Raw genomic sequence first — 53,325 nt, 5'->3', positions numbered from 1 at the left:
ATGCCGAGCTGCTCGGCCAGCCAGGCCACGCCGGCTTCGGTGGTCATGACCACGCCGTAGTGGCTGTAGGTTTGGAAACGCTTGTTCCAGCGGCTACGCGGGTCGACGAACAGGCGGCCCTCGGTGCGCGGGCCAATGAGCAGCTCGCCAGCGTTGGTGAGCAGGCGCAGTTCACGCAGGCGTGCCCGCAATTCGCGGTCACGCAGGCCCAGTACCTGGGCTGTGGCTTTGAGGTCGCGGTTCATGGCGGTTCCCTCAGGCTGCTATCAGCTGCTGGATGTGCTCGGCGAGCGAGAGGTAGACGTCTTGCGCGCTGCCGCTGACCAAGTGCGTGCGGGCGCCGTGCACGGCAATGCCAGTGCGCAGGCTCTGATTCTCGCTGGCGTGAACGGTGACGACCGTGCCGCTGCTGAGGGCGGTGTGCCCGCCAGTACGGCATACGGTGCGCAGGGTGCGCTCGTCGCAAGTGGTGAGCTGGATGGTGCCGCTGCTGGCCGCAGGCTCTGCTTGGCTGGCGGTTTCGATACGGCCGTTGGCGACATCTTCGATAAACGTCACCGCCGCCTTGAGGTAGCCCACTTGGCCCGGTGCCAGCTTGATCTCGCCGGTGGTTTCGCCTGCGGCGATACGGAGCCGAACCATGTGGTCAACGAGCTCGACGTTGATGTCCATGCTCAGTTGCTGATTGGGATCGCCGACGCGGGCCAGCTTGATCACCGCGTTGCCACCGAAGTTGAGAGCGCCGCGGAGTACGCCCAGGGAGAGCGATGTGATGAGCAGGATCATGCCGCACCCCCTTCATAGCCGCTGAAGTCTTCAAAGGCGGGCAGGGTGGTGCTGCGCAGTTGTGGGCGGCCGCAGACGATCATCACCAGTTGGCCGGTAGCCTGCTGGATGCTGCGAACGATGGTGGGGTTAGATGCGGCTGCCGGGTGGATGACCACCGGGCAGCGGGGTTTGCTGTGCTGTGCCTGATTCATTGCCGTACGCCCTTGGTAGGTGGGTACGGCAGAGATTATCCCTGTCGGGTATTGGAGTAAATACCTATCGGGTATTTTTTAGAGTTGATCGAATCGCCATGTCGCCTTGCCTACGATCATCCAGGTATCGTCAATTTCTTGGATGCGCGGCTTGAAGTCTTCGTTGAGGGCGAACAGGAATAGCCTGCCGTCTTCTTCGATCAGCTTCTTAAAAGTGCCGGCGGTGTGGTCGGCTTTTTTGGCGAACACGAAGTCGCCGGCCTTCCACTCAAGAGAGGGCTCGATAAGCACCTTGTCGCCGCTCCAGAATTTGGGCTGCATGGAGAAGCCGTCGAGCTTGAGGATGAAGGCGTTGGGTGTAGGGTTGCCGGGTGCGTCAAGCCATTCTTCGGCTGTGCCAGGCTGGTAAAGATCGATGATATCCATAGCTGCTCCCGCGGCTGTAACGCCTACGACCGGTAGCTTCCCTTTAGGTATGCCAACAGGCCAGGCATCGACCTTGTACGTACCTGCGCTTGCCGCCAGCGTCAGTGCTGTGGCGGGTATGTCGAGGTCGTATGGGCTCAGGCCGAGCACCTCCTCGATCTGTCGAGCCATGTCATCGCCAATACCCTTGTGGCGAGTAGGCCCCGCAAATTGGCCTACCTGGCTGGTTTCTTTTTCAAGCTGTCGCGCCAGTTCGGCCACTGAAAGGGGGCGCGTGCCCATTTCGCGGCGCAGGTTGGCGTGACGGATTTCGGGAATGGTGGGTAATTTTTTCATCCTTGAATTTTCGCCTATCGGTTACCTGATGGGTAAGTGCCCGTTGGCTATTGCAAAGCAATACCCGATGGGTAAGAATCTGCGTCAGAGGTGACCCATGAAACTCAGTGATTACATCCGTTCAATCGATAATCCCAAGGCGCCGGAGGGCAACCCGCTCTGCGAATACGCGCAGCGGTGCAACGTGACCATCGGATACATGAAAGTTCATGTGCTGTACGCCCGGAAAGAACCACGCTTCCGGCTGTTGCTCGCATTGGCTCATGAAAGCCAAGGAGCAGTGAGCATCCCGGAGGTTCTCCAGCATTTCGGTGTGGCCGAGGAGCAGTTGCTCTACTCGGGCTCGCAAGCCGCATGAATCACCCCACCCCTGGCACAGCAGATTAGTAATACGGGGGGTGGCGCCGGCTCAGGTGAGCTACCAACGAGCCAGAGCCGGCACCGGGCAAGTAGCCCAAGAGCAACAAACCTGACGCCTCGGCGGCAGGTGAAATAGAGGCCAAAACACAGGGCGTTCCTCGTGAAAGTTCAACCCTGGTTTCGGCGTTCCGGTTGAGCGGCTACCAACCGCTCCGCCTCAACATCCAACACCCCGAGGCACAGCAATGACTGAGGGTGTTGGGCGCTGTAGCCATAGAATAGGGGATACCCCGACGCCGTGGCTATGGTAGTTCGCGGGGTTTACTACCAATGAGCACAAGCACAGCAACAACGGGTGGGCCGGTGCGCTCGCTCGCGGCGGCGATCGATCTGGATTGCCGCCACTTCCACGGCGGCCACACGGCCGTTTGCGCCATCCTCGAGGAGCCTTATGGCCCTTTCCAGAAGCGCCTCTCCAGTTCCTACCCTGAGCACCACCTGAACACGATGCAGCTTGCCCGCGTGGTTGAGCTTGCCCGCGGCCCGGCCGTGCGTGAGTGGTTCGAGCAGGTGTATGGCGTGGTGACGTACCAGCCAAAGCCGGTGCAGGCCAGCCAGGATGCGCTGCTGCAGCTGAGCCGCCTGCTGGAGAAAGAGGGGAAGTTCGTCGGCAGCCTGGTGGGTGGCGCGGCCGACAACCAGTGGAACGCTGCCGAGGTGGCCACGCTGGAGGAGCACGGCTATGCGCTGATCGGCAAGCTGCTGGGCATCATGGCCGGCGCGCGCGAAGCGATGGAGGGCCGCAGCCATGGCTGATGACCTCGACCTCGCGAGCGAGCGGGAAGAACAGATGCGGGCCGGGGCGATCCTGGCCCTACAGCGCAAGCAGGCGCCGGCTTACACGATCAGTGCTGAATACTGCGATGACTGCGGTGTGGCTATTCCAGCAGCGCGGCGCCTGGCAGTACCAGGCTGCGAGCGTTGTGTGTACTGCCAAGCGCGCAGGGAGGTGCGGCGTGCCTAAGCACCACCCATCGCTTCAGTCAGTCAGAAATGCCGAGTTTCATCACCTTTCCGAGGCGGTCCAGGTAGGCCTTCATGTTGGCCGCTCCGTCCGTGGGGATGCACCCATCGTTATACAGGTAGATGCGTTCAAGGCTCTCGTCACCCCGGTAGCTGATCTTCGCGGCGTCCCTCGGGCCAAGCTCCTTCAGCTTTACCCCAACGGGATGTTCTCCATATTGGACGTACTCGCCGGTCATGAAGCCCAGCGGCTTGTAGTTGCGATTCAGCAGCACGTAGCTGCCGTCTGCTTGGCGATCAATGCAGTAAAGGAAGTGGGTATGTCGCAGTTCGTCCTTCAACATCCTGTTCTCTCCAATGAGGTGTTCCATGAGCAAGCCTGTGATCATCATCGCGCCGCAAGGCATAGGCAAGAGTTTGTGTGCAGCGGACTTGCTGAAGTCGCTCGGCTGTGTCCGGGTGGTGGAGGAGTGGGACGGCAAGGCTCCTCTTTTACCGGGGGACTTGGCGCTTACCAGTCTGGATGGCGCCGGCTTGGGGCTGGCGTATCAGGTGTTTTCGCTCGCAGCCGCAATGGAGCTGATGTCGGCCGCTTGAGCGCCCTGTTCAGCAGTTGCATGGGGGCGTGCGAATGACCAAGGCTCCATCACCTTCCCCGGCCCCCATCGCTGCCTGGGCACGTCGCTATATCGAATCGTTCAATCTGGCCCTGGTGCCGATCCCTGACGGCGAGAAGGGCCCGACCGGCAAGGGCTGGAACAAGCCCGGCGGTTACATCACGGACGCGGCAAAGGCCGAGGCGCACTGGACGAAGCACCCCAGGCAGAACATGGGTGTATTGCTCGGTGCGAGCGGCGTTTGCTCGCTGGATGTGGACCACGTGGAGTGGACGCGCCAGATTCTGAGCGACTTGTTGGGCATGGACCTGGATAGCGTGGCGGCGGAGCACGCGACAAGCGTGGGCAACCCGGAGCGCTTCCGCATCATGTTCGGCGTGCCGGCGGGTTGCGAGTTCAGCCGGCATTCATTGGTGTGGCCAAACCCTGATGACCCGGACGGCTCGAAGCATAAGCTGGCCGTGAAGGCGCTGAAACGGGCGAAGGATATCGGCGACAAGACGCTGGAAGCCGAAATGCAGGCGAAGGCGAAGCAGCTCGCGCCGGTGACGGTGTTCGAGCTGCGCGGCGGCGATGTGCAGGACGTGCTGCCGCCATCGATCCACCCGGGTACTGGCCAGCCTTACACCTGGCGTACGGCGCCGACCGGCGATGCATTCGCGGAGTTGCCCCGCGACCTGGTGAACATCTGGACCAACTGGGAGGTGTTCAAGCGCATGGCGTTGGACGCCTGCCCGTGGGCGGTTAAAGCGCCGGAGCCGGCAGCGAAGAAGAAGGCGCCCGCGGCGACCGGATCAGCTGGCAAGGGCGAGTCGGTGATCGACGCCTACAACCGGGCGTATGACGCTGCGGGCCTGTTGCAGGCAGCCGGTTACATCAAGCGCGGGAAGAAGTGGCTGTATGCGGGGAGTTCGACGGGGCTGCCGGGTATCTCGATCAACGAGGAGGGCCGGGTGTATTCGCACCACGGCGCTGACCCGTTGGCAAATGGGCACTGGAATGACCCGTTCGATGTGTTCTGCCTCCTCGAGCACAACGGTGACAACAAGGCGGCGATGAAGGCGGCGGCGAAATTGCTGGGCCTGGACCATGCGAGCCAGCGCAAGCAGGTGGTGAAGCAGAGCGGGCCACAGGCGGATGCCCCGCCGGTAGACGCTGCGCCTGAGTTGCCGCCGCAGGCTGATGACCTTCCCCCGGCCCCATCTGACGCTGAGGCCGATGGCGAGCCCGGCACCACTGACACCGGGGGTGCGGGGGGAGGCTTCTCGCTGGCCTGGCTGCTGCGCCGGTATGCGTTGATCGAGGGCACCACGCATGTGTGGGATATCGATGCGGCGAAGAAGATCAAGAAGTCGGGCTTCATTGCGCACATCGGGAAGGAGGCCTTCAAGGAGTGGGAGGCGGTCACCGATAAGCGCAAGAAGCGGGTGAGCGAGGAGTGGGTAAAGGATAACGAGCGCACCCAGGCGCTGGCCGGCAAGGCGCTGGGCGATTTCTCGATGCCGATGATGACGCGCTATGTGTACATCGACGGGACGAAGGATGCCTGGGACTACGCGAAGAAGCGGCGCATTGCCGAGGGCGCGGTGAAGATGGCCCTGGGCGATGCGTACAGCCTGTGGCTGAACAGCCCGGACCGGCGCGTGGTGGACATGAACCACATTGTGTTCGACCCGACGATGACGCATGACCCTGAGGTGTACATCAACACGTTCGAGGGTTTGCCGCTGGAGCCGAAGCGCGACGATGCGGCGTGCGAGAACCTGATCTGGCTGGTGTCGTTCCTGTGCAACCACGCTGAGGATGCGGCGCAGTGGCTGGGGCGCTTTCTGGCGTACCCGCTGCAGCACACGGGCGCGAAGATGGACACGGCGGTGCTGATGCATTCGACCACTGAGGGTTCGGGTAAGAGCCTGTTGTTCTCGGTGATCATGGGGCGCATCTATGGCCAGTATTCGGCGACGGTGGGGCAGACGCAGCTGGAGGGTTCGTTCAACGCCTGGCAGAGCGGGAAGATGTGGGCTGTGTTCGAGGAGGTTGTGAGCCGCGACCAGAAGTACAACCAGGTGGGGAAGATCAAGCAGTTGATCACCGGGCAGACGGTGCGCATCGAGTCGAAGTTCGTGAACGGGTGGGAGGAGGCGTCGCACATGAATGCGGTGTTTCTCTCGAACGAGATCGTGCCGTGGCCGATCAGTGATAGCGACCGGCGATTCCTGGTGATGTGGCCGGAGGAGAAGCTATCGCCCGAGCGGCAGAAGGCGATCAAGCATGAGCTGGATCACGGCGGCGTTGAGGCGTTCTACGCCTGGCTGCTGGCGTATGACCTGGGCGAGTTCGACCCGCAGACGAAGCCGCCGGTTACGCCTGCGCGCGATCGCCTGGTGGCGTTGAGCCGGGCGCCGTGGCAGACGTTCATGCACCTGTGGCGGCTCGGTGAGTTTGGGCCGGGGTTGTGGGGCGGCTGCTTGAGCAGCGACTTGTATGCGTTGTTCCTTGAATGGTGCCAGCGCAACAAGGAACACGCGATGAGCCAGACGAAGTTCTCGCTGTTCATCACGACGATGGGTTTGGACAAGACGCGGGCGATTCCGTGGACGGATCGCAATACGCGGCGCTTCTCGGCGTTCTGCTTTCCGAAGGATGAGGAGTCCTTCCTGCCACCATCCACTAAGGCGGCCGCGCTGGGCGCGCATGTGCTCGAGTGGCGCGCGCGGGCCCGAAAGGCGGGCTGGCACGTGGACAAGTGGGACCACGTGCAGGAGGCCGCCGCATGAGTGCGCGTGAAAGTGTGTTGGGTGTGTTGGGTATGTGTTGGGTTGGTTTGGGCAACCTTACACACTTTAGCCCCAGTGTTTACGGGCGTTGTGGCGGTGTGTGTTGGGTGTGTTGGGTTTACGCGCCCGCGCGCGCACGTATGCGAAAAATATCTTCCTTCTCTCCAATGGCTACCGGCTGCGTTTTTTCTCTACGCGAAGCTTCAAAAAACCTTACCAACCCAACACACCTTACACAGCTTTCTTTAAAGCATTGTTCTGTAAGGGTTTTAAGTGTGTTGGGTGTGTGTTGGGTTGGGGCTTTTTGTGTTGGGTTGGGTTTTGAGCGGGGGTTGGGGCGATGAATAAGGTGATTGAGGCGCTGCTGGTGGCGTGGGGCAACGAGGTGATCAGCCCGGCCCTGGACGTGAGCATCCGTTCACCACTGGGCACGATGGATGAGGAGGGCGGGCGGGCTGTTGGTGGGTCGCGGTGCTTGTCGAGCGTTGAGTGTGAGGTGGCGGTGAGCCGGGCTTCTGCTGCTGTCGCTACGGGGTTGGCCTTGTTGGCCGCAGATGAGGCGGACGGTGGTCTCGGTTCCAGGGGCAGGGCGATGCAGTACCTGGCATTGGTGCGGTACACGTCTTTGCGGCCGCAGCCGGTGGTAGCGCAATGCCGAGTACTGGGCATAAGTGTGCGGACATACCGGACGCGTGTCGGTGAGTTGCACGCGGCGTTGGCCGAAGTGCTGCCGGGTGTTGTGAGTGAGCGCGAGCGGGAAGGACAGGGCACGGCCGCTGCCGCAGCGGCTCGGGCGCGTGCTCGAGCGGTGAAGGTGGCGGGCAAGGATGAAGCCAGGCGTTTGCAGCGGCTGAAGGCCTCCGGCGTGTCCCACCGTCAAGCGTTGCGCGCTGGGTTCGGGGTGGTGGCAGAATGACCGTTCGTCCGGTCACGATGGCGCGAACCGTGCGCGAACAGAGTTCAACCCGGCGCGAACCGAACCGCCCGAAAATGGCCGTTGCGAGCGTTGCATGTCGAGGGGTAAAAGGTACCCAGGCTTTATTGCGGTGCCCGCGATAAACACAGAGCGCTGTGCTGCGCCCCTCGACGGTTAGCCCCCGCGCCGTCACCGCCCCTGAAAGGGGGCAACTATTCCGAAGCCCTGCCATCTGGTGGGGCTTCTTCGTTTCTGGCCCTTGGCCGCCTGGGAGGTTGTGACATGAGCGAGCCGCTAAGCGGGCTGGCACTCTGTGGGCTGGGCGCCATGGCCTGCCTTGGTGGCATCCTGGCCGGCGCAGACGGTAACGCTGCGACCGGTGCCCTGTGTGGCGCGCTGGTGTTCGTGATCGCACGACCTGACCTGAAAGGCGCTGCTCGGGTTGCGTTGTTCTTCGTCAGCCTGGTGATGGGCTACCTGTTTAGCCCTGCACTGGGCGAGTTGGAAGTGTGGGGCATGCGCCCTTTTGCTTTCCCAGGCCCTGCCGCCTTTGCCGCATCCGCGATGGTGGTGGGTGTGACCATGGCCTGGATCAAGAAGCGCGAGGCTCCTGTCTCGTCTGGAGGGTTCAATGGTTAGTCTGCTGCTTACGGGAGCTACCTTGGTAGTGTGCTTCGCGATATTCGTTCGGTTGTTCACCTTCCGCCGCGGCTCGTTGCGCTTCCGGCGCGGCATGTCCTGCGCGGCTTACGCGGTGATGGTCAGTGCGGGCGCCGCGGTGATCTACATCCTGATTGGCGACCTGTGGGTACCTGGGCAGGCCTGGCCGGTGGTCATCCAGCTGATTGCATTTGCCTGGGCGCTTTTGCGCTCTCGCGGGAACTTGGCGGGTGTGTTGCGTCCGGATCAGCCAGTTTGGTCTGGTGTTGAGCGTAGACAAAAGTAGCGGAGAGATAGAGCTAACCGTAGTGGCATACTGATCTCTCACTCTAGACAGGAGGTTGCTATGAGTTACTCAGCTTTCACGGATGCAGAAATGAATCTATGTAGGAATGCGGTTGAGTCAGCCGAATACGTCAGAGTTGCGGCTCGGTCTGTGGTCAAGGTGCTTCAAGACACTTTCGCTAAACCCCACCCCACGAGGCATTGGGGTGTGAAGCTGGATATCTCCGACAATGACGTGTTTTTGCTGGAAACGCCCTTTGGTAAAGGGAAAGGGCGTTTAGATCTTCATATTGACGCTACAGGAACTGTGGGTCGTTATGTGATCTTGAAAGAACTTACTGACTCGAAAGACGAGACGTCTATGCGCGAAGTGTGGGCGTTCAAAGTGTCCCGAGATGGTGTAATCAGCCACGGTGACAACGGAGAGCACAGCTTCGATCTGCACGGTTTCGACGAGGAAGATTGGAAAGGGCGGCTTGCCCAATCGATCTTCTATGCAATAGCTCGATCTGTGCCAGGCACTGATCACCGGAGCCGGATGGAGTAACGTCAATGCGCGGGGCATTTCACGCTGCCGACCTCGACGATGCGTTGGCATCCTTGCAGCAACTGGGGCCCGGTCTAGCTAACAGTGCATTGGCTGAGGCGTTGAACCACACGGCGAACCAAGCCCGGCAGATCGTTCGGGCTGAAATGAGTGATGTGTTCGACCGGCCCACGCCGTTCACTCTCAACTCGATCCGCGTACTGAACGCTAGGCCCAATCAGTTGGAAGCGGCGCTGTGGATCAAGGATGACAAGGACGGCGCGGCTACCGGCAAGCAGTTCGCCCCTGAAGACTGGGTGGCGCCGCAGGTGTTCGGTGGTGGTCGGCAGCGTCGCGCGTCTGAAGCTTGGCTACGTCAGGCTGGAATTCTACCCGCGGGGCTATTCGCCGTACCAGGTGCAGGGGCGCGGCTCGACCAGTACGGCAACATGCAGCGCGGGCACATGATGCAGATCCTGTCCGGGCTGAAGGCGCTGAACCGATCTGGCTCTGACCACAGCGCTACGGCGAGTCGACGCTCACTTCGCAAAGGCCACGCCACGGCGTTCTTCGTACTCAAGCGCGGCAAGACGCCCATCGGTATTGCAGAGCGGCGGGGCAAGGCGGTGGCAGTGGTCATCGCCTTCGTACGTCAACCGCAGTACAGCGAGCGCCTGGACTTCCATGGTGTGGTTCGACGCGTTGCCGAGAACGATGCACAGCTTGAAGCGAACATCGACAAGGCCATCGCCGATGCCCTGAGCGGGCGCCTGCCGACCAGCTTCAGCCGTCGCCCTGGTGGCAGGCGGGGCAGCTAGACCTAGGGCGCTAAGCCCGCCCAGACCATTAAGGTACTCCCAGGGGGCCCCGGCCTACACGGGTAATTCGAGCCGCGTTTTCTCTCTAGCTGGAATTTGTGCAGGGATGTCCGTCTTTTCAAGGAGTTAGGTATGGGCCTGCAAGTTTCAAAGGCTGAGTTAGGCGAGCTGGTGGGACGTGATGAACGAACGCTCAGCCGCTGGCAGACAGCAGGCATGCCCGTGCTGGAGTTCGGCCAAGGGCGAGGCCACGAAAACCTGTACGACAGCCAGGCGGTGATCGAATGGCTCATGCAGCAGGCGGCACTGAACGGCAAGAAAGAATCCTCGCGCGATCGGCTTGATCGCGTTCGCGCCGACCGTGAAGAGCTGGCAATGGCCAAGGATATCGGCGAGGTCGCCGTTGTAGCTGACTTGGTTGGCCGGTTCGAAGCAATGATCCAGGCGGCCAAGATCGAGCTGCTGAACACCCTCCCTGAAAATCTGGCAAGCGAGCTCTCAGCTCGATACGGGGTGGAGGTGGACGATCAACTGATCCGCGACCCTATCGAAGCAATCTTGAGAGAGCTGGCGAACTATGACCCTGATGACGACGACCCGTCAGACGGGGATCCTTTCGGATCGGACGATCCGGAGGATGCTGAAGAAGACGGCCCGTAAAGCGATCCGTAAAGCCTGCAGCAAGTGGGCACCGCCACCGCGGATGTCGATCATCGAATGGGCAGACAAGTATCGGTGGCTCGCGCCGGAGGAGGCTGCCCGGCCCGGTAAGTATCGATTCGATGTTACGCCGCACCTCACTTGGCCCGGTAACCCGCTGGATGCGATCGACGATCCCAACGTTACTGAAGTAGTCGGCCGTAAGTCTGCTCAGGTGGCTTGGACGTCAGGCGTGATGGGAAACGCCATTGCCAAATGGATCGATATAGACCCGTCGCCGATTTTGGTTCTTTTCCCGAAGGCAGAGTCGGTTAAGCAGTATGTCGGCGAGAAGCTGGAGCCGATGATCGAGGCCACCCCACGGCTACGCAAGAAGGTGGATCTACGCAGCCGACGTCTGCAGCAGCGGCAGGACTTCAAGAAATTCCCTGGTGGCTTCCTCAAGATGGTCGGCTCGAACAGCCCGGCCAGCGTTAAGTCGACGCCGGTACCGCGGGTCGCAGTTGAGGAGCCGGACGACTGTAATCTCAACCTTCGGGGCCAGGGCGACAGCATCAAGTTGGCAAAAGAGCGCCTGAAAACCTTCAGGCGCTCGACGATCATCATCGGTGGCACGCCTACCATCAAAGGGCTCTCGGCTATCGATGCCGAGATGGAGCTGTCTGACAAGCGACTCGGAATGGTGCCTTGCCATGATTGCGGCAAGGAACATGCGCTCAGTTTCGACAACCTCCATTGCCCGGATGACCTTACCTATTCCCACGAGGTGTACGGCAAGAAGCGGCCTGAGCACACCTATTACGCGTGCCCACACTGTGGATCCTCCTGGGACGACAACCAGAAGAACGGCAACCTGAAGCATGGCCGCTGGGTCGCAACTGCTGAGTTTCGAGGGATCGCGGGTTTCAACCTGAATGAGCTGTACGCCACCTTCTATGGCTCTCGCTTCGCCGTGTTGATGGAGAAGAAGCTGCAGGCTGAGTACGCGGCCGAGCGCGGCAACATTGGCCCGATGATCGCCTTCACCAACAGCTCGATGGGGGAGAGCTACGAGTACAAAAGTGATGCCCCGAAGACGGATGAGCTTGAAAAACGAGCGGAGCCCTATGCGGAAATGACGGCGCCGCCTGGCGTTCTGCTGATCACCGCGGGCGTGGACATTCAGGGAGATCGCCTTGCAGTTGTGATTGTTGGCTGGGGGCGAGGTGAAGAGTCCTGGCGGCTCTACTGGAACGAGCTTCAAGGCAACCCCAAAGACCCATCCGACGGCGTGTGGCGCGAGCTGGACCAGCTGTTGGCCACACCGATACTTGGTGCTGGCAACGTTCGTTTGGCGGTATCAGGAGCGAGCGTGGATAGCTCGGACGGTAACACCAGCGATGCGGTGTACACCTATGTTCGAGATCGCCAGCGCTACAACATCCTGGCCATCAAAGGCGCCTCGATCGACAGCCGCGAACGGGAGATTTACTCCAAACCGCCGACGTCAGTCGACACCACCCAAGACAACACGAAGGCTGCCAAGTACGGCCTGCGGGTCAACATCGTAGGTACTCACAAAGCCAAGACGCTGATCGACAATCGCCTGCGCCTTACCGGGAGCGGGCCAGGCCGTATGCATTGGTACAGCGAGATGCGAGCTGATTATTACGAACAGCTGACCAATGAAGTGCTGGCACCGCACCCACGCCAGCCCAGCAAGATGGTCTGGCAGAAAAAAGCAGGCCGCCGCAATGAAGCGCTCGACTGCGAAGTTTATGCCTTGCACGCCGCGCGCAGCTTGAAGACACATCTGCTCCGTGACAGTGAGTGGGACCAGCTTGAGCAGCAGCTCATGCAGCCCGCGTTGTTCAGTAGTGAAGAGCCGGTGGCCAACGTACCGCGCAGAGCCCAACAAACGCGCGGAACGCGCAGCCGCGTCCGCTGAGGAAACCCATGAAACCTAAAACAGAAGCCCGCATAAGGCTCGATGAAGTGCGCGCGGCGATCAGCCGGATTGTCCGCGGAGCGCAGTCTGTGCGCTACGGCGATCGGCAGGTGAACCGCGCTGAGCTGGCTTCTCTGCGGATGCTCGAGCAGCAGTACGCGCGTGAAGTGGCGGCCGAAGAAGCTCGGCTAGCGGGCCGTGGTCGCAACCGCATCAATTACCTGAGTATCTGATATGGCCTGGTTCAACCGAAAGACACCGGAGGAGAGGGCAGTTAGTGCTGCCCTCGAGCTGGTTCAGAGCCAGCCTCGTATGCAAGGTGGTGGTGGCGGTAGTGAAACACGGTGGCGTGGTGCTTCGCGTGTGCTGCGCAGCATGACCAGTTGGATACCCCACTTGGGCAGTCCGTCTCGCGACCTCAACAAGGCCGAGCGCAGTACGTTGGTCGCCCGATCACGCGATGCCATGCGCAACCATCTACTTGGCCGCGCCGCGATCGTTCGCGTCCGTACCAGCGTGGTGGGTACCGGCCTTATCTGCCGCCCTCAGGTTGACTACGACGCTCTCGGTATCAGCGAGACGGAGGGGGAACGGCTCAATGAGCTGCTCGAACGTGAGTGGACGCTATACGCCGAGGATCCTCGTGAGTGTGATGCCGAGGCCAGCAGCACCCATTACCAGCAGCAGGCGATCGCGCTGATGTCTGCGCTCACTGGCGGTGACGTATTTGTCGCCACGCCAGACATTGAGCGTGAAGGCACCCTTTACAGCACGCGGCTACAGCTGCTGGAGACCGACCGCATCTGCAACCCGAACGGCCAGCCCGACACCGATACCCTTACCGAAGGCGTGGAGTTTGATTCGGGCACCGGAGCGCCCCTGGCAATCTGGGTATGCAGCGGCTACCCGGGCGAGAAGCGCCTAAGTAAAGCACTGACGTGGGAACGGTTGGAGGTGTTTGGCTCTGGGACTGGCCGGCGCCGTATCTTGCAGGTGTGGTGCGATAAGGAACGGCCGGGGCAGAAGCGCGGCGCGCCTTACCTGGCACCGGTGCTGGAACCGTTGCAAAAGCTGGAGCGCTACAGCAGCGCGGAGCTAATGGCAGCGGTGATCTCGGCAATGTTCACCGTGTTCTTGAAAAAGGGCAGCGACTTCAACCAGAGCAATCTGCCGATGTCGGCGCTCGGCAATGAACAACCTGAGGGTGCAGCGCCCGACCTCCCGCCTGTTGAACTGGGCGAAGGCGCGGTGGTGGATTTGGCACCAGGTGAAGAGCCCATTACCGCGAACCCTGCCAGGCCCAATGCTCAGTTCGATCCGTTCTTCATGGCAGTAGCTAAGGAGATCGGGGCCGCGCTTGAGCTGCCTGTAGAGGAGTTGTTGCTCTACTACAGCAGCAGTTACAGCGCCGCCCGAGCCGCAATGCTCCAGGCTTGGCGTATGTACAACCTGCGCCGCTGGTGGCTCGTTTGCGATTTCTGCCAGCCGTCGTACGAGCTGCTGGTTGATGAGGCCGTGGCTCGTGGCCGCCTTCGCCTTCCTGGCTATTCAGACCCAGCTCGGCGGCGCGCTTACACCAGAGCAGTGTGGATCGGCCCTGCGCGTGGTGCGATCGACGAGCTCAAAGAAGCCAAGGCTGCTCAGGCGCGGATCGATGCCGGGCTTAGCAACGAGACGATCGAGGCCGCTGCCATGACCGGCGAGACCTGGCAGCAGATCTACCGGCAGCGAAAGCGTGAGATCGAGCAACGCCGTTCAGACCAAATGGAGCTGCCTAACTCGAAGCAGCCACAGCCCGCCCAACCCATAGAAGAGGAATAGCCATGCCACGCGCATTCGAGCTGGCCGCCGCTCAGCCGTGGCTGATGCTTCCTGACAGCCTGGACAATCTGCTGGCGATCGCTGAGCGCATGGGCGATCCCATGGCACTTGAAACCCAGCTGGGGCGTCGACTGGAGAATAGCCGTAGCGTCACGTTGCGCGACGGTGTTGCCGTTGTTCCCGTCGTCGGGCCGATTTTCCGCTACGCCAATCTCTTCACGGAGATAAGCGGAGCCACAAGCACACAGGTGCTGGCCACCGACATCCGCGAGGCGCTCGACAACCCAGCGGTGAAAGCCATTGTGTTGAACATCGACAGCCCCGGCGGTGTGGCCAGTGGCATCAACGAACTGGCCGATATGATTCACGCCGGCCGCAGCCAAAAACGGATCGTCGCTTATATTGGTGGCAGTGGTGCTTCGGGGGCGTATTGGATCGCATCGGCTGCGAACGAAATCGTCATTGATGAAACTGGCATCGCGGGAAGCGTTGGTGTTGTGGTCGAGGCGGTTGTGGATGGCGAGTCGGCCAGCGGTCGTAAGCGCTATCAGATTGTCAGTCGCAACGCGCCAAACAAGCGGCCCGACATCAGCACTGAGGAAGGTCGCGCGAAGGTCGCTGAGACCATCGACGCGCTTGAAGATGTTTTCGTTAGTAAGGTCGCCCGCAACCTCGGTGTGGCCGCAGAACACGTACCCGGCATGGGCGACCATGGTGGGCTGCGAGTAGGGGCCGCAGCCGTTGAGGCTGGCCTTGCACATCGAATCGGCTCCCTCGAAGGGCTGATTTCCGAACTGGCCAAGCCGGCCGCATCCAACCCTAGGAACAGAACTATGAAAGTGAGCACCACTGCGGAGCTGCAGGCGGCCCTGGCTGCTGGCACCGATCCGCAGGCCATCGAAATTACCCAGGCCAGCCAGCCTGACGTAGATGCGATCAAAGCTGAAGCGCGCGGCGAGGGTGCCAAGACCGAGCGCGATCGTATCAATGGTATCCAGGCGCTGGCTCAGAAGGGCTTCGAAGCGGAGGTTTCTGCCGCCATCGATAGCGGCCTTACGGTCGAAGCTGCTGGCCTGTCTTTGTACAGGGCTGCCCAGGATCGCGGCATCACCCTGCAGGCCATCAAGGGCGACGCAACCAAGGCAAAGGCCAGCACCCCGCCGAGTATCATCGGCACTGCGCCGAAGATCTCCACCGCTGACATTTACGCTGCTCGCAAAGGAGCTAAACAATGACCATCGTCACTCAAGGCGCTCGTAGCGCCGACTTCTTGTTGAGCGAGGCTTCCGGCCAGCGCTCGCGCGCCCAGGTCAGCCTGCTGGCCACGGCTGTTGCCATTGCCGCCGGTACTATCGTCGCGCTGTCCGGTGCTGGTTACGCGCCTTACGAGGCAGCCGAAGTTGACCCTCAAAATCCGGACGCGGAGGTTGAGGTGCCGACGCTGGCGATTCTTTATAACAACAAGCCACCAAGCGAAGAAGTGCAACTGGCCGCGGTTATTGCCCGCGATGCCGAGGTGGATCGCAGCCTGCTGATTGGCTTGGATGACGCCGCAGAAGCGGTGCTGGTTGCTCAAGGGATCATCATCCGACCCGCCTAACCCCAAACCGCGACTGCGAACACACCCTGTCTACCGAACCGCCTATGGCGGTTTTTTCGTTTCTGGAGAACGAATCCATGCCATCGCTTGATATTTTTCACGATGACGCTTTCAGCGTTACTGGCCTTACGGCCGCCATCAACCAACCCCAGGAAGGCCAAGCCCAGCCGACCCGTCTCGATGCTCTTTTCGAAGAGGAGGGTATTACTACCACCTCCGTTTTCATCGAGCGTGAGCACGATACGCTGAGCCTTGTACCCGCCGCTGACCGTGGCGCGCCGGGCGATCCGACCTCTGGCGCTAAGCGTGATCTGATTCCCTTCAGCACGATCCACCTGCCAACCACCGGCACCATCATGGCGGACGAGGTTCAGGGTATTCGTGCTTTTGGCAGCGAGACCGAGTTGGAAACCGTTCAAGCGCGCGTCGACAAGCGTCTTGAAAAAATGCGCAAGCGCCTGGACGCCACCATCCGCTACCAGCGTTTCGGCGCGGTGACTGGCAAGGTCTACGACGCCAACGGTTCGCGCGTGCTGCTCGACCTGCACAGCCGTTTCGGCATTCAGGAGCAGACCCATGAGTTCGGCTTTTCTGTAGCCGAAGCCAAACTGCTGCAGATGATCAACGACGCCAAACGCAAGTCCGAAGACGTGGTGGGCGGTACCGGGATTATTACCGGCTGGCTCGGGTTGGCAGGCCGTAATTGGTTCGATGCGATGACCAATCACGACACCGTCATGAAAGCTTATGAGCGCTGGAACGAAGGTGATTTTCTTCGCCAAGGCGCTGGTAAGAACTTCGGCTTCGGCGGCGTGATGTGGGAAGAGTTCTACGGCAAGGTGGGCAACATCACTTTCATCGACCCGGATGTGGCCTATCTGATCCCGATCGGTATCGACGGCCTGTTCATCACGCGCTTCGCACCAGCCAATTACATGGACACGGTTAATACCGAAGGCCTGCCGTACTACGCCAGCCAGGAGCTCATGCGCCACAACAAAGGCGTAGACCTCGAAGCGCAGAGCAACCCGCTCAGCCTGGTCACCATGCCTCGAGCGATCATCAAGCTCACCAAGAAATGATCGAGTTCCAGCAGTTGATCGCCGAGATGGACGCCGCCATCGAGGACGACCTCAGCGACGGCCTGGCGGACTTCCTGTCCGCCAAGGGCGACCTGCAGCGGCAGGGGCTGGCGATCATGTTGGACAAAGACGCGGAGCGCGTCGACGTCGTCAGCGGCATGGTCGGGCGCTCGGTGATCATCACCGTTCGCCGCGTTGCGCTCGGTCAGTACGACCGTAAAGGTGCATTCCGGCTCGACTCCAGCGTGTGGGGTGCCGCCGATGGCAAAACATGGCACATCGACGGCATCGCCACCGATGACGGCCACTGGGTCTCTTTCTACGTGGTGCCATAACCATGCCTATCGACATGCAATCCGAAATCATCGCGGAGGTCATCGCGCGCCTGGCTGTCGTCGAGTCGTTCGGTGGCCTGGTCAGCGAGGACAGTGTGCTTCGTGTGATCGATGCAGAGGATACAGAAGGTCTGCCGGATGACTTCATTGTCATCCAACCCGGCGGCGTCGAGGAACTGGAGCGCGCCGCCGGCGGTGGCAGCGTGCGCGAACGGGTCACTTTCAATATCACGGCCATCACTCGGCGACGCGGCTTTGCGCCGCAGCTGAGGGCCGCCCGCCTGGGCATCAAGGCGGCGCTGCCTGGCCCCAAAGGTGGCCTTGCCACTCAAGGCGTGCAGGTGGTCGCTTTTCTTCCCGAAACACCCATGCCACCCACAGAGGGTCGGCGCTGGGCCTGCCACGTGATGCCTTTGCAGGTGACTTACGTGCAGCCCCTCAAGTGAGGAACTCGCAATGCCCAAGATCAACATTACCCAGGCCTTCAACTTTCAGTCCGGTGGCGTAACCAAGCACTTCAAGAAGGGCGAGCAGGACGTGCCGCAGGCCGTTGCTGACCACGCCCTCGAGCGTGGTTACACCCCCAAGCCGAAGGCCGATAAGAAGCCCGAAGCAGAAGCCCCAGCGCCCAAGGCCTGAGCTGCACTGACCCCACTCGACAGAGGAAATCTCGATGTCTCAAGTTGACCGCTCTTTCATTGGCGAGGGCATTCCTTATGCCCGCGCCTACCAGTCTCAGGATTCGCTGCTGGATATGGGCAACTGCGACGCCTTCAACATCGCATTCACCAACAACCGCCAGACCCTCCCGAACTTTCGTGGCGGCGGCGGTAACCGCAACGTGCGCGAACGCGTGACTGACGTGACGGCCACCATCGGCCTGTACGACATGCCCGAAACCAACCTGGCGCGCATCACTCGCTCAACCGTCCAGGCCATTGCTGCAGGCATCGTCACCGACGAACCCGCAACCTCCGGTGGTGTGCAGGGCGAGCTGATCCCGTTCAAGTACCTGCCTGACCTCACCGCTGAGGTCACCGTGAAAACGGCGGCGGGTGAGCCTCTGGTTGCCGGTAACGACTACCTGCTCACGCCCCACGGCCTGTTGCGCACGGCAATCTCGGATATCGACGCCACCGGCGTACTGCTCACCTACACCAAGCGCGCCTCCAGCGCCCTGCAACTGCTCAACGGCAGCCCGGTCGAGCTGGAGATTGTCATCGCCGGCCTCAACGATGCGCAAAGCGGCGAGCCCTATAGCCTGCACCTGCGCCGTGTGAAGTTCGGCATGCTGGCTTCGCTGCCGGTGTTCGGCCAGGAGTACCTGAAGCTGGAAGGCCCGGCAGAGCTTCTGGCTGATCCGCTGGTGCTGAGCAACGACATCAGCAAGTTCTGCCAGATGGATATCGTGAGCAAGGCGGCCTAGCTTCAATGTAGGCAGTAATGGTGTCGGACAGACCCTGTATTCCATTGGGTCTGTCCGACGAGTCGGCGGAGTTTTATGGGTTAGATCAGTCGGTCTAGCTTGCGAATCCCCGATATACCAAGATCCATGGTTAGGCATATGGCAGAAGGTGAGTCGGAGTTGATAACTTTGAAGTGGAAGGTGTCAGTTGCTTTGTAGGAATGGATAATGATCTTTCCACAGTTAAAGTTATTGTCGTTATACTCGAAATTATGATCTTCATAGTAGTCGTAAGTGTTTAGGTGGGTCTTAGCGGCAACACTCATGTCTTTGTATCCTACACGCGCAAGCGCTGCCTGAAGAATATGCGCCTCAATCTCACGGCGAGTTGTGATTTTTGCCGAGGGCTGTAACAGCTTTCTGCGCATAGCTGCATCTCGCAATGAGCTTAGAAAGTTAGCGTATCTCGCTGCCTTGCTTGATGTGATGAGCCATCGGATCTCAAAGAATATAAAAGGTATGGCTGCGAGTATGCTAAGGAATAGGAACTGTGACTGTTGTGGGTTTGTCGTGATGCTCGCCGCAGTTAAAAAGCCTGCAGTGGTCATTCCAAATAAAACGAACAGTAATAAATAAGTTTGACCCTTGGTAATCAGTAGCGTTACTTGAATAGGGTTGCGACGTTCAGTTCGTTTATTTAGGGCTTTTCTCAGCTTGTGACCGCGCAAGACTTTAAGCAGTTTACCGCTGGTATGAGTCATTAGAAAATTTGCCGTGGTTCCGATACGTCGCTCTACTGCATCCCATCTTTTGGCGAGAATCACTGAGAGAAATAGAAGCACCCACCATGGGGGATTAATAATGTAGTCGGGCATAGTCCCTGAGCCTTATTAAAAAGGGCTCGACTCTAGCGAAATGCCTTCGCTTAGTTCAAGAAATTTATTCCCCGCCTCGGCGGGTTTTTTTCGCCTGGAGAAAAGCATGGCCGGCATCAAAGATCGCCTGATTCAGTTCATCCTGCGCGGCAAGGACGAGCTATCGCCGGAGGCGAAGAAGTCGGCCAAAGCGCTGGAAGACCTCCGAACTGAGGCTGCCTCGCTGAATGAGCAACTGGATACCGCAAAGGGCGAGCGCGGCCTGGTGCGGGACATGCTCGCTACTCAGCGTGCCCTTGAGCAGTCCCAGCGTGTGCTGGGCCAGACCGAAGGCAGCATCAAAGAGCTGCGTGAGGCGCTGAACGACAGTCCTGATGCGAAAGGGCTGCAGCAGTCACTCAAGGCTGCAGAGCGCGAAGCCGGCCGGTTACGCCGCCAGGTTTCGAGCCTCTCGGGTGACCTGGGCGAACACGAGAAGGCAGCCAAGGCAGCGGGCGTGGATACCAACCGCCTGGCCGAGGAAGAGAAACGACTGGCCAAGGAAGTGGACACCGCCAAGAAGGCGCTGGCTGCCAATGGCCAGGAACTTCGCGCCATGGAGCGTGAGCAGGCTAAAGCAAGCCGCACGGCTGCGGAGCACGCAAGCCGCGTCGGAGCTGTGCGTGAGGCAATGGCCGGCGGTGTGCGCCAGGTGGCCGCCTTCGGTGCGGCGTACCTGTCGCTGAACGGAATCATCAATCTCCTTCGCGGCGGCTTGAACCTGGTGCGCGACGGCATCCGGGCTGTCATAACGGATGGTCTGGATAGCGGCTCTGCTCTGGCACAGCTTGAGGCCGCGCTGAATTCGACGGGCAACGCTGCAGGATTTACCGCTGAACAACTGCTGGAAATGGCGCAGGGCTTCCGCGACAGTTCGCTGCTCACCAATGAGCAGATCCAAGCTGCGCAAACTCGCTTGCTAAGTTACACCGACATCGTTGGTGAGCAATTCCCCAAGGCCATGCAGATCGTCATTGATCAGCAGCAGCGCCTGGGCATCAGCGCTGAATCGTCTGCCGAAATAGTTGGCCGGGCTCTGCAGTCGCCAGTCGATGCGATGGCTGCACTCGGTCGGCAGGGCTTCAAGCTGGAGGACGATCAGAAACGTCTGCTCCGTCAGCTTGTTGCGACCGGCAAAACCGCCGAAGCGCAGGCAGTCATCATGGATATGATGACCGAGGCTTACGGCGGCGCCGCAGCTGCAGCCAAGTTGAACACGGCGGCAGGACTCTGGAAAACAATCACTAACTCGTTCAGCGACTTCGCTGGTCGGGTGGGGCAGAGCGGTGCGTTCGATTACATCCAGAGCAAGCTACGACAGCTCGCTGATGGGCTGGACGCTATGGCCAACGACGGCCGCCTTGATCGTTTGGCTCAGCATTTGTCCGACACGTTTACGAACGGTGCCGAGGCTGTATCCAAGTACGTCGAGAAGCTGGCAACGGTCGACTTCGAGGGGCTGGCTGAGAAAGCAGCCGGCATGGCCAGCAAGATTGGCCCGGCTATTGATCAGACCGTAAGCGCTGGCCAGTACGCGACCGCCGCACTTACCACGGTATGGAACACCTTCGCGGGCACGGTCAACGCATCTGCCGCGGCGCTGACCTACGCGGTGCAGCAGACGCTGGGGCGGTTGGCGTTGGCAACTGGGCAGATCGCGAGCGTGTTCGGTGGCGAAGACATCAAGGCCAAGGCTGACGGGCTCTATACCTTCTTGGGTGAGCTAAGCACCGCCTACGCTGCACAGGCGCAAACGGATTATGGCCAGGTTGCGGATGCCTGGAGCTTTCTCACAGAGAGTGTCGAGCAGCAGGCTACCGAGCAAACCGACACCATCAAGAAGGCGGCCGACGATCAGTTCGAGCATATCGTCCAACGTGTAACGGACATCAACAACGCGCTCAGCCAGATCAGTTCGGTGAACAGCGTTGCTCAGCTCCAGCAACTGGGCCGGGAGATGTTCAACGCTTATCAGGCTGGCCGACTCAGCCAGGAAGAATACAGCGGCGGGCTGCTCGTGCTGAACGAGCGGCTACGTGAGATGGGCGGCGCGGCAAAGGCCACCAGCGCAGATGTGAAAGGCGCCGCTGCCAGCCTGAAGACGCTGTCGGATATCCAGGCCGCAATCAGCGGCGCTAAGACCGCCGTTGATATCCGCAACATCAACACCGCGCTCAACAAACTGTACAACGACGGGGTGATCAGCGCGTCCGAGTACAACACGGAGCTCAAGAAAGCAGCTGACCGCCAGGCCGAGCTGAAGAAGGCAGTGGAGGGCGGCAAGAAAGCCCAGGACGCCAAGAACGAATCCGACAAGGACGCCATCGTCACCAGCGAGCAGCTACGGCGCGAGTCGGGCAAACGCATGGAAGCCGAACGCCAGGCCGGTGACGCGGCCATGCAGCAGCGTCGCAAGGAATCCAGCGACGCCAAGAAAGACATGGGCGCCATGGCCGGCTTCTATGACGGCGTGATGAATGCCGCGCGCGGGCCGCTTGCGTCCCTTAGCGCCGCGGCCCTTGAGGCGTTCGACCGGCTGCGTGGCATCAAGACCGCTGATATGAACATCGACACCAGCAGCCTGGATGCCACGGTCGATTCGTTGGGGCGTGTCAGTAAAGCGTTGGGCGACGTGCGCAGCCAGATGGGTAACCCGTTCACCGGCCCGCTCGGGCGCTGGCAGTTGGATATGCAGGAGTCCAGTCTGAAGACGCAGCAGGCGTTTCTCGGGCAACAGGCCCAGTTGCAGCGCCTGATGGAAAGCTACGACAAGGGCAACATCACCACCCGTCAGTTTGAGAGCCGAGCGCGAGGGCTGCGTCGCGCGCTTGGCATGCTGGACGATGCGGATCTTAGCAGCCTGGACAGTGCCATTAAGTCCGCTCAGGACAGCATGGAACAGATGGGTCAGTCGACCCGCTCGACGCTCGACAGTCTCCAAGATGAGCTCGATGGCCTGCAGGGCCGCACCGAGGACATCGAGCGGCGCCGGTTTGCATCACGGCGCCGGGAGCTGGAAGCGCAACTGGCCGAAGCCAACGCGGGTGGCGACACCCATGCCGTGGCCAATGCCAGCAAAGCCCTCGGCATGCTTCGGCAGATCGAGGCTGAGTCAGCCCAGGCCCGTCAAGCTGATGAACAGAAGAAGCGGCAAGAAGAGATCGCCAAGGCCGCTGCGCCGATTGCGAGCGCGAACGCTGCTCAGGCGCCGCAGCAGCCATCGCGCGTTATCCGGCTTGAGTTGGGTGGCAAAGCTGTTGATGTGGCGGTGGGCAGCGCCGCCGATGAAACCAATCTGTTGAGCCTCCTCGAGGACGCCGCGTTGAGGGCACGTTAATGGAATTTACCCTGGACACCATCGACCTGGCCGCTGACCCTGACCTGGGCGGCGAGCAGATCGAATGGACGGACGAGTGGGATTGGGACCCGGTAGCGCAGGATCAGGAGCGCTCCCTGACCGGTGCGCTGATCGTGCAGGAAGGCATGAAGCGCTACGGCCGGCCAATCACGCTGGCGAGCAATGGCGGCGCCTGGTTCACCTTGGCCACCGTGCGCGAGCTTGAGGCGCTGCGTGATCAATCGCTGATCGTGATGCTGCTCACCTTACCCACTGGCGCCCAGCACTACGTCACTTGGAGCCGGGCGGATGGTTCGCCCTTGCAGGCCAAGCCCCTTCACCGGCTGGTGGATCCAGGCCCCGATTGGCTGTACGAACTGACGCTGAAGCTGATCACCGTCGCGCCGCCACCGGATCCTGCTCCCGAGCCAGATCCAGAACCCTGACCTACGAACCCGCCCCGGCGGGTTTTTTAATGCCCGGAGATTGGCATGACGATCAACCGCACTGACGTAAAACTGCTGGAGTCCCAGCGCCTGAGCGATGCATCCGATGGCGGTGGCCGTGCCACCGGCAAGGCCATTATCGACGGCCAGGTCAACAACCTGTTCCCGGACATCAGCCGACTCGACCGCACCATCGGCCGCATCAACCTGCGTAAGGTCAGTGCTGGCGTGATGACCGAGAACGCCGACGCCTACCTTGGCGCACACGGCATCGTGACCCAAGGGCCGGCAGATCCGCGGGTCAGCGTGCTGTTGTTCAACACCGGCAGCCAGACCGACGTGCGCACCGATGCCCAGGATCTGATAGAGAGCTACGTGGCCGCCGCGTCGACGGCTCAGTTCGATCTGCTGGGCACGCAGTTGGGTGGGCAGCGAGCAATCGCCTGCGTTCAACGCGAGGAGCAACGCGTCCCGGAAAGCGGCGATGTGTTCCAGCTCGCTACGGCCACCGCGACGCAGTATGTGCGTGTGGTGGGTGTCGAGTCGCGCCTGGAGCAGTTCACCTACGACTACGGCAATGCCAACTTCGTGAACTTCACACGGCGTCGTCTGGATCTGCAACTGTCGGCTCCGCTGCTGACCGCATTCCCAGGTGGCCAGGTGACGCCGGCCGGCACTACGCCGACCGCGCTGGATGGCGCCGCTAAAGCCCGTGTGCTGAGCACGCAGGTTGCGGATGCCGCGCGCTATCACGGCATTAGTCCACTGGCCGATGCGGTCGCTCTGGGCGCGCTCACCGTGCGGGTGAACAGCGTCTACGCCCAGCTTGTGCCGAGCACCACCAAGGAGTCGGCGCTGGTCGACCTGCTGGGCGGTTATCAACGGCAGATCTACATCCCGGCCGGGCCGGCTCGCACGGTGAACCTGACCGTCGCCGCCGGCGCGGTAGCGGGTGAGTCGCGTACCTTCCTCGGTACCGGTTGCGCGCCGGGCACGCTGACGCTGACGGCTGGTGACGGCGTGTTCGCAGACGACAGCAAAGGCGCGATGCGTTACGTGAGCGGCAGCAACTGGATCACGTCCGGCCGGGTCGATTACCAGACCGGCGAAGTGACGCTCATCCGTACAGGTACCAGCTGGACGGGCAGCGCCAACGCGACCTATCGGCCTGGCGCTGCAGCCACTGGTGACACCATCACGGGCGAAGTCGCTATCACCCTGGGCAACCGCGGCTATGTGTACACCCTGAACCTGGCCGGCGCCGTTCCGCGTGCAGGCACGCTGTCCGTTGCCTTCTTGGCGCTGGGCAAGTGGTACGAACTGCGAGATTACGGCGACGGCCTGCTGACCGGCGAAGGCGCGGGCACCATTAGCATGGCCACAGGCACCGTCAATCTGACGCTCAACGCGCTGCCGGACGTGGGCAGCTCGCTGGTGTACAGCTACGTCAGTTCCGCCGATAACGCCATCACCGGCCACGCCGGCACCGCCGTCGTGCCTGACATCGAAGTGCGCTACACCCTGCCGGGCGGCGGCATTCAGCCGGGCAGCTTCACCGCATCGTTCACCGCCGGCACGGCCATGACGTTGACCGATGATGGCCTCGGCACGCTGAGCGGCAATGGCGGTACTGGCACCATCGTCTATGCGACCGGTGACCTGGTGATGAAGCTGAGCGCACCGCCTGCATCCGGCATCGCGTACACGTTCCGCCGCGGCTCGGTGGATGACGCGCCGCTGAGCGTTACCAGCGACGGCACCGGCATTGCCACGTTTACCATCCCCGGCGCACCCCTCAAGCCGGGCAGTGTACGGATCGATTGGCTGACCACCCGCCGCCAGTCCGCGCCGGCGATCAACTGGAAGGTGCTCGAGAGCGGCAACGTGCTGCCGATCTACGACGGTACGGCCGAGGTGAGCAACACCGCCAGCGACAACGGCGGCGGTGGCTGGCAGGCCGGTCGCGTTGGGTCGATCAACTACCAGACCGGCCAGTGCACCCTGCAGGTGGCTCGCCTCTATGACTACATCGAGTACACGTACAGCAACCGCGCTACCTCAAGCGTCACTGGCCCGCGTACGGAGCCCGTGCTGGTCACCACGCCCGTGCAGCAGCGCGAACAGTTCGCCGGTACGCTCTCTGCGAAGTCGCAGGCAGCCGGGGCTAGCTCGGATGAAACCACGCACACCCAAGCGCAGCCGCCGATCACCGTCAACCTGCTGCCTGGCGTAGGCAGTGCAATCGTGCCGGGCTCGCTGCTGTTCAGCTGGAACGGTTCGCTGTACACCGACCGCAGCGGTATCCTCTATCGCGACATCGCCAGCGCAACCAATGGCGGCGTGGCTGTCGGGGCGGTCGATTACGTCGGCCGTACTGCGACGATCAACAGCTACACGGGTAACGTCCTTGGCGCTGTGACGCTGCTGGCATGCCTGACCGCCTCGACCGGCTTCAGCGTTACCGGCGCTACGTTCCGCACACCAGGTGCGCCGCTGCGCGCTGGCAGCATGCAGGTAACCGCGGTGCGCACGGACACCGCCGAGGTGGTTACTGCCGTTTCCAACCTAAACGGCGTGTTCTCCAGCGGCATCATCCACGGCACCGTCGACGCCAGCACTGGCATCGCCCGACTGGCGTTCACGACGAACCCGGACGATGAGTCGGGCGAAAGCGACGTGCCGGTGATCCCGCTGCTGACCCGCTACAACGCGGTGGTACAGACGCGCCTGCCGCTCGATGCCGGCTTGCTTGGCCTCGATCCAGTGCGCCTGCCCGCTGATGGGCGAGTGCCGATCTACCGCGAAGGCGACGTGCTGGTGATCCACCACACCGCTGAAACGGTAGTGGCATCGCCAGTCGCGGGCGGGACTGTGACCCTCGCCAGGCAGCAGCAGGCCGACATCGAGGTCGTGGATAGCGACGGCCACGTGCTGCGTGCGGCGTCGTTCAACGACGACCGTGAGGCCGGCGCCGTTACCTGGGCGAACCCTCTGGTGATGCAAACCGAGGACGGCACGCCGCTGAGCACGCCGCTGATCATTCGTGATCGCGTCGAGCACATGGCGCTGTGCGTCGAGGTGCAGATCACCGGCCAGGTCGGCCTGAGCTCGCCGATTCCTTGGGATCTGCCTGCCGGCGAAGCGATGGTGTCGAGCGCTGTGGCCTGGGGTGACCTGCAGTCGCGTGTGCATACGTGGTTTACCCAGCAGACGTGGAGCCAGGGCGACCCGAATTGGGCAGACGCCCCTACAGGGAACACCACCACCGCGAACTACAACCAGCTGAGCTATCCGCCAATCATCACGAATGCCGGTGCAATCGCCGGCAAGTGGGCGCTGGTGTTCACCAGCAACACGTCGTTCAACGTGGTTGAGCAGCAGCTGGGTGTGATCGCCAGTGGCAGCACAGGCAGTGATCTTTCGCCAATCAACGCTTTGACCGGCCAGCCGTACTTCACGATTCGTCGGGAAGGGTGGGGCAGCGGTTGGGCGGCCGGTAACGCCGTGCGCTTCAACACTGACTCGGCGCTGGGGCCGATGTGGGTGATCCGTACGGTCATCAGCGGGCAGGGCACTGTCAACGACGACCAGTTCAAATTGCAGATTCGTGGGGATGCTGACTAATGGCCGATGCAGTGCTGTACACGCATTTACAACCCGGAGCTCCTGCGCTGGGCTTGGGCATAAAGGGCTCTGCTGTCATCGATAACAACGGTGTTGTGGGGTTCTTCAACCTTTTGATTCCCTGCCTAGTAACTGGCTATGGGACGGGGGCTACAGCAAAGCCAGGGCAAGGTTGGACTTTGGTTAGGTCTGAACTTCCCCAGCACTTCACTATTAAATCCCCAGACGGAGTGTTTTATAGTTTTGGGCGTGGGCCAAACCAGAACCAATATCCGTACGCAAACATGTGCCAGCTGTTCTTGTCGGAAAACGTGACAGATGCTTCTGTGTTCCCTCCCCAAGGAACGAATGTACGGTCGTACGCCCACTCTGTTGACTATTCCAGTAGCAACTCCAGGCACTGGATGTGCCCCAGCCACTACTACGCTATTACCCCAGGTAATTGGTTTCTAATTGCCCGTGGTTCTCAAGTCTTTTTCATTAGTAACTGGAATGAAAACAGCGCTGGGGGGATGGGTGGTTATGGGGACAATCCTCTCACTTCTGCAGCCAATTACGGCTGTATGTATTTCTTTGGGAATTTCACTTTCCCAGACGCTTTGATACCCAAGTCAGGCCCCCAAAATCACATGGCCCTGGGCGGTAATTACAGGGAGAACACTTGGCCTCCAAGTTCCGAATCTGACACGTACCTATTGCAGTATGGTACTCGACTGAGAAATCCTTTAACCGGGGCCGTAGAGACGGCGGTAATGCCAACTGTCCAGTCATATTGCAGCCTGAAGACGGGTTATGGTGGGGCAAAGCTTGGTATTCCAGCGTATGCCCCGGATATGTCTCTAACAGTGCAGGATGTTTACGATCCTGTTCTCGGGTTCTTTGCGACCTTACCTGGGATATTCAGAGATGAGTTCTATAGCCACCGATCTGCTCAGGAAGTAAGCAGGGCTCTAGGTAAAGGGGGCACACTCGCAGAGTGTTTGGAGCCGTTCGACTTCAACGGTGACCCGATCTACCTGGTGCCTACTCCCTATGGCACTGCTTTCTTCTGCCTGAAGGAGAAATACTGGAATGCCTAAGCTGGCGATTCTTGGCAGAAAATCTATGTGGTCTCGTAAGTTTGCGAGCCCTCTAGCCCCGGATTTTCACAGACAAAAGCTTCTGGGCCGCAAGCTTCTACGCCGTCCCGATTTGTTTCTTGTTCCTGTCTCTGTGGAAGTGAAACGAGAGGGGGAGATTTCGGATCGGTGGCTGGTAACTCTCCAGCGCTCCGATTCAGGCCAGGCCCTGGCCAATTTCTACAACGGAGGGCCAAACCCTCAGTATCTGAACCGTACGCTCATGTATCGGGAGGTACTGGCCCAAGCCTACGAATATAGCGAGCCCCGACTAGGTATGTCCCGCTGGCCGACTTTGAGCGAGACGGCGAATCACCTGCTGTTCAACCTCACCGAGGGCGGCGGTGGCAACCAGATCCCAACCGTCGATGCGAAGCTCGCCACCATTGCGACCGTAGAGGGCACCTGGGCTTCGCGCGAGACTGTGATCGTCGAGCGCATGGATGATGGGCAGTGGCGTGTAGCCGGTTACGGACGAACGTCGGAGGAGGGCCTGGCCAGTCTTGATCTGAAGGTCACGACATCGGGAACGATTTACGCCATCGCCCTCGATGACTATGGCGTGACCTTCGTGCCCGGCCTGGCTGTGGCTATCGGAGATCGCGTGCGGCCTGCTGCTTTCACTGGCTGGATTTATGAGGTCACCGAGCCTGGGGCGCTCCCGGCAGCTGAGCCGGAATGGTGGCCTGCCATCGGTGAAAATCCGTCGCGCCCACTAGGCACCGCTCGCGCTGTTGCCGTGCGGTACTTCCGCCCGCTGGCTCATGGCCCGGTACCTGTCGAGAGGATCTGATGCTTTCAATCACTGTGGGTGGTGGCTGGGGCCGTGGGGCTCCGGCCGACCGCCAGGGCCTACTCGTGCCCTGGGGAAAGACGCAGCCTGCAGATCTTGGTGCGGGTTCGCGTTGGCAGCTAGCCAGCGTGCAGGATGGAAAGCATCTGGCCTCGGCATGGGAGCTGGTGCCTGCGGCGGATCTGTCGCGCGCCTCGGCATGGTTGGAGGCCGGCCAACGCGACGGCGCCTCGATGCAATCAGGCTGGGTCGACGTGCCAACAAAGGATGCATCGCTCAACCTGGGCTGGGATCACACGATCCGGCCCATAGGGCTGCGTCTGCGGCTGATCTATAACCCTAAGCCGGCGCGCAAGGAGCTGGGGCTGAGCGTGGGGATACGGCGCGTCAACGAATACGGGCCGCGGTATGACGCTGAGACTGCCTTGCAGGACAGCCTCTATGTGCCAGGCAATGGCCCGTTGGTGTTCTCGTTCAGCGGTAGGCCGTACTTCCCATCAGCGGCGCCGCATGTGTACTTCGACTTCCGTTACGTGGCAGAGACTCCGCGGATTCAACCGGCGGATACCGGCGCTGTCGTGGTGCGTTGGTCGACCGCCCGCAAGCTGAACCTGGGGTACCGCGTGCCGTGGGACAAGGCCCGTGTGCTCGATGGCCCGCTGACCGGCGTCGAGTACGTCGACTACCCAGGGCCGGTGAAGCCGCTGCCTGTGCCGCCGACCGATCCCACAATTCTGGACACCTACATGATCGCCAACACAGTCAATCTTGTGGTGCTGCCATCGCGCACGCCTATCGAGGCGAAGAGCCTGCGCATAGGGCTCGATGCCGACAGCTTCAGCTGGAAGTTCAGCGCCGACATTTTCACCAAAGCCGCCCTCGACCTGGTGCGCCCGGATGCCGAGGGTGCCAAAGAAGTGGAGCTGAATATCAATGGTTGGGTGTGGGTGCTGCTGGTCGAGCGCTACAGTCGGCAGCTCAAGTTTCCGGCCGAGGCCTACAGCATCACCGGCGCCACTCGCACGCAGTTGCTTGCTGCGCCTTACGCACCATTGCGAACTGGCTTGAACAGCTCCCCGATAACGGCGCGGCAGGCGGCTGACAGCGAGTTGCTGAATACGGGATTCACCATTGAATGGGACACCGAGAACATCGGCCCGCGCGACTGGACGTTCCCGTCCGGCGCGCTGAGCTACCAAAGCCAGACACCGATGCAGGTGATCGCGCGTATCGCGGAGACGGTGGGAGCCGTAGTGCGCCCCGCGCGTGACAGCGACGTGCTGGAGATCCGCCCGCGTTACGTCGTGCCGCCGTGGGAGTGGGGCCAGTCCGATGCACCGGTCGACCGCATCATCCCACCCGCGATGCTCACCCAGCTCGATGGCGAGTGGACGCCACAGCCAGCCTGGAATGCTTGCTACGTCTCGGGTACCAGTCACGGCGTGTCGATGCTCGTGCGCCGGGCTGGCACTGCCGGCGACAACGCGGCCGCCGACGTGTTCGACGACTGGATCACTGGCGAAGAAGCCAACCGCGCGCGCGGCGTGCATGAGCTGAGCAAGGGCGGCGACATCGAGGTCGTCGGCGTCCGGCTGCCACTCTTTCATAAGAGTGACGACCACGGCGTGGGCCTGGTGCTGCCTGCCATGCTCTGCAAGGTGCCAGAGGCTGCCGGCGCCTGGTTCGGTGCGTGCCTTTCGACCGACATCACTGCCGAGGGCACCGGCTCGGTACGCGTCTGGCAGGATCTCAAGCTTGAGAGGCACCACTGATGGCTACCGTAAATCCCTGGAAACGCTTCATCGGCCTGCTGCCCGGCGGTGTGCGCACCGTCGCCACTGTGCGCAGCATCAACGCAATCGCCGGCATCAGTACAGCGGAGCTACGCACAGGCACGCGCGTCACTGTACGTGGCGTCGATGTGCCGGTGGGGAGCAAAGCCTACATCGCCGACGGCACGATCACCGGGCCGGCCCCGAACCTGCCTCACCTTGATGTTGATGTGTGACTGGAAGCGATTCGAGCTGCTCGGCCTCGGCGAGCAGGCGCTCGCGAACTTTTTCGAGAACTCGATAGACCGTGACCCGGTCATTCGCTGAGAACGCTTCGCCAACAAAATCCACTTCGTTCGGCGGTGCGCTGACAATCAGCTCAGCCACGTAGCGGTTAGCGAATGCCTGCAGTTTGGGTTTTCTCAGTGGCATGTAATCACCTGCTCCTTGGTTCGCACTTCACACCTCAGCTAGAGCTTCATGCTCGAGCAGCTCGGAGCGCACTATCGATACAAAGCGGGGCGCGATAAAGCCGAGTTTGACCTGGCTACTTGAGGCGCTTTGTTCGGCGATGCGGACGGTAATCCCATCTCGGATGAGCTCACTGAGCTCCGCTGCAGTGATGTCTTCATCGATCATCAGGCGCACGTCTTGGCCTGTTTTGCGGCTGAGTATCAGCGCCATGTCATTGCTTCCTTGCTTATTAACGGTTTCTGTAAGATAGACCATTCCTCTACAGCCCGCCCTAGCGCGGGCTTTTTCATGCCGGTCATAAAGATCAAGCCTAAAACGTGCTGGCCAGACATCGGCTCCGGCACGTTTTGTCTGATCATGCCTTACTCCAATGCAGCAGCCCGTAGGCGCTTAAGCTCTTCCGAGTCGAAGACATATTTATCGCCCAGAATGCTTTCATACTTAATCATAAGAGATACTTGTTCGGTGACGAACTCCTGAATATCGCCTCCGGTTGTGCCTGGTATTTTGATTGAGAGGACCGTAAATTTTTTACCCGGTGGCAGCACGTCGTTAATAACAAACATTTCGTAAGATGCTTCATGCTCTGTGGCTCCAAATAATTTTTCCACCGCCAGCTCGACTAAGTCGGCACTCCATCCCTTGATCTTTTCACCACCCACGCTTACTGAGATTTCTCGGACAACTGCTGGACCTATCCCCGTATTCTCAATGCTGAATTGATATAAACCGGGTTCAATGTCCGCGTGATTCCATGCAGATAAGTGTGGGGTAGCCATAAGCCTATTGTGACGCTCATGGGACTTGATCTGTTTTCGCGTGTACCAGACGGCTACGGCTGCAGTAATAGCCGAGAACATCGCCGCAATTGCCGAAAAGGCTGACGCCATTTCAGCCAACCAACTGCTAGCTGCTGGAATGACATAGACCACTGAATCAATTACTGGGTGCATGTAAAGGCTCCTTGCCACTCATTTCAACAATCGTAACCATTTTTATCCCGCCACCGAGCGGGTTTTTTATGGCTGGAGAAAACTATGGCTCGACTTACCGCAGCAGAGGCGGGCGGCGCTAACGTGCTCGCCTTCCTGGATATGCTCGCCTGGAGCGAAGGCACGTCCACCATCAAAGCCAGCGACGACGGCTACAACGTGATCGTCGGCGGCAAACTGTTTAACGACTACAGCAAGCACCCGCGCAAGTTAGTGCCGCTGCCCAACCTGGGCATCAAGTCCACCGCTGCCGGCCGCTACCAGTTTCTGGCGCGCACCTGGGATGCCATCGTGACGAACTACGGCTTTATCGGCCGCTTCATTCCGCGCGCGCAGGACCTGGCCGCTGTGAAGCTGCTTACCGAATGCGGCGCGCTGCCGCACATCAAGGCCGGCCGCATCCAGCAAGCCATCGCCGCCGCCGCCCCGATCTGGGCCAGCCTGCCTGGCGCAGGTTACGGCCAGCGTGAGCACAAACTGGCCAACCTGCTGGAAATCTATTCCGAAGAGCGTGCCGCTGAACCGTGCGACGAAGGCGAGCTGCTGGCCATGTTCTGCGCATGCGGCGGGGAGATGGCGGCGTGACCTGGCTCCGACTAGTGCCAACCTGGTGCTGGTGGTTGCTCGCCGTCGCCGCTGTCGCCGCTGGCCAGCAGATCCGCGTGAGTAGCTTGCAGGGCGAGCTGTATACCGAGCGCGCCGCGTCGACCGAGCAGTACGGAAAGCTGGTTGCATGCCGGGAGACGCGCGGCAATCTACTGGTGCAGGTCGGCGAGCAGAACAGCGCGCTTGCGGATCTACGCGCCAAGGCTGCTGCTCGAGCACAGCAGGCCGAGCAGGCCCAAGCGGGCGCGCGGCAACAATCCGAAGTCGACTACCAAGCAGCCAACCGGCTGCAGCTGGAACGAATCGGCGGTGACGCCTGCGCCGCGGCTACAAGCGTGATCGATAAGGAGCTGGGCCTATGAGACTGATCTTGATATGCGCGCTATCGACACTGGCCGGCTGCGGCGCAAGGCCTGTTGCAGAGCCTGAGCCTCGCATCATCCGCGTCGAGGTACCGATTCAGGTGCCATGCCACACGAAAGATGTAGCGGTGCCGCCTTGGGCTGCTGCTGGGCTGAAGGCTGATGACACCCTGGAAGTGAAAGTGCGCGCGCTGCTCGCCGAGCGCCGGCAGCGTATAGGCTATGAGCGCGAGCTACTAGCCGCTAATAGCGCGTGCCGCTAACCAGTGATCCTAAGAGATTCTATTTCCACTGTCTTGATTCACAGATGGTGTTGGAGGGCTAGCCGCTGCTACTTTCGGAAGCTCGTCGGTAGCAGTTAGCGATACTACGAGTCGATTCAAACTTCGAGAGACTTGGTTAACCATTGACGGCCAGTCTTTATAAATACGGATTGATAGCGATTGGAAATTTGGGGTGTCTGAGGTGTTTTTAAGCCTACAGGACACCCTCCAGATGCTGTCTTTGATGCTTGATATACAATCATATTTTCCTTTGATTGCTGGAACCATCTTTATGTCAATGAAGCCTTTGTGTATGTTTTTCGGTAAATACTCACAGTTGTTGCTCCAGCGAGTTCTAACGTCATCCGACTTGGTAGTTGTCACTCCTGATTCAAAGTCGGCGATGAATTTTTCCGTGTCTCTCTTTGCTCGATTGAATAGTTCAGAGTTCACGGCACAAAGGTCAAGGTCTGACTGATCTCCAAATTCTTTGCCGAATTTATGGTCTGCCAGCGAGTATCCAATTCGGCTGCTTCCGACGACGCTAATGTCTTTGATGCCAACATCGAGTAGGCGGGCAAGCTCACTGCGGAGCTGTTGATAGACTGCCGGTGATGATAGGAATGCAAAAGGAATACCTTCCGACAGCCATAGGTGTGCAATCCCTTTGAACTCTTTGTTTCCCGCAGACAATAGAGCCTTTTTCAGCAGGTCAGGCTCAGGGTGAGGCGAGAGAGTATTAAGATCGGAGTGCAGGTCATCAAACGGCTTCAACATATGAATAAATCCTTGTATTCGAGCTGTTCAAATATATGTTTCTAAGGTGTTTTTCTCGCACCGAAATCTTTTCATGTTTTGAGCAATTAGGCTTTGCAGGCTCAGGGTACTTTAGTCTCGCTACGGCCATTGATGCTAAGTGGATTTCATCACAAGAGTCATTTCCTTTCTTCGCAAAAAACTTGTCAAAGCCCTCCATTCCTGTGCCGTAATACGCTACAGATAGGTATACCCTTGGATATAATGATCTGTCGACTTTCTGTGCCACTAAATATGCTAGCAAGATCTCAGTTATTTTTCGCTTCAACGACTTTTCATAATGCCCAGTTATTGTTCTAACTAGCTGTTGTAATATTGTGCTTCCGCCGTGAGGTTTGCCTAGTCCAGTGAGAGCGAGCGATCGTATAATCGCGACCACGTCGAAGCCGCAATGACGAGATGCTCTTTTGTCTTCAGCTAGAATCAGCATCTTTTGACAGTCAATCGGCGGCATAAGTCGATTATGGCCCAGCTGGCTATCAATCTCGCATATGATTTTGGCAATGTCGTCTGAACTGCACTTAAGTGACTTATAAAAATCAGGTGTTTTCAAATCTACTGCTCGATTGATAATGCCGGACAAAGCTTCCAAAAAAGCTAAATCATTCTATGTATCAGGGCAGATATTACATGTCAGGATTGTAGATTGGCTCCAGCAATCCTGCTCCCTGATTTTTTACGTTGCCCACCGCTTTCCCGACCGGGTACCACTCAAACGCCTCCACGGGTGTGTCGTGATGCCTGGCCAGATCCTCAGCCCGCTCTGGTAGGAGACCGGGCTCCATCCACTCCCCCGCCACATCTGGAGGCAGCACGACCGGGCGCCGGTCGTGGATGTCGACCATCCCCTGGTCGCTGGCTGCGGTGATTATCGCAAAGCCACCAGCACCTTCCTCATCGCCTTGCGGGATATCGCCGATCGCGGCGAAGAACGCGGGTGCGCCTCCCTTCAGTCGTATGAAGTACGGCTGCTTGACCTTCGGGTTGTCTGGATCTTTCTTCCACTCGTACCAACCATCTGCCATCACAATCGCCCGGCCGCGCTTCCAGATCGCGCTCCAGAACTTGCTGGTGGCCGCTGTCTCGATGCGTGCGTTGATCGCTGGCGGGCGCTTGCCCTGCGCCCAGTGCGGCGCGTATCCCCACTTCGTGGGAGTGACGTGAACGCCTTGATCATCCTGATGCAGGAGCATCACACGTGATTGTGGCGCGACGTTGTAGCGGGCTATGGGCTCGTTCGACCAGTCGCCCTCGAGCAGGCCGAGCTGCAGGGCCTTGGCGTATTCGTCAACGGTTCGGTACTGAGTGAATCGTCCGCACATGGGACCCTCCGGTCGTCAGTTGGCCATCATCATTCTTTGACCGCGGCTTGAGAGATTTGGTATCTGTATATTCATACAGTATTATTTTCAGGTCTCTCTCATGGGCAACGCAACGATTCTTGGCCCAGTGGGCAGCTCCGATATCGAGCTGCCCTTTTTTTCTTTCCGCGTTCCTGCCGGCTTCCCCAGCCCCGCCCAGGATCACCTCGAACAAAAAATATCCCTGGATGAGCTGCTCGATATCCATGCACCGCAGACGTACCTTGTGCGTGTTGATGGTGACAGCATGATCGGTGCCGGTATCTTCGACGGTGACGTGCTGGTGGTGAATAAGGCGCTGGACGCCGTGCCGGGTGACATCGTGATCGCCGCCATCAACGGCGAGCCGGTAGTGAAGACGCTGGCTCGCGATGGCCAGCAGATCGTGCTGCGATCGGAGAATCCGAAATACGCGCCTCGGTTCGTGATGGAGGGCGACGAGCTGCTGATCTGGGCTGTGGTGACAGACAGCATTCGGCGGCACCGATGCCATGGCTGAGCAAGCTATTGCCCTCGTTGACTGCAACTCGTTCTACGCAAGCTGCGAGCGTGTGTTCCGGCCTGACTTGCAGCGTGTGCCGATCGTTGTGCTGAGCAACAACGATGGCTGCGTGATCGCGCGCAGCGCTGATGCCAAGCCCTTCGTAAAGATGGGCGCCCCGTACTTTCAGATCAAGAATGACCTCCGGCGCCACGGCATCGTGCCGTTCAGTAGCAATTACGCGCTGTACGGTGACATGAGCGAGCGTGTGATGACCGTCATCGAGGGCATGGTCCCGGCGGTTGAGATCTACAGCATCGATGAAGCATTCGCTGACCTGACCGGTGTGCCTGGTGACCTCGAGCAGATCGGCCGGCAGATCCGCGCGCGTGTGTTGAAGTACACCGGCATACCGACTGGCGTGGGGATCGCAACCACCAAAACCCTCGCCAAGCTGGCCAACCACTCGGCGAAGAAGTGGCAGCGGCAGACGGGCGGGGTAGTCGACCTGCGCGACCCTGGAAGGCGCGACAAGGTGCTGCGCGTGCTGCCGGTGAGTGACGTTTGGGGTGTTGGCCGGCGGATGACCGAGCATCTCAACGCCCAGGGAATCAAGACGGCATGGGATCTGGCACAGGCCGACGCCTGGACGCTGCGCAAGCAGTTCAGCGTAGTGATCGAGAAGACCGCCCGCGAGTTGCGCGGTACGCCATGCCTGACCCTGGATGAGGCCGCGCCGCCTAAGAAAGAGATCTGTTCCAGCCGGATGTTCGGCAAGCGTCTGCAGGATATAGAGTCGATCCGCCAGGCCGTGGCCACCTACACGGCTACCGCGTGCGAGAAACTGCGGGCGCAGCAGTCGGTGTGTCGGCAGATCCGCGTAGGTGTGCGCACTGGCATGCACAATCCTGATGAGGCCAAATATGCCAAGGGCGTGGCGCTGCAGCTGCCCTGGGCGACTGACGACACCCGGATGATCACCCATTACGCCATGCATGCCCTGGAGCAGGCGTATCGGGCCGGCTACTCGTACAGCAAGGCCGAGGTGATGCTGCTCGATCTCTGCCAGCGCACCGAGATTACGGGCGACCTGTTCGCGCCCCAGCAGTCGGCCGAGTCTACGAAAGTGATGACCGTGCTGGACGAGATCAATGCCAGGTGGGGCAGGGGAACGCTTCGCCCGGGGCGGGTGGAGCTGCAGCCCGAGTGGGGTATGCGGCGGGAGATGATGAGCCAGAGCTATACGACGCGTTTGGATCAGTTATGGCGAGTCTCCGGATAGTCGCCAGCCCTTGAGCGTGATAGTGGGAGAGCGATAAGCGTATATCCGGACCCATCAAATTCTTTTGACAAGTGACCATTTTGCACTCGGACCGTTACCTGTTCTCACAGCATAGGAGGACTTTCTTAGAAAAGCGCTAGTGTGAGTTGTGTTCTTATGACCTAGGAGTAAAGTTATATTTTCGTTAGAGGCTTCGCCAAATTCTTGAAGGTGGCCGAATAGCTTTACATGTTTACTTGAGGTGGTGCTGATTTTTAATGGGTTCTGTACCTTGAAGTAAGTCGCCCAATTTGGTTTGAATCTCACAAATACCCCGGCGTTGGTGCCGCAAAGTTCTAACTCGCTGTGGTTCTCAACAGAAGTGTTAATGGCTTTCCAAGTGTTGTCGTCATGAGTTGAAATTCGTTTGGCTAGTTCGGTTACGTCAACATGACCAATTCTATACAGGCTGTTAAGTATAATTAAGTCGCAAACGCTATAGCTGTCAGGAGCATTTTGTACTTGAACAAAAATTTCAGGGATTATAGCTTTCGCTGGCAGTGACACCTCGACAGTGTCGAAAGACTCTTTGAAGGATGGGAACTCACGTCCATAGGCTAGTGAGCCAAAATTCATCCGCTTAACACCCATGCCCGCGCGGTCTACTAATTGAAAATTCATTAAAAGTTTTGCTAGGGCTTTGTTTCTATGGCGTGGCTGGTGAGTGCTGATGTTTTCCGCGGTGACACCTCCATAGAAAACTCCAGGGTTAGTAACCATCATTCGGTCGAAGTTATAATCAACTACAACCATTCCCTCGATTGAATAGTCCCTGTGGACGAGAGCGTTCATGAAGCATTCATGAAATGCAGTGCTGTCAAGGAGCTTGCAGGGGTGAGTTTTGCCTTTGTATACGAGAGGGACTTCCGAGTTGCATGCAGAGAACAATTGTTGGATTCTTTGAATGGAGTTCCAAAGGTTGTCATCCCAAACAGTATTCTCAAGTAGCTCTCCACTGGCTTTTCGCCAAGTGAACCTGTACTCATATGTGCCGAGCCATTTAAGAATGTCATTTTGCTGGCCGAGGAAAAGAAGACCTGACTTGGTGACCACGCCGTTGGTCGTTGCACCAATTGCTTCAAGAAACGCGGCTTTAGTTGGTCGTTCATCATTAGAGTATTTTTTTCTAATGCAGAAATCTTCCAGTGCCGCTGCTACTGACTTCGGATCTAGAGCGGTCTCGTGAATGTGTTCCATGACTTCGGCTGTCCAGTCATAGTTTACGAGCCCTGAAACCGCCATACGAATCTCTTCGGGGGCCATTGGCCTGCTAGAGCGTCCGTCGCGGATACATGTTTTACCGCTTGATGTTGAGACTAGGGTGTCTCGGCGTGGCGGGATGTGAATAGCTAGATAATTTTTACCGGCGTGCTGGATATAATGGGCTCGTAGATCGATGTTGGGTTTAAGCTTGCCTTTAATTCTTTGCTCAATCTCAACTATATCGCCCCGTTCGAATCCAACAAGTTGTGAAGCCCACTGTTTGTTCAGGACGTTTCCGCCGTCGCGGATGCCCACTATAACGATGCCACCTTTTTTGTTAGCTAAAGCAGATACTTCTTCAGCAAGGTCTTTAGCTCCGTGGAGCGAGGCGACGCTTGAATATTCTTTGAATTCTACTTCCTCTGACTCCAGCAGCTCGCTATCAACGTGTTCGCAGGCTCGGATGATCTCAAGAAGCTCCTCTTCGCTCTTCATAAACATTTTTGATTCAGTCCCTTTGAATGCATGATGATGGCTAAATGCTAACTCAAGGGATTGCTCATGGCTATCTAGGAGGCTGACGGTGTCGGCGAGGGCTGATCGTGGTAGCGGAGCCGGCTCAATCCATTCACACCCAATATGGTGGTCGGGCGCTCCCGGAGCTATCGGTGCTGTTGAGAGGCAAGGTGAAGAGGTTTGGAAGGAAACTGATTTGAGTGGTTACGCCAATTTTACGCCAGGCATAAAAAAAGGCCTTGAGAATCAAGGCCTTTCTTCAATTATATGGTGCCCCGGGGGAGACTCGAACTCCCACTTCTTTCGAAAACGGATTTTGAATCCGCCGCGTCTACCGGTTCCGCCACCGGGGCACAATGGCGGCGCAGTATAGGGAGCAAGTTGCCATTGGTCAATGCACTTGCGTGGTCAGTTTCAATGATTTCCGGTAAGCTGCTCCGCCCTGCAAGATGACACCTCTGCCCACCATGCGCGTTGCCGACTTCCATTTCGATCTGCCCGATGAGCAGATCGCCCGCCATCCCCTTGCCGAGCGGCGTGCCAGCCGCTTGCTGGTGCTCGACGGTGCCAGCGGTGCACTTGCCGATCGGCATTTTGCCGACCTGCTCGAGTACTTGCGTCCCGGCGATCTGATGGTGTTCAACAACACCCGAGTGATTCCGGCGCGCCTGTTTGGCCAGAAGGCTTCGGGCGGCAAGCTCGAGGTGCTGGTAGAGCGTGTGCTCGACGAGTATCGGGTGCTGGCGCATGTGCGAGCCAGCAAGTCACCAAAGGCGGGCACGATGATCGTGCTCGAGGGTGGTGCGCAGGCGCAGATGGTGGCTCGCCATGATGCATTGTTCGAATTGCGTTTCGACGAGGCTGTGTTGCCGCTACTCGAGCGTGTCGGCCACATGCCCTTGCCGCCCTATATAGACCGCGCTGATCAGGCCTCGGATCGTGAGCGTTATCAGACCGTCTATGCGCAAAAGGCCGGCGCCGTTGCGGCGCCTACCGCAGGCCTGCATTTTGATGGCGAGTTGCTGGCGTCGTTGCGTGAGCGGGGTGTCGAGAGCGCATTCGTCACCCTGCACGTCGGCGCCGGGACCTTTCAGCCGGTACGTGTGGAGCGTATCGAAGATCACCATATGCACAGCGAGTGGCTGGAAGTCAGTCAGGACGTGGTCGATGCCGTGCAGGCGTGTCGTGCCCGAGGTGGTCGAGTCGTTGCCGTGGGCACTACCAGCGTCCGTTCGCTGGAAAGTGCAGCCCGCGATGGTGAGCTGAAACCGTTCACTGGCGATACCGACATCTTTATCTATCCCGGTCGGCCGTTCCATGTGGTCGATGCCCTGGTGACCAACTTCCATTTGCCCGAATCGACCTTGCTGATGCTGGTGTCGGCCTTCGCCGGCTATGCGGAAACCATGGCGGCCTACGCCCAGGCAGTGGCCGAGGGTTATCGCTTCTTCAGTTATGGCGATGCCATGTTCATCACCCGCAATCCCGCGCCGCGCGGACCCGAGGAATTCCTATGACCCGCAGCTGCCGCATGTCTTTCGAACTGCTGGCCACCGATGGCAAGGCCCGTCGTGGGCGCCTGACTTTCCCTCGTGGGGTGGTCGAGACGCCGGCCTTCATGCCGGTAGGTACCTATGGCACGGTCAAAGGTATGTTGCCGCGTGACATCGAGGCCATCGGTGCGCAGATCATTCTCGGCAATACCTTTCACCTGTGGTTGCGCCCCGGCACCGAAGTCATCAAGCGCCATGGTGACCTGCATGACTTCATGCAGTGGCAGGGGCCGATCCTCACCGACTCGGGCGGCTTCCAGGTCTTCAGCCTGGGCGCAATGCGCAAGATCAAGGAGGAGGGTGTGACCTTCGCCTCGCCAGTCGATGGCTCCAAGGTGTTCATGGGGCCGGAAGAGTCGATGCAGGTGCAGCGCGATCTCGGCTCCGACATCGTGATGATTTTCGACGAGTGCACGCCGTATCCGGCCGAGTTCGACGTCGCCAAAACCTCCATGGAGTTGTCGTTGCGTTGGGCCAAGCGCTCCAAGGTTGCCCATGGTGAAAGTACCGCGGCGCTGTTCGGCATCGTTCAGGGGGGCATGCATGAATCACTGCGCATGCGCTCGCTGGAAGGTTTGAGTGAGTTGGAGTTCGACGGCCTGGCGATTGGTGGTCTGTCGGTCGGCGAGCCGAAGGAAGAGATGATCAAGGTGCTCGATTATCTGCCGGAGCAGATGCCGAGTGAAAAGCCGCGCTACCTGATGGGCGTCGGCAAGCCTGAGGATCTGGTCGAGGGCGTGCGCCGCGGGGTGGACATGTTCGATTGCGTGATGCCGACCCGCAACGCGCGCAACGGTCATCTGTTCATCGACACCGGTGTGCTGAAAATCCGCAACGCATTTCATCGTCATGACGACTCGCCGCTGGATCCCACCTGCGACTGTTACACCTGCAAACACTTCTCGCGCGCCTATCTGCATCATTTGGATAAGTGCGGCGAAATGCTCGGCAGCATGTTGAATACAATCCACAACTTGCGTCATTACCAGCGCCTTATGGCTGGTTTGCGCGAGGCAATTCAACAGGGTACATTGGCCGCCTTTGTCGATGCCTTCTACGCTCGGCGCGGTCTGCCAACGCCGCCGCTGAATTGATGTTTCGATGGCTAAAAGAACTTTAAACAGGAGTGTCAAATGAGCTTTTTTATTCCCGCTGCCTACGCTGATGCCGCTGGTGCTGCCGGCCCGGCAGGCACCGGTTTCGAATGGATTTTCCTGGTCGGCTTCCTGGTCATCTTCTATCTGATGATCTGGCGCCCACAGGCCAAACGTGCCAAAGAACACAAGAGCCTGCTCGGCAACCTGCAGAAGGGCGATGAAGTGGTGACCTCTGGCGGTATCGCCGGCAAGGTGTCCAAGGTCAGCGACGACTTCGTCGTGATCGAAGTATCCGAGACCGTCGAGCTGAAGATTCAGAAAGCAGCCATTGCGGCGACCTTGCCAAAGGGCACGCTGAAAGCCATCTGATAACGGTTGAAAAACTACCTGCGTTGGCATTGCTGCGTTAGATACAGGCTCGGAATGCTCATTTACACCCGTAAAGTTGTTCGCGACTCCGATCGCTTTCTCGCCTGTCTCTGTGGGGCCACCATTGGCCTTGCGCTGGCTGCTTCGCCTACGCTTTTCAGTGGTCTGTTAAGTCTCTGTTCCAGTTTTATCCATCCCGCGGGGCGCATATTGCGCCCCGCGTCATAAGCGGGCGGCGTCATTCATGCTCAACAAATACCCTTTGTGGAAGTACCTGCTGATCGTGGCCGTACTGGCTATCAGCGTGATTTATTCCGCACCTAATCTTTACCCTGATGATCCGGCTATCCAGGTCAGCGGGGCCAGCTCGGCGCAGACTATCGCGCAGGCCGATCTCGATCGCGTCAGCAAGGCGCTGACCGATGCCGGCATCCAGGTCAAGGCGTCGAGCGTAGGCGAGCAAGGTCGTAACGGTCTGGTACGCCTGACCAAGCAGGGCGACCAGTTGCCGGCCAAGGACATCGTGCGCAAAGTGCTCGGTGACAACTATGTAGTCGCACTCAACCTGGCCCAAACCACACCTGATTGGCTGCGCAGCCTCGGTGCGAGCCCGATGAAACTCGGCCTCGACCTGTCTGGTGGTGTGCACTTCCTGCTCGAAGTAGACATGGACAAAGCGCTGGATGTGCGTCGTCAGGTCTATGAGGGTGAGTTGAAAAGCCTGCTGCGCAAGGAGCGCGTGCGTTATCGCAGCATGCCGCAGCAAGGCGATGCCATCCAGTTGGGTTTCGCAGACAGCGAGACACTCGAGAAGGCCGAGCAGCTGATTCGCAAGGACTTCAACGATTTCGAGCTGAACGCTCAGGAACGTGGTGGTCAGCAGGTTCTGCGCGTGACCATGACCGCGGCCAAGATTGCCGAGATTCGTGAGTACTCGATCCGCCAGAACTTGACCACCGTGCGTAACCGCGTCAACGAGCTGGGTGTTGCCGAGCCGCTGGTGCAGCGTCAGGGTGCCAACCGTATCGTGGTCGAACTGCCGGGCGTGCAGGACACGGCCGAGGCCAAGCGTATCCTCGGCAAGACCGCCAACCTTGAGTTCCGCCTGGCAGCCGACCCTGGCGCGCCGCGCGGTGCGACTGAGTCTTTCGGTTTTCGCGAGGAGGGCCGCCCACCCGTGCAGCTCGATCGTGAGCTGATCATCACCGGTGACCAGGTGACCGATGCTCAGGCCAGCTTTGACGAGAATGGCCGACCGCAGGTGAACATTCGCCTCGATGGCCATGGCGGTGACCTGATGAACCGCGCTACCCGCAGCAATGTCGGGCGCAGCATGGCGGTGATCTTCATCGAGCAGCGCCCGGTTACCCGCTATACCCGTCAGATGGTCGACGGCGTCGAGCAGGAAGTGCGCCTCGATTCGTTCCAGGAAGAAAAGCAGATCATCAGTCTGGCGACCATTCAGTCGCCGCTGGGTAGCCAGTTCCGTATCACTGGCCTGAATGGCCAGGGTGAATCCTCGGAGCTGGCCCTGCTGCTGCGTGCCGGTGGCCTGGCTGCACCCATGTATTTCGCGGAAGAACGCACCATTGGCCCAAGCCTGGGTGCTGAAAACATTGCCAAAGGTATTGAGTCGACCGAATGGGCGATGATCTTCGTGGCGCTGTTCATCATCGCCATCTACCGCTTCTTTGGTGTGTTGGCGACCGTGGCTCTGGCCTTCAACCTGGTCTTGCTGGTGGGCCTGATGTCGGTCATCGGCGCGACGCTGACCCTGCCGGGTATCGCCGGTATCGTGCTGACACTGGGTATGGCCGTGGACGCCAACGTGCTGATCTTCTCCCGAATACGCGAGGAGCTGGCCAACGGCCTTTCGGTGCAGCGTGCCATTCACGAAGGTTTTGACCGTGCCTACTCGGCGATTCTCGACAGTAACCTGACCACGTTGCTGGTCGGTGCAATCCTGTTCGCACTGGGAACCGGGCCCGTGAAAGGGTTTGCGGTGACGATGTCGCTGGGCATCATCACCTCGATGTTTACCGCGATCATGTTCACCCGCGGTATGGTCAACCTGATTTTCGGTGGCCGTAACTTCAAGAAACTGTGGATTTAAGGTGAGAACATGAAGTTACCATCCCGCATTCCTTTCATGGCGATACGCAACCTTGCGTTCGCCATCACTGTAGTCATCAGCATCATTGGCCTTGGCAGCCTGTTCAAGCACGGGCTGAACTTCGGCCTCGACTTCACCGGCGGTACGTTGATCGAGCTGTCCTACGAGCAGCCGGCAGATCTCGAGCTGATCAAGCGTGAGCTGGGTCAGGCGGGCTACACCGACGCCGTGGTGCAGAGTTTCGGCTCGACCACCGATGTGCTGGTGCGCCTGGCCGGTGATTCGGCCGATCTGGGTAATGAAGTGGCAACCGCATTGCGCAAGATCGACACCACTTCCTTCGAGGTCAAGCGTGTCGAGTTCGTCGGCCCGCAAGTGGGTGAAGAGCTGCGTGATCAAGGCGGTCTGGCCATGCTGCTGGCGCTCGGCGGTATCCTGCTGTACCTGGCCTTTCGCTTCCAGTGGAAGTTCGGTATTGGTGCCGTCGGCTCGCTGGCGCACGACATTATCGTGACGCTGGGTATCCTGGCATTCTTCCAGGTGCCTTTCGACTTGACGGTGCTCGCTGCGGTGCTGGCGATGATCGGCTACTCGCTCAACGATACGATCATCATCTATGACCGTATCCGCGAGAACTTCCGCGTGCTACGCAAAGCCGACATTATTGAGAACATCGACGTGTCGGTTACCCAGACCTTGCTGCGTACCATGGCCACATCGTTGTCGACCGCCATGGCGTTGATTGCGCTGCTGATCTTTGGTGGCGACAGCCTCGGCGGCTTCGCGCTGACGCTGCTTATCGGTGTGGCGGTGGGGACCTATTCTTCGATTTATATCAGTGCGCCGGTGCTGATCTGGCTGAAACTGACCAGCGAGGACCTGATCCCGCCAGCGGTCGATCCGGAGAGCATCGACGAGCGCCCCTGATGGCGTGATGCACAACACAGCTGCACGCTATAAAAACGGGCGCCTAGGGAACTAGGCGCCCGTTTTTCATCTCCAAGGCAGGGAGTAAAGCGCATGGGCGCTGTAGTTGTGATCAGGAGGTTCGCATGAACAAGTCGTTGTTGGTTGGAGCTGTATTGGGTGCTGTTGGTGTCACTGCAGGTGGCGCTGTTGCGACCTACAGTTTGGTCGGCGGCGGACCTCAGTACGCCGAGGTGCTGGCGGTCAAGCCGGTAACCGAAACCATCAAGACGCCGCGTGAGGAATGCAGGGATGTCGCCGTTACGCGACAGCGCCCAGTTCAGGATCAGCACCAGATCGCCGGTACCGCCATTGGTGCCGTGGTCGGCGGCCTGCTCGGCAATCAGGTCGGTGGTGGCAATGGCAAGAAGATCGCTACCGTGGCAGGCGCTGTAGGTGGTGGTTACGCGGGCAACAAGGTGCAGGAAGGTATGCAGGGGCGTGATACCTACACCACCACTGAGACCCGCTGCAAAACCGTCACTGATAGCAGTGAGAAGATTGTCGGCTACGACGTGAAGTACGATCTGGACGGCAAGGTCGGCAGAGTGCGCATGGATGAAGAGCCGGGGAGCAAGATTCCGGTCCGTGATGGCAAGCTGGTGCTGGCTGATTCTGACGCGGCAGAGTAAACCGCATCAGCTGATGAAAAAGGCGCTCTCAGGAGCGCCTTTTTCATGGGCAATAAAAAACCGGCTCGAAGCCGGTTTTTTGTGAATCAGGTTTTAAAGTCTAGCGAGCTAGAGCAATGCGAGGCAAAAGCAGGCAAGGAAGCGGAGTGTACTTTTGTACATGAGCATTCCGAGCCTGTTTTTAACGCCGCAGTGCCGACGCGCAGTAGGCTTTCGCTAATTCTTAGCGCTTGAGCGATGCCGAGAGGTGTGGCTGGATCGCGGTCAGCACGGCCTTGAAGCACTTGGTGTTGCCGGCAACGATCTGGCCTTTCTCGAGGAATTCGTGGCCGCCGCTGAAGTCGCTGACCAGGCCGCCTGCTTCCTGAATCAGCAGCGCGCCCGCAGCCATGTCCCACTCGGACAGGCCAAACTCCCAGAACGCATCGAAGCGGCCGGCAGCTACATAAGCCAGGTCCAGGCTGGCAGCGCCGGCACGGCGTACCCCGGCGGTCTGGCCAACCAGGCTGCGGAACATGCCAAGGTAGTTTTCCAGGTTATCCAACTGGCTATCGCGGAACGGGAAGCCGGTGCCCAGCAGGGCGCCGTCCAGGCTCTTGCGGTTGCTTACGCGCAGGCGGCGACCGTTGAGGGCGGCACCACGACCACGGCTGGCGGTGAATTCTTCCTGGCGCACCGGGTCGATGATCACCGCGTGCTCCAGGCGGCCGCGGTATTTGCAGGCCAGGCTGACGGCGAAGTGCGGCACGCCACGAATGAAGTTGGTGGTGCCGTCGAGCGGGTCGATGATCCACTGGTAATCGGCGCCTTCACCACTGCCTTCGATCAGGCCGCCTTCTTCGCCAAGGAAGCTGTGGGTCGGGTAGGCCTTGCGCAAGGCCTGGATGATCATCAGCTCGGCAGAGCGGTCGATTTCGGTAACGTAGTCCTTGGCGTCCTTTTCATCTACGGAGATGACGTCCAGGCGTTCGATTGAGCGGAAGATCATTTCACCGGCGCTACGGGCTGCGCGCAGCGCGATATTCAGCATGGGCTGCATGGAAGTTCACCTGGGGTCGTAATAAAGCCGGCCATTCTAGCAGAAAAGCTTCTCGCTTGAAGTGCCGTCGGTGCCCGCGTGGCATAAAGCAGGGGCCTTCTGTAAGATTTGTCACCTTATTTATCCGACACGGGCGTCTCCCTTGCTGCAGAACATTCGAGTGGTACTGGTCAATACCAGCCATCCCGGCAATATCGGTGGGGCGGCTCGTGCCATGAAAAACATGGGATTGTCGCGCCTGGTGCTGGTGGAACCTCGTCAGTTTCCAAGCGAGGAAGCGGTGGCTCGTGCCTCTGGCGCGAGCGATATTCTCGATTCTGCCCAGGTGGTGTCGTGCCTTGAGGATGCGCTGGTTGGCTGCAGTCTGGTGTTCGGCACCAGTGCGCGGGAGCGGCGCATTCCCTGGCCGTTGATTGATCCGCGCGAGTGTGGTGTCCAGGCGGTCAACAAGGCCGCTGAGGGTGCCGAGGTGGCGCTGGTGTTCGGTCGCGAGCATGCCGGTCTGACCAATGAAGAGCTGCAGCGCTGCCACTTCCATGTGCATATTCCGTCTGATCCGGCATTCAGCTCGCTGAACCTCGCAGCAGCCGTACAGGTGTTGACCTACGAAGCCCGCATGGCGGCGCTGGCCCTCGAAAACATGCCTGTTGTTGCGTCTCGCGCCGAAATCGCCGTGGACGAAGGTGAGCAGCCAGTGACTGCAGACGAGATGGAGTCTTTTTACGGCCACCTGGAAAAGTCGCTGGTGGAGATCGGTTTTCTCGACCCGGTCAACCCGCGTCACCTGATGAGTCGGTTGCGTCGCCTGTATGGGCGCAGCGGCGTGACCAAGTTGGAAATGAACATCTTGCGCGGCGTATTGACGGAAACGCTCAAGGCGGCGCGCGGCGAGCACCACAAGCGGGGAAAGACTGATGTTTGAGCGCATGCGGGAAGATATCCAGGGTGTATTTCATCGTGATCCAGCGGCGCGCAATGCGTTCGAGGTGGTCACCTGTTACCCCGGTCTGCATGCGGTCTGGTTGCACCGCGCAGCTCATGGATTGTGGGGCGCGGGCTGGAAGTGGCTGGCGCGGGGGGTGTCGAACTTCAGTCGCTGGCTGACCGGAATTGAAATTCATCCGGGTGCGGTGATCGGCCGCCGCTTTTTCATCGATCACGGCATGGGCATCGTCATTGGTGAAACCGCTGAGATCGGCGATGACGTCACGCTCTATCAGGGCGTTACCCTGGGAGGCACCAGCTGGAACAAGGGCAAGCGTCACCCGACCCTTGAAGATGGCGTGGTGGTGGGTGCCGGTGCCAAGGTGCTCGGTCCGTTCACGGTCGGTGCGGGCGCCAAGATTGGCTCCAATGCCGTGGTCACCAAGGCGGTGCCAGCGGGCGCGACGGCTGTTGGCATTCCCGCCAAGATCATCGTCAAGAGTGATGCTGCGCTCGAGGCGCAGCGCCAGGCCATGGCCGACAAGCTGGGTTTCGATGCCTATGGCGTCAGCCAGGACATGCCGGATCCGGTTGCGCGCGCGATCGCCCAGCTGCTTGATCATCTGCATGCGGTCGATAACCGCCTCGAGGGCATGTGTGAAGCGCTGGGTGCATTGGGTAGTGATTACTGCGCCAAGGACCTGCCCGAACTGCGTGCCGAGGATTTCGATGGGGTCTGCAAGGGGCAGGGCGACAAGCCTGCCGCTTGATGCGTGGCGCATAGGGCTTTGCTATGATCCGCCGCCGTTGTGGGCTGCAATGAGTCGTAAACCTGAGTGTTTTACTAGGTCTTATAGTTGACTCAAATACTCGGAAATAGCATAATTGCGGCACATTGTGATTGCTTGGTAACCCTTCATGCGACTGACTACCAAAGGCCGGTATGCCGTGACTGCCATGCTCGATCTGGCGCTGCATGCGCAGAACGGGCCGGTATCCCTTGCCGACATTTCCGAGCGTCAGGGTATTTCTCTTTCCTACCTTGAGCAGCTGTTCGCCAAGCTGCGCCGTGGCAGTCTGGTATCCAGTGTGCGCGGGCCGGGCGGTGGTTATCAGCTGTCGCGCAACATGCAGGGTATTCAAGTCGCCGAAGTGATCGATGCGGTCAACGAATCCGTCGACGCTACGCGTTGCCAGGGACAGGGCGGTTGCCACTCTGGCGATATCTGTCTGACCCACCATTTGTGGTGTGACCTGAGCCAGCAGATCCACGAGTTCCTCAGCGGCATCAGCCTGGCCGACCTTGTCACGCGTAGCGAAGTGCAGGAAGTCGCCCAGCGCCAGGATCAGCGTCGCTGCAGCAGCAATGGCAGGGCACACCAGCTGGATAAGATTGAAGCGTCCACCGTCGATTGAGTACGCAAGGCGCCGGCCTGATACCTGATTAGGAGATACCGAAATGAAATTGCCAATTTACATGGATTACTCCGCGACAACGCCGGTCGATCCGCGCGTTGCGCAAAAAATGATCGAATGCCTGACCAACGAAGGTAACTTCGGCAACCCAGCTTCGCGTTCCCACGTATTTGGCTGGAAAGCCGAAGAAGCGGTGGAAAATGCCCGCCGTCAGGTCGCCGAGCTGGTTAACGCTGACCCGCGTGAAATCGTCTGGACGTCCGGCGCTACCGAGTCTGACAATCTCGCGATCAAGGGTGTCGCGACCTTCTACGCGAGCAAGGGCAAGCACCTGATCACCTCGAAGATCGAGCACAAAGCAGTGCTCGACACCATGCGTCAGCTCGAGCGTGAAGGCTTCGAAGTCACCTACATCGAGCCTGGTGAAGACGGCCTGATCACCCCAGCCATGGTTGAGTCGGCACTGCGAGACGACACCACACTGGTGTCGATCATGCACGTCAACAACGAAATCGGCACCGTCAACGACATCGCCGCCATCGGCGAGATGTTGCGTGCACGTGGCGTGTTCTTCCATGTCGATGCTGCCCAGTCGACCGGCAAGGTTGAGATTGATCTGCAGAATCTAAAGGTCGATCTGATGGCCTTCTCGGCGCACAAGACTTACGGCCCGAAAGGCGTCGGCGCGCTGTACGTACGCCGCAAGCCGCGTATCCGCCTGGAAGCGCAGACCCACGGTGGTGGCCACGAGCGTGGCATGCGTTCCGGTACCCTGGCGACTCACCAGTGCGTCGGCATGGGTGAAGCCTTCCGTATCGCCAAGGAAGAAATGGCCGCAGAGAACGCCAAAGTTACGGCCCTGCGTGATCGCTTCTTCAAGCAGGTCGATGGTCTGGAAGAGCTGTACGTCAACGGCAGCATGACTGCCCGCGTACCGCACAACCTGAACCTCAGCTTCAACTACGTGGAAGGCGAATCGCTGATCATGGCCCTCAAGGACCTCGCGGTATCGTCCGGTTCGGCCTGTACCTCGGCGTCCCTGGAGCCTTCCTACGTGCTGCGTGCCCTGGGCCGCAACGATGAACTGGCGCACAGCTCGATTCGCTTCACCTTCGGTCGCTTTACCACCGAAGAAGAAGTCGATTACGCCGCGGAGAAAGTACGCGAGGCGGTCACCAAGCTGCGCGAACTGTCGCCGCTCTGGGATATGTTCAAAGAAGGTGTCGACATTTCCAAAGTGGAATGGGCAGCACACTAAAAGCTGCCAGTGAGCGGCGCCTGATGAAAGAGGATAGATAACATGGCTTACAGCGAAAAGGTCATCGACCACTACGAGAATCCGCGCAACGTCGGCAAGATGAACGCGGAAGATCCTGACGTCGGCACCGGCATGGTCGGCGCGCCGGCTTGCGGCGACGTGATGCGTCTGCAGATCAAGGTCAGCGATGCTGGCGTTATCGAAGACGCCAAGTTCAAGACTTACGGTTGTGGCTCCGCCATCGCCTCCAGCTCCCTGGCGACTGAGTGGATGAAAGGCAAGACCCTGGATGAGGCTGTCACCATCAGCAATACCCAGCTTGCCGAAGAACTGGCTCTGCCGCCCGTGAAAATTCACTGTTCCGTTCTCGCCGAAGACGCCATCAAGGCGGCAGTGCGCGATTACAAACAGAAGAAAGGTTTGCTCTAAGGAGGTTAGTCGATGGCTATCAGCATGACTCAGGCTGCCGCCCAGCATATTCAGCGTTCCCTGGATGGGCGCGGAAAGGGTGAGGGTATCCGCCTGGGTGTTCGCACCACAGGCTGTTCCGGTCTGGCCTACGTGTTGGAGTTCGTCGACGAAACCGCCGGCGAAGATCAGGTGTTCGAGAGCCATGGCGTCAAGGTGATCATTGATCCCAAGAGCCTGGTCTATCTCGACGGCACCGAGCTGGATTTCGTCAAGGAAGGGTTGAACGAAGGCTTCAAGTTCAACAACCCCAACGTTCGTGGCGAATGTGGCTGCGGCGAAAGCTTCAACATCTGATGAACAGTTCCGGTCCCTGTCACTTCGCCCTGTTCGAGCTGCAGCCGAGTTTTCGTCTGGATCTCGAGCAGTTGGCCGCGCGTTACCGTGAGCTTGCCCGCAGCGTTCATCCCGACCGTTTCGCCGATGCATCCGAGCGCGAGCAGCGCCTGGCGCTGGAGCGTTCGGCGAGTCTCAACGAGGCTTATCGAACGTTGAAGAGCGACTCGCAGCGGGCTCGCTACCTGCTGGCGATGCGAGGCCCGGAGCTGCCGTTGGAAGTCACCGTGCAGGATTCTGACTTTCTGCTGCAGCAGATGCAGTGGCGTGAAGAGCTCGAGGAGCTGCAGGACGACGCCGACCTGGCGGGTGTTGCCGCTTTCAAAGGACGCCTGAAGATTGCCCAGCGAGGGCTGAATGAACGCTTCGCCGAGGCTTGGGAGGACAATGCGCGCCGAGAAGAGGCCGAACGCCTGATGCGTCGCATGCAGTTCCTCGACAAGCTTTCCCACGAGGTGCGCCAACTGGAAGAGCGCCTCGACGATTAATGCTCGTACGGCTGCCGTGGCCGTGCCTGATACTCAGATAAGCACCGACTACCTATGGCTTTATTGCAGATTGCTGAGCCCGGACAGAGCCCACAACCCCACCAGCGTCGTCTGGCTGTCGGCATCGATCTGGGCACTACCAATTCCCTCGTCGCCGCCGTGCGCAGTGGCGTCAGCGAGCCGCTGCCGGACAGCGAAGGGCGCCTGATCCTGCCCTCGGCCGTGCGTTACCACGCAGATCGCGTCGAGGTCGGCGAAGCGGCCCGTCGTGACGCCGCCAGCGATCCATTCAACAGCATCCTGTCGGTCAAGCGATTGATGGGGCGCGGCCTTGCCGATGTGAAGCAACTGGGTGAGCAGCTGCCTTACCGCTTCGTTGCTGGCGAGTCGCACATGCCGTTTATCGACACCGTGCAAGGGCTGAAAAGCCCTGTCGAAGTCTCTGCCGATATTCTCCGCGTACTGCGTCAGCGTGCCGAGGCGAGCCTGGGCGGCGAGCTGGTGGGCGCGGTGATTACCGTGCCGGCTTATTTCGACGACTCCCAGCGTCAGGCCACCAAGGACGCTGCGCGTTTGGCCGGCCTGAGCGTGCTGCGTTTGCTCAATGAGCCTACTGCCGCGGCGGTCGCCTATGGTCTCGACCAGAACGCCGAAGGCGTGGTGGCAATCTACGACCTGGGTGGCGGCACCTTCGATATATCCATCCTGCGTTTGACGGGTGGTGTGTTCGAAGTGCTGGCGACCGGCGGCGACAGCGCCCTGGGTGGGGATGATTTCGATCACGCCATCGCTGGCTGGATCATCGAGCAAGCTGGCCTGTCCGCCGATATCGAGCCGGGAGCCCAGCGCAGCCTGCTGCAGACTGCTTGCACCGCCAAGGAAGCGCTCACCGATGCCGAGAGCGTCGAGGTCGCCCACGGCGAATGGCGCGGTGTGTTGTCCCGTGTGGATTTCCAGGCGCTGATCGAGCCGATGGTGGCGCGCAGCCTCAAGGCCTGCCGTCGTGCCGTACGCGACTCTGGTATTGAAGTCGAAGACGTTGGCGCCGTGGTCATGGTCGGTGGTTCGACCCGTGTGCCGCGCGTTCGCGAGGCTGTCGGTGAGCTGTTCGGCCGTCAGCCGCTGACTGATATCGACCCGGATCAGGTGGTCGCCATCGGCGCCGCCATCCAGGCCGATGCCCTGGCCGGCAACCGCCGTGCAGACGGCGAAGAATTGCTGCTGCTGGACGTCATCCCGCTGTCCCTGGGGTTGGAAACCATGGGTGGGTTGATGGAGAAAGTGATCCCGCGCAACACCACGATTCCGGTGGCTCGTGCGCAAGAATTCACGACCTACAAAGATGGCCAGAGCGCCATGATGATCCATGTGCTGCAGGGTGAGCGCGAACTGATCAGCGATTGCCGCTCCCTGGCGCGCTTCGAGCTGCGCGGCATTCCGCCAATGGTGGCCGGTGCGGCGAAGATTCGCGTGACCTTCCAGGTGGACGCTGATGGCCTGCTGAGCGTCAGTGCCCGCGAGCTGGCCTCCGGTGTTGAAGCCAGTATCCAGGTCAAGCCCTCGTACGGTCTCACCGATGGTGAGGTGGCGCGCATGCTCAAGGATTCCTTCCAGCACGCCGGTGGCGACAAGGCCGCCCGCGCGTTGCGCGAGCAGCAGGTCGATGCCCAGCGTCTGCTCGAGGCGGTCGAAGCTGCCTTGCAAGTGGATGGC

At 59.7% G+C, this 53,325-nt stretch carries 62 protein-coding genes and 1 tRNA gene (2 of these 63 running past the window's edge); 47 read left to right on the top strand and 16 right to left on the bottom strand.

All coding sequences use genetic code 11. The annotated features are described in order from the left end of the window. The 4 genes from BLS60_RS05315 to BLS60_RS05300 form a co-directional block, all read right to left on the bottom strand. Positions 1-245, bottom strand: partial view of a hypothetical protein gene (locus tag BLS60_RS05315; protein WP_092365605.1) — the 5' portion only. The gene continues 46 nt to the left of window position 1, outside the view; 245 of the gene's 291 nt are visible here — the first part of the coding sequence; its start codon is at positions 243-245; the stop codon falls past the left edge of the window. Between the two features lie 10 nt (positions 246-255). After that, positions 256-786, bottom strand: coding sequence for a hypothetical protein (locus BLS60_RS05310; RefSeq protein WP_092365603.1), 531 nt, complete (start codon positions 784-786; stop codon positions 256-258). Then, positions 783-980 (bottom strand): hypothetical protein, encoded by a 198-nt coding sequence (locus BLS60_RS05305; protein ID WP_092365600.1) that lies wholly within the window; start codon positions 978-980, stop codon positions 783-785. Before BLS60_RS05305 ends, BLS60_RS05310 begins: the two co-directional genes overlap by 4 nt. A 78-nt stretch (positions 981-1,058) precedes the next feature. Further along, positions 1,059-1,742, bottom strand: coding sequence for a S24 family peptidase (locus tag BLS60_RS05300; protein ID WP_092365597.1), 684 nt, complete (start codon positions 1,740-1,742; stop codon positions 1,059-1,061). 97 nt (positions 1,743-1,839) lie between these two features. Here BLS60_RS05300 and BLS60_RS05295 point away from each other — a divergent pair, with 97 nt between their 5' ends. The 3 genes from BLS60_RS05295 (at position 1,840) to BLS60_RS05285 (ending at position 3,126) form a co-directional block, all read left to right on the top strand. Continuing rightward, the gene (locus BLS60_RS05295; protein ID WP_092365594.1) at positions 1,840-2,100 is read left to right on the top strand and encodes an isoprenoid biosynthesis enzyme family protein; all 261 of its coding nucleotides are present in this window, start codon (positions 1,840-1,842) and stop codon (positions 2,098-2,100) included. A gap of 332 nt (positions 2,101-2,432) precedes the next feature. Next, on the top strand, positions 2,433-2,918 hold the full coding sequence (locus BLS60_RS05290; protein WP_092365591.1) for a hypothetical protein: 486 nt from the start codon (positions 2,433-2,435) through the stop codon (positions 2,916-2,918). Continuing rightward, a complete protein-coding gene (locus BLS60_RS05285; protein WP_092365588.1) occupies positions 2,911-3,126 on the top strand; it encodes a TraR/DksA C4-type zinc finger protein in 216 nt (71 codons plus the stop codon). Before BLS60_RS05290 ends, BLS60_RS05285 begins: the two co-directional genes overlap by 8 nt. Positions 3,127-3,145: 19 nt before the next feature. Here BLS60_RS05285 and BLS60_RS05280 read toward each other — a convergent pair whose 3' ends face one another. Further along, the gene (locus BLS60_RS05280; RefSeq protein ID WP_143024585.1) at positions 3,146-3,469 is read right to left on the bottom strand and encodes a hypothetical protein; all 324 of its coding nucleotides are present in this window, start codon (positions 3,467-3,469) and stop codon (positions 3,146-3,148) included. 25 nt (positions 3,470-3,494) lie between these two features. Here BLS60_RS05280 and BLS60_RS05275 point away from each other — a divergent pair, with 25 nt between their 5' ends. The 18 genes from BLS60_RS05275 (at position 3,495) to BLS60_RS05190 (ending at position 18,575) form a co-directional block, all read left to right on the top strand. Further along, the gene (locus BLS60_RS05275; protein ID WP_092365583.1) at positions 3,495-3,722 is read left to right on the top strand and encodes a hypothetical protein; all 228 of its coding nucleotides are present in this window, start codon (positions 3,495-3,497) and stop codon (positions 3,720-3,722) included. A 34-nt stretch (positions 3,723-3,756) separates the two neighbouring features. Continuing rightward, positions 3,757-6,519, top strand: a complete 2,763-nt coding sequence (locus tag BLS60_RS05270; protein WP_092365581.1) for a bifunctional DNA primase/polymerase — start codon at positions 3,757-3,759, stop codon at positions 6,517-6,519. 340 nt (positions 6,520-6,859) lie between these two features. Next, positions 6,860-7,435 carry a hypothetical protein gene (locus BLS60_RS05265; RefSeq protein WP_092365579.1) on the top strand — a complete coding sequence of 192 codons (576 nt, stop codon included), beginning with the start codon at positions 6,860-6,862 and terminating at the stop codon, positions 7,433-7,435. 282 nt (positions 7,436-7,717) lie between these two features. Continuing rightward, positions 7,718-8,074 (top strand): putative holin, encoded by a 357-nt coding sequence (locus BLS60_RS05260; protein ID WP_092365576.1) that lies wholly within the window; start codon positions 7,718-7,720, stop codon positions 8,072-8,074. Then, complete coding sequence (locus tag BLS60_RS05255; protein ID WP_092365573.1) at positions 8,067-8,381, top strand: phage holin family protein; 315 nt, start codon at positions 8,067-8,069, stop codon at positions 8,379-8,381. Before BLS60_RS05260 ends, BLS60_RS05255 begins: the two co-directional genes overlap by 8 nt. Positions 8,382-8,441: 60 nt before the next feature. Beyond that, entirely contained in the window at positions 8,442-8,927 is a 486-nt protein-coding gene (locus BLS60_RS05250; protein WP_092365570.1) for a hypothetical protein, read from the top strand. A gap of 5 nt (positions 8,928-8,932) precedes the next feature. After that, positions 8,933-9,724, top strand: a complete 792-nt coding sequence (locus BLS60_RS05245; protein ID WP_092365567.1) for a hypothetical protein — start codon at positions 8,933-8,935, stop codon at positions 9,722-9,724. 132 nt (positions 9,725-9,856) lie between these two features. After that, a complete protein-coding gene (locus BLS60_RS05240; RefSeq protein ID WP_092365564.1) occupies positions 9,857-10,384 on the top strand; it encodes a terminase small subunit in 528 nt (175 codons plus the stop codon). Next, positions 10,362-12,311: a phage terminase large subunit family protein gene (locus BLS60_RS05235; RefSeq protein ID WP_338061631.1), complete on the top strand. Its 1,950-nt coding sequence runs from the start codon at positions 10,362-10,364 to the stop codon at positions 12,309-12,311. The genes BLS60_RS05240 and BLS60_RS05235 overlap by 23 nt, the downstream gene beginning before the upstream one ends. Positions 12,312-12,319: 8 nt before the next feature. After that, the gene (locus BLS60_RS05230; protein WP_092365561.1) at positions 12,320-12,544 is read left to right on the top strand and encodes a hypothetical protein; all 225 of its coding nucleotides are present in this window, start codon (positions 12,320-12,322) and stop codon (positions 12,542-12,544) included. Position 12,545: 1 nt separating this feature from the next. Beyond that, positions 12,546-14,132 (top strand): phage portal protein, encoded by a 1,587-nt coding sequence (locus BLS60_RS05225; RefSeq protein ID WP_092365558.1) that lies wholly within the window; start codon positions 12,546-12,548, stop codon positions 14,130-14,132. A gap of 2 nt (positions 14,133-14,134) precedes the next feature. Then, entirely contained in the window at positions 14,135-15,367 is a 1,233-nt protein-coding gene (locus tag BLS60_RS05220; protein ID WP_092365555.1) for a S49 family peptidase, read from the top strand. Then, positions 15,364-15,732, top strand: a complete 369-nt coding sequence (locus BLS60_RS05215) for a head decoration protein (RefSeq protein WP_092365551.1) — start codon at positions 15,364-15,366, stop codon at positions 15,730-15,732. The genes BLS60_RS05220 and BLS60_RS05215 overlap by 4 nt, the downstream gene beginning before the upstream one ends. 77 nt (positions 15,733-15,809) lie before the next feature. Continuing rightward, the gene (locus tag BLS60_RS05210; RefSeq protein ID WP_092366526.1) at positions 15,810-16,814 is read left to right on the top strand and encodes a major capsid protein; all 1,005 of its coding nucleotides are present in this window, start codon (positions 15,810-15,812) and stop codon (positions 16,812-16,814) included. Continuing rightward, positions 16,811-17,149: a hypothetical protein gene (locus tag BLS60_RS05205; protein WP_244153365.1), complete on the top strand. Its 339-nt coding sequence runs from the start codon at positions 16,811-16,813 to the stop codon at positions 17,147-17,149. Before BLS60_RS05210 ends, BLS60_RS05205 begins: the two co-directional genes overlap by 4 nt. 2 nt (positions 17,150-17,151) lie before the next feature. Next, entirely contained in the window at positions 17,152-17,595 is a 444-nt protein-coding gene (locus BLS60_RS05200) for a hypothetical protein (protein WP_092365548.1), read from the top strand. 10 nt (positions 17,596-17,605) lie between these two features. Further along, the gene (locus BLS60_RS05195) at positions 17,606-17,788 is read left to right on the top strand and encodes a hypothetical protein (RefSeq protein ID WP_092365545.1); all 183 of its coding nucleotides are present in this window, start codon (positions 17,606-17,608) and stop codon (positions 17,786-17,788) included. A gap of 34 nt (positions 17,789-17,822) precedes the next feature. Continuing rightward, on the top strand, positions 17,823-18,575 hold the full coding sequence (locus BLS60_RS05190; protein ID WP_092365542.1) for a phage tail tube protein: 753 nt from the start codon (positions 17,823-17,825) through the stop codon (positions 18,573-18,575). Between the two features lie 80 nt (positions 18,576-18,655). Here BLS60_RS05190 and BLS60_RS05185 read toward each other — a convergent pair whose 3' ends face one another. After that, positions 18,656-19,429, bottom strand: a complete 774-nt coding sequence (locus tag BLS60_RS05185) for a hypothetical protein (protein WP_092365539.1) — start codon at positions 19,427-19,429, stop codon at positions 18,656-18,658. Between the two features lie 106 nt (positions 19,430-19,535). Between BLS60_RS05185 and BLS60_RS05180 the strand changes: the two genes are divergently transcribed. From BLS60_RS05180 to BLS60_RS05150, 7 genes are read left to right on the top strand one after another with little or no spacing between them, the layout of a single operon-like run. Beyond that, complete coding sequence (locus BLS60_RS05180; protein ID WP_167357649.1) at positions 19,536-22,805, top strand: phage tail length tape measure family protein; 3,270 nt, start codon at positions 19,536-19,538, stop codon at positions 22,803-22,805. Further along, positions 22,805-23,251 (top strand): hypothetical protein, encoded by a 447-nt coding sequence (locus BLS60_RS05175; protein WP_092365533.1) that lies wholly within the window; start codon positions 22,805-22,807, stop codon positions 23,249-23,251. The genes BLS60_RS05180 and BLS60_RS05175 overlap by 1 nt, the downstream gene beginning before the upstream one ends. A 45-nt stretch (positions 23,252-23,296) precedes the next feature. Next, positions 23,297-26,875, top strand: a complete 3,579-nt coding sequence (locus BLS60_RS05170; RefSeq protein WP_092365530.1) for a hypothetical protein — start codon at positions 23,297-23,299, stop codon at positions 26,873-26,875. Continuing rightward, positions 26,875-27,954 carry a hypothetical protein gene (locus BLS60_RS21305; RefSeq protein ID WP_143024584.1) on the top strand — a complete coding sequence of 360 codons (1,080 nt, stop codon included), beginning with the start codon at positions 26,875-26,877 and terminating at the stop codon, positions 27,952-27,954. Before BLS60_RS05170 ends, BLS60_RS21305 begins: the two co-directional genes overlap by 1 nt. Beyond that, positions 27,947-28,786: a hypothetical protein gene (locus BLS60_RS05160; protein ID WP_092365524.1), complete on the top strand. Its 840-nt coding sequence runs from the start codon at positions 27,947-27,949 to the stop codon at positions 28,784-28,786. Before BLS60_RS21305 ends, BLS60_RS05160 begins: the two co-directional genes overlap by 8 nt. Next, positions 28,786-30,558 (top strand): hypothetical protein, encoded by a 1,773-nt coding sequence (locus tag BLS60_RS05155; RefSeq protein ID WP_244153364.1) that lies wholly within the window; start codon positions 28,786-28,788, stop codon positions 30,556-30,558. The genes BLS60_RS05160 and BLS60_RS05155 overlap by 1 nt, the downstream gene beginning before the upstream one ends. Continuing rightward, entirely contained in the window at positions 30,558-30,794 is a 237-nt protein-coding gene (locus tag BLS60_RS05150; protein ID WP_092365521.1) for a hypothetical protein, read from the top strand. Before BLS60_RS05155 ends, BLS60_RS05150 begins: the two co-directional genes overlap by 1 nt. On the opposite strand, the gene BLS60_RS21300 is transcribed toward BLS60_RS05150, so the two are convergent. The 4 genes from BLS60_RS21300 to BLS60_RS05140 are packed head-to-tail and all read right to left on the bottom strand — an operon-like array spanning position 30,748 to position 31,985. Further along, a complete protein-coding gene (locus BLS60_RS21300) occupies positions 30,748-30,990 on the bottom strand; it encodes a hypothetical protein (RefSeq protein ID WP_143024583.1) in 243 nt (80 codons plus the stop codon). The genes BLS60_RS05150 and BLS60_RS21300 overlap by 47 nt on opposite strands. Positions 30,991-31,017: 27 nt before the next feature. Continuing rightward, positions 31,018-31,242 carry a carbon storage regulator gene (locus tag BLS60_RS05145; protein ID WP_167357648.1) on the bottom strand — a complete coding sequence of 75 codons (225 nt, stop codon included), beginning with the start codon at positions 31,240-31,242 and terminating at the stop codon, positions 31,018-31,020. Continuing rightward, on the bottom strand, positions 31,233-31,391 hold the full coding sequence (locus BLS60_RS21450; protein ID WP_167357647.1) for a hypothetical protein: 159 nt from the start codon (positions 31,389-31,391) through the stop codon (positions 31,233-31,235). The genes BLS60_RS05145 and BLS60_RS21450 overlap by 10 nt, the downstream gene beginning before the upstream one ends. Before the next feature lie 3 nt (positions 31,392-31,394). Next, complete coding sequence (locus tag BLS60_RS05140; RefSeq protein ID WP_092365515.1) at positions 31,395-31,985, bottom strand: hypothetical protein; 591 nt, start codon at positions 31,983-31,985, stop codon at positions 31,395-31,397. A gap of 84 nt (positions 31,986-32,069) precedes the next feature. Between BLS60_RS05140 and BLS60_RS05135 the strand changes: the two genes are divergently transcribed. Genes BLS60_RS05135 through BLS60_RS05125 form a run of 3 tightly spaced genes read left to right on the top strand, consistent with a single transcriptional unit; the run spans position 32,070 to position 33,255 of the window. After that, complete coding sequence (locus tag BLS60_RS05135) at positions 32,070-32,609, top strand: glycoside hydrolase family 24 protein (RefSeq protein WP_092365512.1); 540 nt, start codon at positions 32,070-32,072, stop codon at positions 32,607-32,609. After that, positions 32,606-32,992, top strand: a complete 387-nt coding sequence (locus BLS60_RS05130; RefSeq protein WP_143024582.1) for a hypothetical protein — start codon at positions 32,606-32,608, stop codon at positions 32,990-32,992. The genes BLS60_RS05135 and BLS60_RS05130 overlap by 4 nt, the downstream gene beginning before the upstream one ends. Beyond that, entirely contained in the window at positions 32,989-33,255 is a 267-nt protein-coding gene (locus BLS60_RS05125) for a hypothetical protein (RefSeq protein ID WP_092365507.1), read from the top strand. The genes BLS60_RS05130 and BLS60_RS05125 overlap by 4 nt, the downstream gene beginning before the upstream one ends. A gap of 9 nt (positions 33,256-33,264) precedes the next feature. Here the strand turns inward: BLS60_RS05125 and BLS60_RS21295 are convergent, their stop codons facing one another. From BLS60_RS21295 to BLS60_RS05115, 3 genes are all read right to left on the bottom strand, one after another. Then, complete coding sequence (locus BLS60_RS21295) at positions 33,265-34,032, bottom strand: hypothetical protein (RefSeq protein WP_143024581.1); 768 nt, start codon at positions 34,030-34,032, stop codon at positions 33,265-33,267. Next, complete coding sequence (locus BLS60_RS21820) at positions 34,016-34,525, bottom strand: transglycosylase domain-containing protein (RefSeq protein ID WP_420848436.1); 510 nt, start codon at positions 34,523-34,525, stop codon at positions 34,016-34,018. Before BLS60_RS21820 ends, BLS60_RS21295 begins: the two co-directional genes overlap by 17 nt. Before the next feature lie 172 nt (positions 34,526-34,697). Continuing rightward, positions 34,698-35,393 (bottom strand): SOS response-associated peptidase family protein, encoded by a 696-nt coding sequence (locus BLS60_RS05115; protein WP_092365501.1) that lies wholly within the window; start codon positions 35,391-35,393, stop codon positions 34,698-34,700. Between the two features lie 100 nt (positions 35,394-35,493). Between BLS60_RS05115 and BLS60_RS05110 the strand changes: the two genes are divergently transcribed. Continuing rightward, entirely contained in the window at positions 35,494-35,931 is a 438-nt protein-coding gene (locus tag BLS60_RS05110) for a LexA family protein (protein WP_092365498.1), read from the top strand. Then, positions 35,924-37,195, top strand: coding sequence for a translesion error-prone DNA polymerase V subunit UmuC (gene umuC, locus BLS60_RS05105; protein ID WP_092365496.1), 1,272 nt, complete (start codon positions 35,924-35,926; stop codon positions 37,193-37,195). Before BLS60_RS05110 ends, umuC begins: the two co-directional genes overlap by 8 nt. Before the next feature lie 54 nt (positions 37,196-37,249). On the opposite strand, the gene BLS60_RS05100 is transcribed toward umuC, so the two are convergent. Both BLS60_RS05100 and BLS60_RS05095 read right to left on the bottom strand, forming a co-directional pair. Next, the gene (locus tag BLS60_RS05100) at positions 37,250-38,938 is read right to left on the bottom strand and encodes an RNA-binding domain-containing protein (protein WP_092365493.1); all 1,689 of its coding nucleotides are present in this window, start codon (positions 38,936-38,938) and stop codon (positions 37,250-37,252) included. A gap of 283 nt (positions 38,939-39,221) precedes the next feature. Beyond that, positions 39,222-39,306: transfer RNA gene (locus BLS60_RS05095), tRNA-Leu, on the bottom strand. 114 nt (positions 39,307-39,420) lie between these two features. On the opposite strand from BLS60_RS05095, the gene queA reads away from it, so the two are divergent. The 6 genes from queA to BLS60_RS05065 all read left to right on the top strand — a co-directional run bounded on the left by queA (position 39,421) and on the right by BLS60_RS05065 (position 45,683). Then, entirely contained in the window at positions 39,421-40,470 is a 1,050-nt protein-coding gene (gene queA, locus BLS60_RS05090; RefSeq protein WP_092366515.1) for a tRNA preQ1(34) S-adenosylmethionine ribosyltransferase-isomerase QueA, read from the top strand. 14 nt (positions 40,471-40,484) lie between these two features. Next, the gene (gene tgt, locus BLS60_RS05085; protein ID WP_208597285.1) at positions 40,485-41,600 is read left to right on the top strand and encodes a tRNA guanosine(34) transglycosylase Tgt; all 1,116 of its coding nucleotides are present in this window, start codon (positions 40,485-40,487) and stop codon (positions 41,598-41,600) included. 39 nt (positions 41,601-41,639) lie between these two features. After that, entirely contained in the window at positions 41,640-41,972 is a 333-nt protein-coding gene (gene yajC, locus BLS60_RS05080) for a preprotein translocase subunit YajC (protein WP_070883333.1), read from the top strand. Positions 41,973-42,216: 244 nt separating this feature from the next. Next, positions 42,217-44,085, top strand: a complete 1,869-nt coding sequence (gene secD, locus BLS60_RS05075) for a protein translocase subunit SecD (protein WP_070883332.1) — start codon at positions 42,217-42,219, stop codon at positions 44,083-44,085. A 9-nt stretch (positions 44,086-44,094) separates the two neighbouring features. Then, the gene (gene secF / locus BLS60_RS05070) at positions 44,095-45,012 is read left to right on the top strand and encodes a protein translocase subunit SecF (RefSeq protein WP_092365487.1); all 918 of its coding nucleotides are present in this window, start codon (positions 44,095-44,097) and stop codon (positions 45,010-45,012) included. A 125-nt stretch (positions 45,013-45,137) separates the two neighbouring features. Then, positions 45,138-45,683, top strand: coding sequence for a glycine zipper 2TM domain-containing protein (locus BLS60_RS05065; RefSeq protein WP_092365484.1), 546 nt, complete (start codon positions 45,138-45,140; stop codon positions 45,681-45,683). A gap of 223 nt (positions 45,684-45,906) precedes the next feature. Here the strand turns inward: BLS60_RS05065 and suhB are convergent, their stop codons facing one another. Continuing rightward, positions 45,907-46,722 (bottom strand): type III secretion system regulator SuhB, encoded by an 816-nt coding sequence (gene suhB, locus BLS60_RS05060; RefSeq protein WP_070883329.1) that lies wholly within the window; start codon positions 46,720-46,722, stop codon positions 45,907-45,909. 106 nt (positions 46,723-46,828) lie between these two features. Between suhB and trmJ the strand changes: the two genes are divergently transcribed. The 8 genes from trmJ to hscA all read left to right on the top strand — a co-directional run. Beyond that, positions 46,829-47,644 (top strand): tRNA (cytosine(32)/uridine(32)-2'-O)-methyltransferase TrmJ, encoded by an 816-nt coding sequence (trmJ, locus tag BLS60_RS05055; protein ID WP_420848435.1) that lies wholly within the window; start codon positions 46,829-46,831, stop codon positions 47,642-47,644. Further along, complete coding sequence (cysE, locus tag BLS60_RS05050; RefSeq protein WP_070883327.1) at positions 47,637-48,416, top strand: serine O-acetyltransferase; 780 nt, start codon at positions 47,637-47,639, stop codon at positions 48,414-48,416. Before trmJ ends, cysE begins: the two co-directional genes overlap by 8 nt. A gap of 148 nt (positions 48,417-48,564) precedes the next feature. Beyond that, complete coding sequence (gene iscR, locus BLS60_RS05045; RefSeq protein WP_070883326.1) at positions 48,565-49,062, top strand: Fe-S cluster assembly transcriptional regulator IscR; 498 nt, start codon at positions 48,565-48,567, stop codon at positions 49,060-49,062. A gap of 43 nt (positions 49,063-49,105) precedes the next feature. Beyond that, positions 49,106-50,320, top strand: a complete 1,215-nt coding sequence (locus tag BLS60_RS05040; protein ID WP_092365478.1) for an IscS subfamily cysteine desulfurase — start codon at positions 49,106-49,108, stop codon at positions 50,318-50,320. 42 nt (positions 50,321-50,362) lie between these two features. Continuing rightward, positions 50,363-50,749, top strand: a complete 387-nt coding sequence (gene iscU, locus BLS60_RS05035; protein WP_070883324.1) for a Fe-S cluster assembly scaffold IscU — start codon at positions 50,363-50,365, stop codon at positions 50,747-50,749. Between the two features lie 12 nt (positions 50,750-50,761). Then, entirely contained in the window at positions 50,762-51,085 is a 324-nt protein-coding gene (iscA, locus tag BLS60_RS05030; RefSeq protein WP_070883323.1) for an iron-sulfur cluster assembly protein IscA, read from the top strand. Continuing rightward, positions 51,085-51,612, top strand: a complete 528-nt coding sequence (gene hscB, locus BLS60_RS05025) for a co-chaperone HscB (protein WP_092365475.1) — start codon at positions 51,085-51,087, stop codon at positions 51,610-51,612. The genes iscA and hscB overlap by 1 nt, the downstream gene beginning before the upstream one ends. Before the next feature lie 54 nt (positions 51,613-51,666). After that, positions 51,667-53,325, top strand: the 5' portion of a protein-coding gene (hscA, locus tag BLS60_RS05020) for a Fe-S protein assembly chaperone HscA (protein ID WP_092365472.1). 207 nt of this gene lie beyond the right edge of the window; 1,659 of the gene's 1,866 nt are visible here — the first part of the coding sequence; its start codon is at positions 51,667-51,669; the stop codon falls past the right edge of the window.

It is taken from the genome of Phytopseudomonas seleniipraecipitans (assembly GCF_900102335.1).
Taxonomy (GTDB): Bacteria; Pseudomonadota; Gammaproteobacteria; order Pseudomonadales; family Pseudomonadaceae; genus Aquipseudomonas; species Aquipseudomonas seleniipraecipitans.
Note: the sequence above shows the minus strand (reverse complement) of the source record. Positions and strands in the feature narration are given on the sequence as shown.

Coding starts and splice junctions, on each gene's coding strand:
- BLS60_RS05310 (WP_092365603.1), bottom strand. CDS start 786: ATGATCCTGCTCATCACATCGCTCTCCCTGGGCGTACTCCGCGGCGCT.
- tgt (WP_208597285.1), top strand. CDS start 40,485: ATGTCTTTCGAACTGCTGGCCACCGATGGCAAGGCCCGTCGTGGGCGC.
- BLS60_RS05155 (WP_244153364.1), top strand. CDS start 28,786: ATGCTTTCAATCACTGTGGGTGGTGGCTGGGGCCGTGGGGCTCCGGCC.
- secF (WP_092365487.1), top strand. CDS start 44,095: ATGAAGTTACCATCCCGCATTCCTTTCATGGCGATACGCAACCTTGCG.
- queA (WP_092366515.1), top strand. CDS start 39,421: ATGCGCGTTGCCGACTTCCATTTCGATCTGCCCGATGAGCAGATCGCC.
- hscB (WP_092365475.1), top strand. CDS start 51,085: ATGAACAGTTCCGGTCCCTGTCACTTCGCCCTGTTCGAGCTGCAGCCG.
- BLS60_RS05200 (WP_092365548.1), top strand. CDS start 17,152: ATGCCTATCGACATGCAATCCGAAATCATCGCGGAGGTCATCGCGCGC.
- BLS60_RS21300 (WP_143024583.1), bottom strand. CDS start 30,990: ATGCCACTGAGAAAACCCAAACTGCAGGCATTCGCTAACCGCTACGTG.
- BLS60_RS05245 (WP_092365567.1), top strand. CDS start 8,933: ATGCGCGGGGCATTTCACGCTGCCGACCTCGACGATGCGTTGGCATCC.
- cysE (WP_070883327.1), top strand. CDS start 47,637: ATGTTTGAGCGCATGCGGGAAGATATCCAGGGTGTATTTCATCGTGAT.
- BLS60_RS05220 (WP_092365555.1), top strand. CDS start 14,135: ATGCCACGCGCATTCGAGCTGGCCGCCGCTCAGCCGTGGCTGATGCTT.
- BLS60_RS05265 (WP_092365579.1), top strand. CDS start 6,860: ATGAATAAGGTGATTGAGGCGCTGCTGGTGGCGTGGGGCAACGAGGTG.
- BLS60_RS05040 (WP_092365478.1), top strand. CDS start 49,106: ATGAAATTGCCAATTTACATGGATTACTCCGCGACAACGCCGGTCGAT.
- BLS60_RS05230 (WP_092365561.1), top strand. CDS start 12,320: ATGAAACCTAAAACAGAAGCCCGCATAAGGCTCGATGAAGTGCGCGCG.
- BLS60_RS05115 (WP_092365501.1), bottom strand. CDS start 35,393: ATGTGCGGACGATTCACTCAGTACCGAACCGTTGACGAATACGCCAAG.
- suhB (WP_070883329.1), bottom strand. CDS start 46,722: ATGCAGCCCATGCTGAATATCGCGCTGCGCGCAGCCCGTAGCGCCGGT.
- BLS60_RS05125 (WP_092365507.1), top strand. CDS start 32,989: ATGAGACTGATCTTGATATGCGCGCTATCGACACTGGCCGGCTGCGGC.
- BLS60_RS05290 (WP_092365591.1), top strand. CDS start 2,433: ATGAGCACAAGCACAGCAACAACGGGTGGGCCGGTGCGCTCGCTCGCG.
- BLS60_RS05235 (WP_338061631.1), top strand. CDS start 10,362: ATGCTGAAGAAGACGGCCCGTAAAGCGATCCGTAAAGCCTGCAGCAAG.
- BLS60_RS21295 (WP_143024581.1), bottom strand. CDS start 34,032: ATGTTGAAGCCGTTTGATGACCTGCACTCCGATCTTAATACTCTCTCG.
- BLS60_RS05210 (WP_092366526.1), top strand. CDS start 15,810: ATGCCATCGCTTGATATTTTTCACGATGACGCTTTCAGCGTTACTGGC.
- secD (WP_070883332.1), top strand. CDS start 42,217: ATGCTCAACAAATACCCTTTGTGGAAGTACCTGCTGATCGTGGCCGTA.
- yajC (WP_070883333.1), top strand. CDS start 41,640: ATGAGCTTTTTTATTCCCGCTGCCTACGCTGATGCCGCTGGTGCTGCC.
- BLS60_RS05215 (WP_092365551.1), top strand. CDS start 15,364: ATGACCATCGTCACTCAAGGCGCTCGTAGCGCCGACTTCTTGTTGAGC.
- BLS60_RS05195 (WP_092365545.1), top strand. CDS start 17,606: ATGCCCAAGATCAACATTACCCAGGCCTTCAACTTTCAGTCCGGTGGC.
- BLS60_RS05305 (WP_092365600.1), bottom strand. CDS start 980: ATGAATCAGGCACAGCACAGCAAACCCCGCTGCCCGGTGGTCATCCAC.
- BLS60_RS05100 (WP_092365493.1), bottom strand. CDS start 38,938: ATGTTTATGAAGAGCGAAGAGGAGCTTCTTGAGATCATCCGAGCCTGC.
- BLS60_RS05150 (WP_092365521.1), top strand. CDS start 30,558: ATGGCTACCGTAAATCCCTGGAAACGCTTCATCGGCCTGCTGCCCGGC.
- BLS60_RS05190 (WP_092365542.1), top strand. CDS start 17,823: ATGTCTCAAGTTGACCGCTCTTTCATTGGCGAGGGCATTCCTTATGCC.
- BLS60_RS05270 (WP_092365581.1), top strand. CDS start 3,757: ATGACCAAGGCTCCATCACCTTCCCCGGCCCCCATCGCTGCCTGGGCA.
- BLS60_RS05065 (WP_092365484.1), top strand. CDS start 45,138: ATGAACAAGTCGTTGTTGGTTGGAGCTGTATTGGGTGCTGTTGGTGTC.
- BLS60_RS05145 (WP_167357648.1), bottom strand. CDS start 31,242: ATGGCGCTGATACTCAGCCGCAAAACAGGCCAAGACGTGCGCCTGATG.
- iscR (WP_070883326.1), top strand. CDS start 48,565: ATGCGACTGACTACCAAAGGCCGGTATGCCGTGACTGCCATGCTCGAT.
- BLS60_RS05260 (WP_092365576.1), top strand. CDS start 7,718: ATGAGCGAGCCGCTAAGCGGGCTGGCACTCTGTGGGCTGGGCGCCATG.
- BLS60_RS05240 (WP_092365564.1), top strand. CDS start 9,857: ATGGGCCTGCAAGTTTCAAAGGCTGAGTTAGGCGAGCTGGTGGGACGT.
- BLS60_RS05160 (WP_092365524.1), top strand. CDS start 27,947: ATGCCTAAGCTGGCGATTCTTGGCAGAAAATCTATGTGGTCTCGTAAG.
- BLS60_RS21820 (WP_420848436.1), bottom strand. CDS start 34,525: ATGCCGCCGATTGACTGTCAAAAGATGCTGATTCTAGCTGAAGACAAA.
- iscU (WP_070883324.1), top strand. CDS start 50,363: ATGGCTTACAGCGAAAAGGTCATCGACCACTACGAGAATCCGCGCAAC.
- BLS60_RS05285 (WP_092365588.1), top strand. CDS start 2,911: ATGGCTGATGACCTCGACCTCGCGAGCGAGCGGGAAGAACAGATGCGG.
- BLS60_RS05135 (WP_092365512.1), top strand. CDS start 32,070: ATGGCTCGACTTACCGCAGCAGAGGCGGGCGGCGCTAACGTGCTCGCC.
- umuC (WP_092365496.1), top strand. CDS start 35,924: ATGGCTGAGCAAGCTATTGCCCTCGTTGACTGCAACTCGTTCTACGCA.
- BLS60_RS05180 (WP_167357649.1), top strand. CDS start 19,536: ATGGCCGGCATCAAAGATCGCCTGATTCAGTTCATCCTGCGCGGCAAG.
- BLS60_RS21305 (WP_143024584.1), top strand. CDS start 26,875: ATGGCCGATGCAGTGCTGTACACGCATTTACAACCCGGAGCTCCTGCG.
- BLS60_RS05255 (WP_092365573.1), top strand. CDS start 8,067: ATGGTTAGTCTGCTGCTTACGGGAGCTACCTTGGTAGTGTGCTTCGCG.
- BLS60_RS05250 (WP_092365570.1), top strand. CDS start 8,442: ATGAGTTACTCAGCTTTCACGGATGCAGAAATGAATCTATGTAGGAAT.
- BLS60_RS05140 (WP_092365515.1), bottom strand. CDS start 31,985: ATGCACCCAGTAATTGATTCAGTGGTCTATGTCATTCCAGCAGCTAGC.
- BLS60_RS05185 (WP_092365539.1), bottom strand. CDS start 19,429: ATGCCCGACTACATTATTAATCCCCCATGGTGGGTGCTTCTATTTCTC.
- BLS60_RS21450 (WP_167357647.1), bottom strand. CDS start 31,391: ATGATCAGACAAAACGTGCCGGAGCCGATGTCTGGCCAGCACGTTTTA.
- BLS60_RS05205 (WP_244153365.1), top strand. CDS start 16,811: ATGATCGAGTTCCAGCAGTTGATCGCCGAGATGGACGCCGCCATCGAG.
- BLS60_RS05175 (WP_092365533.1), top strand. CDS start 22,805: ATGGAATTTACCCTGGACACCATCGACCTGGCCGCTGACCCTGACCTG.
- iscA (WP_070883323.1), top strand. CDS start 50,762: ATGGCTATCAGCATGACTCAGGCTGCCGCCCAGCATATTCAGCGTTCC.
- BLS60_RS05295 (WP_092365594.1), top strand. CDS start 1,840: ATGAAACTCAGTGATTACATCCGTTCAATCGATAATCCCAAGGCGCCG.
- BLS60_RS05280 (WP_143024585.1), bottom strand. CDS start 3,469: ATGTTGAAGGACGAACTGCGACATACCCACTTCCTTTACTGCATTGAT.
- BLS60_RS05170 (WP_092365530.1), top strand. CDS start 23,297: ATGACGATCAACCGCACTGACGTAAAACTGCTGGAGTCCCAGCGCCTG.
- BLS60_RS05300 (WP_092365597.1), bottom strand. CDS start 1,742: ATGAAAAAATTACCCACCATTCCCGAAATCCGTCACGCCAACCTGCGC.
- BLS60_RS05110 (WP_092365498.1), top strand. CDS start 35,494: ATGGGCAACGCAACGATTCTTGGCCCAGTGGGCAGCTCCGATATCGAG.
- BLS60_RS05225 (WP_092365558.1), top strand. CDS start 12,546: ATGGCCTGGTTCAACCGAAAGACACCGGAGGAGAGGGCAGTTAGTGCT.
- BLS60_RS05275 (WP_092365583.1), top strand. CDS start 3,495: ATGAGCAAGCCTGTGATCATCATCGCGCCGCAAGGCATAGGCAAGAGT.